Consider the following 56,339-nt stretch of genomic DNA (forward strand, 5'->3'; position numbering starts at 1 on the left):
GCGAGGCGTGCCCGTACCCTCCAATTCTTTAAACGGACGAGCCATGCAGACCCCAGCGACTTTCGACCCCGCGGCCATCACGCGCATCCTGTTCGAGGGCTTCCCGTCGTTTGCGATCGCGCTGTTCTATCTCATCGGCCTCACCGCCGTCGGCGCGTTCGCGTGGGGCGTCTACGTGCAGATCCGCAAGTACCGACGCGGCCAGCCGTTATCGAAGTCGTTCGGCAAGATCGACTTGCGCGCACGCTTGACCGATATGGTGCGTGTCGTGCTGAGCCACCGCACGGTCGCGCGCCGTGACCCCGCCGCGGGCCGCGCGCACCGGATGATCTTCTATGGCTTCGCGGTGCTGTTTCTCGGCACGGCCACTGTCACCGTCGATTACGACATCACCGCGCGCTTTCTCGGCTTTCACTTCTGGAACGGCGACTTCTATCTGCTGTTCAAGCTCGCGATGAATCTGGCAGGCTTTTCGATGCTCGCCGGGCTCGTCTACATGATGATGCGCCGCGGCTGGATCAAGCCGCCCAAGCTCGACTACCAGCGCCCCGACCGCCAGGCCGGCGACCCCGACTATGACCGCAGCGACTATCGGCGCGAAGACTGGGCGTTCCTCTGGTCGCTCGTGCTGATCGGCATCACGGGTTTCGTGCTGAGCGCGCTGCGCCTCGTCTGGCTGCAGGACCGCGCAGTGGTGTGGGACACGCGCTGGTGGTCGCCGGTGGCCGCCCTGCTCGCCGGGATCATCAAGGGCGCGGGCGTGAGCGCCTCGGCCGCCTACGTGCTGCGCACTGGCCTCTGGTGGTTCCATGGCCTGCTCGCGCTCACCTTCATCGCGCTGATTCCGTACACGAAGGTCAAGCACATTTTCACGGCCTCGGGCTCGCTGATGATGCGCGACCCGCTCGCGGCGCAGCGCCTGCCGCGCGTGGAGCCCGACAGCGAGCGCGTCGGCTACAAGACCATCACCGACTTCACCTGGAAGCACCTGCTCAACCTCGACGCCTGCACGAAGTGCGGCCGCTGCCACGAGGCCTGCCCCGCGAATGCCGTGGGCGCGCCGCTCTCGCCGCGCGACGTGATCCTCTCGCTGCGCGAGTTCGCCAACGATGCGCTGCAGAAGAACACCTTGCCCGACGAGGTGAAGCTCGACGTGCACGGCAAGGACATCGGCCAGGTGTTCATGGAGACCATCTGGTCGTGCCGCACCTGCATGGCTTGCGTGGAGATCTGCCCGGTCGCGATCGAGCACGTGCCGATCATCGTGCAGATGCGCCGCAAGCTGGTCGAGGACGGCGAGATGGAGCCGCAGGTGCAAAAGACGCTGCAGGCCATCCACAAGAATGGCAATTCGTTCAACGAATCGAAGCGCAAGCGCGCCGCGTGGACGAAGGCGCTGCCCTTCCAGATCAAGGACGCGCGCAAGGAGCCAGTGGAGCTGCTGTGGTTCGTCGGCGACTATGCCTCGTTCGATCCGCGCAACCAGCGCGTCACTCAGGCCTTTGCCACGCTGCTCAATCACGCAGGCGTCGATTTCGGCCTGCTCTACGAGGGCGAATCGAACGCGGGCAACGACGTGCGCCGCGTGGGCGAGGAAGGACTCTACGAGCTGCTCGCGGAGAACAACATCGCGCTGCTCGGACAGGCGAACTTCCGGCGCATCGTCACGACCGATCCGCACTCGTACAACACGATCCGCAACGAGTACCCCGATTTCGGCGGCAAGTTCGAAATCGAGCACTACACGAGCCTCGTCGCACGCATGTTCGCCGAGGGCGTCCTGAAGCCGCAACGCAAGCTCGGCTATCGCGTGACGTTCCACGATCCGTGCCACCTCGGGCGCTTCAACAAGGGTTATGACGCGCCCCGGCAAATTCTTGCCGCGCTCGGCTGCGAGCTCGTGGACATGCCCCGCTCGCGCGACAACTCCTTTTGCTGCGGCGCGGGCGGCGGCCGCATCTGGATGAGCGATCCGGTGGGCAAGGAAAAGCCCGCGCAGAACCGCATGCACGAGGCCGCGCGCATCGACGGGCTGGAGGTGTTCGTGGTCTGCTGCCCCAAGGACCTGACGATGTTCGAGGACGCGCTGAAGACGAGCGGCTACGAAGGCAAGTTCGTCGTGCGCGAGCTGATCGAGCTGATCGCCGAGAGCCTGGCGGAGCCGGCCGGAGACGATGCGGGTCCCTCTGCCGGCCTGCGCGCCATCGCCGCTGCCTGAGCCTCGGCGAGGATTGCCCGAGATGACGCCCAGTTCCGTCACCACACCACGCCAAGCGTGCGCGATGCACGAAAGGCATCAGATGCACCAGACGCACCAAACGCACCAGATGCACGGAAAGCACGAGAAGCGCGCAAAGCACGGCGCGCCCGTGCAGCGCCGTGCGCGCACACCGACGATGCGCCGGCGCTGGCGCGAGCTGGTCGAGCTCGCGCTGGCCGCCGCCGACGTGTACGCGGCCGCCGCGCTCTATGCGCACGCGAACGACGCGGACCGCAAGCGGCTCGGCGCGCGGCTCTTCGATACGCGGCGCGACTGCCTCGCGCTGGCGGCCTGCACGTTCGCCCACGGCGCGGTGCTCACCGAGCTCGCGCGACTCGCGGCGGCAAACCGGGACGAGACGCTGAAAATCCGCCTCGCGAGAAACCCCGCCACGCCCGGCCACGCGCTCGCGCTTTTCGCCAACGATCACGAAGCGCCGGCCCAGCGCCTCGCCTGTCTGCTCGCGCGGCACGCGCAAGCGCCCCATGCGCTGCTTGCCGCGCTCGCGGCGCAGAGCGAGAACATCGACGTGCTGCGCGCGCTGTGCGAGAACGTGGGCGTACCCTCTGACCTGCTCGCGCTCGTCGGGCAGCGCGGCATCGCCGTGCTGCAGCGGCTGCTCGCGATCCATCTCGCGACCGATCCACAGACGCTGCTGCAGCTCTGGAAAAACACGCGCACGAGTGCGGTGCGCGCCCAGGTGCTGCGTCATCCGTGCTGCCCCGACGCGCTGCTGCACACACTGCCCTCGTCGCCGGACGAACGGCGCAGTCTCGCGCTCCAGGCACGCGCGCCCGCTGCGATCCTCGCGCAGCTCGCCCGCGACGAAGACCCCCGCGTGCGCCGCGCCGCCGCGCTCAATGCGAACACGCCCGCCGGCGCCTTGATCGGGCTGTGCTTCGATGCGCAGGCTCTCGTGCGCCGCGTGGTGGCCACGCGTCACGATCTGCCGCTCAAGGTCGTCGAGTGGCTGATCGGCAATGACGATCCGTGGGTGCGCCGCACGCTCGGGCGCCACCCGGCCTGCCCGCCCGAGTGGCTCGAGCGGCTCGTGAACGACAGCGAACCGGAAGTGCGCCGCGCGGTGGCACGCCACCCGCGCTGCCCGGCGCGGCTCGCGGCCCAGCTTGCCGCCGACCCGGTGCCGTGGGTGCGCGCGGGCGTCGCGTTGCGCGAGGACCTGCCGGGCGCGCTGCTGCGCCGCCTCGCCGCCGACGAAGACATCGACGTGCTCTCGGGCATCGCGCGCCATCCCGCGACCCCGCAGGCGCAGCTCGCGCGGCTCGCCGCACACGCCGTGGCGGACGTGCGTCGCAGCGTAATACTGAATCCCCATGCATCGCGGCGCGTACTGCTGCAGTTGCGCCGCGAGCCCTATCCGCTGCACCGCGTGCTGGTGTTCGAGCACCCGAATCTCACGGACGCCGATCGCTGGCGCATGCGCTTCGACCCGGATCGCGAGGCCCGCGCACGCCTGTTCGACCATTTCGGGCGCGTACTCGGTCCGCTCGGCCCGCTCGGCCCGTCCGTCGCGTGTGCGCCGATGCTCGCGGCACAGCACGCGCCGCAGCCCCTTGCCGTTTCCCCGCATCCGCTGGATGACGATGCAATGCAGCCCGAGCAACACGAGGAACACGAGGAACACTCGCAACATGTTTCGCCCTGTCCGACGAACACGATGGAGCCAAGATGATAAAGATACTGGTCGCAATCAAGCAGGTCGCCTCGCTCGATGAAGACTTCGAGCTGAGCGACGACGGCCGCGACGTCAGCGCCGACTTTCACGTCTTCGACCTGAACGAGTGGGACCACTACGCGCTGGAAGAAGCGATGCGCCTGAAGGAAGGCGCGCACGGCGACATCGAGATCGTGGTGGCCACGGTCGGCCCCGAGAGCGCCGACGACGAACTGCGCAAGTGCCTCGCGAAAGGCGCGGACCGCGCGGTGCGCATCTGGAGCGACGCCCTCGCAGACGCCGACCCGGTCGCCATCGCCCGCGTGCTGGCCGCCCTCGCGCGCAAGGAAGTGCCCGACATGATCTTCGCGGGCGTGCAGGCCTCCGATCATGCCTACGGCGTGACCGGCATGGCGCTCGCGGGCCTCATCGACTGGCCGCACGCGGCCGTGGTGGCGGGGCTCGATTACGCCCCCGGCGCGAAGACCGCCACCGCGCGCCGCGAGCTGGAGGGCGGTGCGTATGCGACGGTCGAGGTGCAGTGCCCCGCCGTGCTGACCATCCAGCTCGGCATCAACACGCCGCGCTATGCGTCGCTGCGCGGCATCAAGCAGGCCGCGCAGCGGCCCATCGAAACGCTCACGCCGCACGAGCTCGGTCTCGCCGCTGGCGAGACCGGCGCGGCGGGATCGCTCTCGCGCATCCGGCGCGTCTATGTGCCGGCCGCGGGCCGCGCGCAAATGATCGAGGGCACGCCCGCCGAGCAGGCGGCATGCCTGGCAGAACTGATCAAGGAATTCAGGGGGGAAGCGAAATGAGCGGCATTCTGGTGCTGGTGGAACACCGTCAAGGGCAACTGCGCCCGGTCAGCCTCGAAGTGCTCGGCGCGGCCGCGCAGGCGAAACAAGCGTGCGGCGAAGCCGTCACGGCCGTCGTGCTGGGCGCGCAGCCAGACGCATACGTGGAGAGCCTCAAGCTCGCGGGCGTCGACGAAATCGTCACCGTGCAGACGAGCGCCGACGCCTTCGATCCCGAAACTTACGAACACGTTGCGCGCGCACTGATCGAGGCACGCAAGCCCTCGCTCGTGCTGCTGCCGCACACGATCGACACGCTCGGCTATGCCGCGCCGCTCGCGGCCAAGGGAAACTACGGCTTCACGACCGACGCGTTCGCGCTCGCACGCGACGGCGCGCTCTGGCTCGCGACGCGCTCGGGCTACGGGCAGAAGGTCAACATGGAGATCGAGTTCCCGGGCAAGGAGACGTCGATCGTGACCCTGCGCCCCGGCGCCTTCAAGGCGCCTGACAACACTTCCAACCCCACGGTGAGCCCCTTCGCGGCGCCGGCGCTCACGCCGCGCAGCACGCACGTCGCGTTCGAAGAGCCAGCGGCGAGCAGCGACGTCGACATCCCGGGCGCCGAATTCATCCTCTCGATCGGCAGAGGCATCGGCGAAGAGACGCACGTCGATCAATTTCGCGAGCTCGCGGAGACCGTGGGCGCCACGCTCGGCTGCTCGCGCCCGATCGCCGACTCGGGCTGGCTGCCGAAGGCGCATCAGGTGGGCCAGTCCGGCAAGACCGCTGCGGCCTGCAAGATGTACATTGCGATGGGCATCTCGGGCTCGGTGCAGCACATGGCCGGCATGAAGCACGTGGAGAACATCGTCGCCGTCAACACCGACCCCGAAGCGTCGATCTTCACGATCGCCCGCTACGGCATCGTCGGTGACATTTTCGACATCGCCGAAGAATTGCGCAGTCATTTCTAGGCGATACCAGCGCACTGCGGGGGTTGTGAGAAGAGATTCGGGCTGGCTTGATATGGGCCGGCCCGCTTTTTTTCTAATCTTTAAATTTTGTTCATTGGAGATCCACGCGCAGACATGATCCCATAATCAGGAAAATATCCGCTGCCAGCGAGCGGCGTGCACGCAAGAGAACGCACGCACGCGCTGCAAGACGGATAGCACGCCGTTCCAGTAGAGACAGGTAGTCTGGTTAACGCGCCAAGGAAGCTCCATGCACCCTCATACCGTTCTGCTCATCGACGACCACGCACTCTTTCGCAAGGGCGTCGCGCAGCTCATCCAGATGAGCCCGCTGTTCTCGATCGCAGGCGAAGCCGCTTCAGGTCGCGAAGGCGTCGAGATGGCTGTGCGCCTGAAGCCCGAGGTCGTACTGATGGACCTGAACATGCCGGAAGTGAGCGGCATCGAGACCCTGCAACTGATGCGCGACGCCGGCGTGAACGCGCGCTTCATCATGCTGACCGTCTCGGACCACGAACGCGACGTGGTCGCCGCCGTGCTCAGCGACGCGGTCACCGGCAGCCTCGTGCACGCTCTCTCGGGCGGCCAGCGCATGCCGCCCGCGCAATCGGACCTCACTGCGCGCGAGGTCGAGGTACTCGACTACCTCGTCGAGGGTATGTGCAACAAGGTCATTGCGCGCAAGCTCGGCATCAGCGTGGGCACCGTCAAGGTCCATGTGAAGCACGTGCTGCGCAAGCTCGACCTGCATTCGCGGCTCGAAGCGGTGGTGTGGCGCCACGAGCACGGCTCGCGCGAACGCTGAGGCATCGCTGCGCCAGGGCGCCTGCGCCTCGAAGACACAGTGTGGAAAGCAGTTCTTTCCGCTCGCTGAGGTGCCGCCGCACTAGCGCGCCGGCACCTGCCAGAACGGCTGCGCCGGATGAAACGCCTCGCCCTGCGCGAACCGCTCCGCCGAACGCAACGTGTTCTCGATCAGCATCGTGACGGTCATCGGCCCCACGCCGCCGGGCACCGGCGTAATCCACAAGGCGCGCTCGCGCACCGCCTCGAAGTCGACGTCACCCACAATGCGCCCGTTCGCAAGCCGGTTGATCCCCACGTCGATCACGATCGCGCCTTCCTTCACCATCTCGGCCTTGATGAGCCCGGGCTTGCCCGCCGCCACCACCAGAATGTCGGCGTGGATCGTGTGATGCGCGAGGTCGCGCGTTTTCGCGTGGCAGATAGTCACCGTCGCTTCCTTTTGCAGCAGCATCAGCGCCATGGGCTTGCCGACGATATTGCTTGCACCCACGACGACCACGTTCTTGCCCGCGACGTCGATGCCCGTGGTCTCCAGCAGCAGTTGCACGCCATAGGGCGTACAGGGCGGAAAGATCGAATTGCCGACCACCAGCGCCCCAACGTTGTACAGATGAAAACCATCGACGTCCTTGTCGACGACGATGCTCTCCAGCACGCGCCGCACGTCCACCTGCGGCGGCAAGGGCAGTTGCACGAGAATGCCGTGCGTGGCCGGATCCAGATTCAGCTCGCCGATGCACTCGAGCAGCTCCGTTTCCGTGCAGGTGGCGGGGAACCGGTGCATGAACGAGCGCACGCCGCTCTCCTCGCAGGCCTTCACCTTGTTGGCGACATATACCTGCGACGCGGGGTTGTCGCCCACCAGCACCACGGCGAGCCCCGGCACAACGCCGCGCATCGAGAGCGCGGCGACGCGCTCGCGAAAGCGCGTGCGCAGGTGCCGCGAGAGATGCTTCCCATCGATGATCTGCGCCGTCATCTCGAGTCAGGCCACGCCCGGAATCCAGTGGGTGCCTGCGAGCGGCACACGCGCCATCGCCGCGGCTTCCACCGTGAGCGCGACGAGGTCCTCGGGCTCGAGGTGATGGACGTTCTGCTTGCCGCATGCGCGAGCGATCGTGGTCAACTCCATGTTCAGCGTCTTCAGGTAGTTGCGCAGACGTTTCGCGCCCACATCGGGCTGCAGGCGCTCCTGCAATACCGCATCCTGCGTGGTAATGCCGACGGGGCACTTGCCGGTGTGGCAGTGGTGGCAGTATCCCGGGGCCGTGCCCAGATTCGCGTAATCATCGAGCGCCTGCACGTGCTGGCCGTTCTCGATGTACGAGGCGCTGTTGCAGCCCAGCGAAACCAGCACGCCCTGGCCGATCGCCACGGCGTCCGCACCCATCGCCAGCGCCTTCGCGACGTCCGCGCCGCTGCGGATACCGCCCGAGATGATCAGTTGCACCGTGCCCTTCATGTTGAGGTCTTCGAGCGCATCCACCGCCTGTCGCAACGCCGCTAGCGTGGGAATCCCGACGTTCTCGATGAAGCAGGTCTGAGTGGCGGCCGTGCCCCCCTGCATGCCGTCCACGACGATCACGTCCGCGCCCGCGTGAACGGCGAGCTTCACGTCGTTGAAGGTGCGCGTCGCCCCCACCTTCACATAGATCGGTTTCTCCCAGTCGGTGATCTCGCGCAGTTCCTGAATCTTGATGAGCAGATCGTCGGGGCCGGTCCAGTCGGGGTGGCGGCACGCCGAGCGCTGGTCGATGCCTTCGGGCAGCGTGCGCATCTTCGCGACACGCGGTGAGATCTTCTGGCCGAGCAGCATCCCACCGCCCCCAGGCTTCGCGCCCTGGCCGATCACCACTTCGATCGCATCGGCCTTGCGCAGGTCGTCGGGATTGAAGCCGTAGCGCGACGGCAGGCATTGATAGACGAGCGTTTTCGAGGAGCGTCGCTCCTCCTGGGTCATGCCGCCGTCGCCAGTCGTGGTGGAGGTGCCCATTTCGGTGGCCGCGCGGCCGAGCGCCTCTTTCACGTTTGCGGAGAGCGCACCGAAACTCATGCCGGCAACGGTGATCGGGATCGCAAGCTCGATGGGCTTTTTCGCAAAGCGCGTGCCGAGCACGGTCTTCGTCGTGCACTTCTCGCGATAGCCTTCGAGCGGATACCGCGAGAGCGACGCGCCGAGGAACAGCAGGTCGTCGAAGTGCGGCACATGACGCTTCGCGCCAAGGCCGCGGATCTCGTACAGCCCGTGCGCCGCGGCGTTCTGAATGTAATTGATCGTCTTGCGGTCGAAGCCCCAGGATTCTTCGGTGGCCAGTTGCTTCATGTGGATGGGCTTGATTTCCATGGTCGGGATCCTTGGGTCAATATTCCTGGTTCGCGTCGGCGTTCCAGTGATAGAGCGAGCGGGCCGAGGCAATGCGACGGAACTCCTTGGCCTCGAAGCCCGCGAACGCGGGCCCCGCATGGCGCAGTAGCTGTGCCACCGCTTCGATGTCGGCGGGGGTCATGGGCTCCTCACGCGCGTCCGCGCCCAGCGACTTGATAGCGCCGCGCACGTACAGCACCGCTTCGTAAAGCGAATCGCCTAGCGCGTCGCCCGCGTCGCCGCAGATCACGAGGCGCCCCGCCTGCGCCATGAACGCCGAGAAGCTGCCTACCGACCCCTTCACGACGATATCGGCGCCCTTGAGCGAGATGCCGCAGCGCAGGCCCGCGTCGCCCTCGATCACGAGCAGGCCACCTTGCGCCGACGCGCCCGCCGCGTTCGATGCGAAGCCCTTCACGTGCACGCGCCCGCTCATCATGTTTTCCGCGACGCCAGTGCTCGCGCTGCCCGCGATGGTCACCTTCGCCTCCTTGTTCATGCCGGCCGCGTAGTAGCCGGCATGACCGTCGATCTCGACCTCGATCGGCAGATCGAGTCCGACCGCGATGTTGTGCGCGCCATCCGGGTTCGCGATGTGCACCGCCTTGACACCCTTGCCGGCCGCATCCTTGTGCAGGAACCGGTTGACTTCGGTCACCGACGTGCTTGCCAGGTCAAAGTTCACACTTTCCATACGTACATCTCCTCGGGAGCCGGTTCGAACACGCTTGCATGCTTGATGTCGGGCAGATGCGCGAGCGAGCGAAACTCGGACGCGATCGCCACGTAATCATCGGTCTCGGCCACGACGGCCGGCTTGCACGCGAACGGATCGCGAATCAGCGCGAGCTTGTCGGGCGTGCCCATGAGGAACGTATAGAAGCCGTCGAGCTGCTCGAAGCCCTTTTGCAGCGCCACTTCGAGGTCGTCCCCCTCGCGCAGCCGGTATTCGAGGAAGCGGCAGGCCGCCTCCGTGTCGTTGTCGGTATCGAAGTGGATGCCGTGCGGCTCGAGCATGCGGCGTACGCCAAAGGGATTCGAGAGCGAGCCGTTGTGCACGAGGCAAAAGTCTTCGCCCGCGGTGAACGGGTGAGCGCGGTCGGGCGTCACCGCCGACTCGGTCGCCATGCGCGTGTGGCCGACGAGATGCGTGCCCGAGAGGTTCTGGAACGCATAGCGGTCGGACACTTCCTTTGGCGTGCCGATATCCTTGTACAGGTCAATCGCGCGTCCCACGGAAAGAATGTGCAAGTGCGGATGCTGCTCGGCGATCCAGTGCTTCGCCGTCTCCGGCGCGATAGTCACGCTCAGCACCGCGTGATTGCCCTTCGCATGAACCGAGGCGCCGGCGCCCAGATGCGTGTTCATCTCGTGCGCGAGCCCCTGCCAGTTGAAGTCTTCGCCCTCTTTTGTGAGGCCGCAATACAGGCTGATCTTGCGGACATCCCCGCCCACCGGCTCCGTGAACACGGCGAGTCCCGCCGAATCGGGGCCGCGCTCCGTCATGCCGAGCAACATGGGCACCATCAGCTCGCCCAGCTGCTCACGCAGCGATGGCTGTTTGATAAGCAATCCTACAATTCCACACATGAGTTCTCTCCTGCATATATTTCCTGCGTTCCATGGACGGCTGGCGTACCGGCGCCCGCATGATGCCGCGCCGCCGCGCCACCGCACGTAAGCCAGCTCAGAAAAACTCGAGGTAAGTCTTCTGCTCCCAGTCGGACACATGGCGCATGTACTCGATCCATTCCATGTGCTTCAGGCGCACGAACTCACTGCCCGCCGGGCCGAGCGCTTCCATCATGAGTTCGTCGCGCTCCAGCTCGTGCAGCGCATCCTGGAGGTTTTGCGGCAAGATACTGATCTTGTGTTGCTGCAGCTCCTGCGGTGACATCTCGTAGAGGTTCAGGTTGCATGGCTCGCCGGGTTCGAGCTTGTTGTTTACGCCGTCGAGCCCGGCGGCGATCACGGCGGCAGTCGCCAGGTACGCGTTGCATGCGGCATCGGGCAGTCGCAGCTCGATGCGGCCGCCCGGAATACGGACCATCGACGAGCGGTTGTTGTCGCCGTAGCTCACATAGGCCGGCGCCCACGTCGCGCCGGTCAGCGAGCGGCCCACCACGAGGCGCTTGTACGAATTGACCGTGGGCGCGCAGATTGCCGCGAGCGCCGCCGCATGCTTGAGCAGGCCCGCCGTCCAGTGATACGCGAGCTTCGAGAGGCCGAGGCCGCGCTCGTCGTGATTGTCGGCGAAGAGGTTGCGCTCCCCGTCCGAGATTGACATGTGCATATGCATGCCATTGCCCGGCCGGTTCGAGAACGGCTTGGGCATGAACGAGCAGATGAGGCCGAGATCGTTCGCGATCTCCGAAGCCGCCATCTTGAAGAACACGTATGAGTCTGCGGATTTCAGGCAGTCCGAATAGGTATAGTTGATTTCGAACTGGCCGTTGGCGTCCTCGTGATCGATCTGATAGACGTCGATGCCAGCCTTGATCAGCGACTCGGTGAGGCGTTCGAGGAATTCGCGCGAGCGCGAGAGCCCCTTGTAGTCGTAGCAGGGCTTGAGCAGCGCGTCCGACTCGTCGCACGGCACGATGCGGCCGTCTTCGGCGTGCCGCAGCAGCGAGAACTCGGGCTCGAGGCCGGTGTTCAGGATCCAGCCGTGTTCCTGCAGGCGGGCGATCTGCTTCTTCAGTGTCACGCGGCTCTCGAACTGCCACGGCTGTTTTTTGACGTAACCATCGCAGGCGATGCGGGCGTAGCCCGGCTGCCACGGCACGAGCGTGAGCGTGTCGAGATCGCCCACCGCCATGAAGTCCGGGCCCTGCGGATCGATGCCGAGGCCCCACACCGCGAAGCCGGCAAAACCCGCGCCTTCTGTCAGGATGAGATCGAGATGCGCGGCGGGCACGGACTTCGTCTTCGCGACGCCGTGAATGTCGACGAATTGCGCGAGTATGTACCTCACATCGTTATCTGCGAGGAATTGCTTGGCTTCTGCAGGTGTCATGTCGATTGTCCTCAAGCGTCGTGAATGCGGTTTCGTGGAAGCGCCCAGCGCGTGCGCCGGACACCTCCGCCCAGTTGCCTGATGCGCCTAACTTGCCTGGTCTGCTTCGTCGATCGCGGCGAGACCGACCGGCCCGCCTCCCAGTTCGGCAACGATGCCGGCAAGGGTTTCCCACAAGTACACGCCGTACGTGCCGTCGGCCCACAGACGGTAGTACGGCCGGCCCAACCGCTCGCCCGGCAGGACGGTGACGGCGACACCCGCCATCGAAGTCAGCATGACGGGTCGGGTTGCCAGCTCCAGCGCGCGGAAGTTCACATTGCAGGTCTGCAGCAGAAGCTCGTTGATCGCTTCGCCACACAGTACGAGCGCCAGATCCTGGCGCAGCACCGGATAGACCCGCAAAGCCGGCTCGCGATGGGCCAGCCTGGCCGAGGCGCGGCCGCTGATGCTGTCCTCGATCAGATACTCGGTGAGCCCGAGACGCGCGACGAGTCCGCCGCTCGCGAGCGGCGCCCACGTGTTGGGCTGCGACGGCACGGGCAGGCCCTGCTCGGCGAGCCAGGCGGCAACCCCCTGGCCCTTGAACCCCACGCGGTACAGGTGCGAGACGTCGGCAATGCCGGCGCTGCGCGCGTGTGCCTCGTCGTTCGCGCCGAAGCGCTCGGCGATCTGCATGTTTTCGACCACGCTCCAGCTGGGTTCGGCGGCATGCGTCACATGGCGCGCGGGGCTCGCGCGCAACGCCAGGCTGACGGCCCTGTCGACCACGTTCAATGCGCTCATGCGGTCTCCTCCCTCGGTGCGGTGGCGTGCGCGCTCGCCGCGTCTTTCTGGCGCAGATTGTCGGGATCGTAAAATGGCGTGGGTACCACCGTGGCGCTGACCATGGTGCCGTCGCTCAGACGAAAGCGGATGCGCGTGCCAGGCTTGGCCATCGCAGGGCGCACGAACGCGAGGCCAATCGTCTTTTGCACCGATTCGCTCCACGAGACGCTCGTCACGCGGCCGGCAATCTCGGTGCCCTCGATCGCGAGGTGGCATTCGCGCAAGGCGTCGTTCTTCACCCCGTCGTCCAGCGCGAAACCCACGAGGCGCTGCTGCTGTGTTTGCCGGTCGATTGCCTGCAGGCTGCGCTGGCCGACGAAGAACGGCTTGTCCATCTTGACCGCCCACTCCATGGCGGCGTCGCGCGGCGTCGTCAGACCGTCCGTATCCTGGCTCACGATCACGTGCCCCTTCTCGAGGCGCAACAGCCGCTGAGCCTCCACGCCGAATGGCCGGATGCCAAATTCCTTGCCTGCTTCGTCGAGCGCATTCCACAAAGCCGCGCCGTACTCGGCGGGAATGTGAATCTCGTAGCCCCACTCCCCGACGAAACCCACGCGCATCAGCCGGGCCGGCACAGCGTTCGCGCCAAGCGCGATGTCCGCTACCCGAATGCCGAGATACGGAAATGCTTCGGAGGACAGATCAATATCGACCAGCTTCGCGAGCACGGCGCGCGAGTGTGGGCCGGCGAGGTTGATGGCGGCATAGGCGCCCGTCACATTGACGATCCCGCAGTCGAGACCCCAGATCGTATTCAGCCGTGACAGCTCACGGTAGATGGTTGCCGCGCCCGAGGTCGTGGTCGTGAAGTAGAAGTGATCGTCGGCGAGGCGCGCGATTACGCCATCGTCGATCACCACGCCGGTTTCGTCGCACATGAGCGCATAGCGCGTCATGCCGGACTTCAAGCCCGCGTACTTCGATACGTAGATGCGCTCGAGAAACTGCGCCGCCTGCGGCCCTCGCGCTTCGAGCTTGCCGAGCGTCCCCACGTCGATCATGCCCACTCCTGTGCGCACCGCCCGCACCTCTTCCTGGATGCAGCGCTCACGGTCCTTGCCAGCCACCGCGTAATACTCGGGCCGCTGCCACACCCCCGCCGGCATCCACTTCGCGCCGCGCTGCACGTGCTGCGTGTGCATCGGCGTGCGGCGCTCGGGATTGAAGCCGCGGCCGGCGAGCAGCGCCATCGGCACCGGATGGAAGAACGGACGCGCCGTAGTCGTCCCCACTTCCTGCGGCACCTTGCCGGTCAGGCGCGCGAGGATGCGCAGGCCGTTCATGTTCGAGTGCTTGCCCTGGCTCGGGCCCATGCCGTTGGTCGAGAAGCGCTTGAGCAACTCGATGTTGTCGAAACCTTCCTGCACCGCGTTTTCGAAATCTTTCAGCTGCAAGTCTTCGTCGAAGTCGACGAAGTTCTTGCCTGCCGGATGCGGCACGATAGGCCATGGGTGCGACGGCGACTCGAGCTCGGCGGCAATCGAAAAGAACGACTTGACATTGGACGCCGCCGCAATGCCCGCATGCGCCGCCGCCGCGGCGCCGGCGCGGCGCCCATCCTGGAGCTTGCTCTCGAACGTATACACGCCGTTGACGCGGCCGCACGCGAACACGCCCTCGGGGAGCCGGTCCGGTACGAACTGCTCGACGCTCCTGTCGTAGCGCATCGCCGTGCCTGCCTGGTAGAGCAGATTGGCGGCCGGCGCCCAGCCTACGCTCATCAGCAGCGTGTCGCATTCGATCTGCCGGGTGTAATCATGCGAGGCGCTCACGCCCGCGGGCGGCGTCGGGCCCACGCGCACCGCCGCGAGCCGGGTGCCGTCCGTATCGGGCACCGCCTCGATCACGCAGCTCGAGCCGAGAACCTCCACGCCGCACGCTTCCAGCTCGCGGGCGAGTTCGCCGAAGCGATGCGTCGCGCGCAGGTCGATCAGCGCCTTCACCTTGATGCCGCGCTCCAGCATGTCGAGCGCCGTGCGATAGCCGTCGGCGTTCGCGGCCAGCACCACCACGCGCTGGCCCGGCGCCACGCCGTAGCGCCACGCGAGCCGCTGTGCCGCCGAAGCGAGCATCACGCCCGGCAAGTCGTTGTTGCGGAACACGGCGGGCTGCTCGAAGGCGCCGCTGGCGACCACCACCGCTTTCGCACGCATCTTCGTGATGCGCCCGGTCTCGACGAGCGGCACCCAGTGGTCCGCGTAGTAAGCCGCGGCAAGCGTGCGGTTGAGCATGCGCACGCGTGGATGCGTACGCACCTGAGCTTCGAGCTCGCGAACCGCTTCGAGACGGTCCAGCTTGCCGCCCGCCTGATAGGTGCCGCTGCCGCCCGAGCGGGCGTTCTCGTCGACGATCACCACGTCCGCACCCTGCTGCGCCGCCTCCAGCGCCGCCGCAAGGCCCGACGGTCCCGCGCCGATCACCAGCACGTCGCAGAACCCATAGCGCTTGGGCGTACGCACGTGCGGCGCGCTGAGATCGACCTCGCCGAGCCCCGCCATCTTGCGGAACATGCGTTCCCAGTGCGGAAACCAGCGCTTGCTGTAGAACGCCTTGTAATAAAAGCCGACCGGCAGAAACGGCGCGAGCTTGCCCATCCAGCGGCCCCGGTCGGCAGCCACGCCGCCCGACGTATTGACCGCATGCCAATTCGCGCCCGCAATCAGCTCGGTCACGTCGGCGCGGACGTTCAGGCGCGTGCCTTCCTGAAACATCGCGTTCACGTCGTGGTTCGCGAGCGAGAGCACGCCGCGCGGCCGGTGATACTTGAAGCTGCGCCCGAGCACCGAGACCTGCGAGGCCCACAGGGCGCTCGTGATCGTGTCGCCGGCAAAGCCCTCGTAACGCTGCCCCTCGAAGCCGAATACGATCTGCTTGCTGCGATCGATCCATTCGCCTGCATGCGGTGCCAGACGCATTTACGCCTCCTCGTGGTTCAGATACGTGCGGATCACACGATCCTTCGCAGTGTCACGCTCGGCGATGAACCAGGTGTTGCTCGGCGTGTGGCACCACCATTCTTTTTTCACGCCAGCGGCGCCGTTGCGGCAAAACACGTAGTCGGCCCATACGTCGTCGGTCGATGTCGCCGGGTCCGGCATCTCGCGCAGTTCGCCCCAGTAGACGAATTCGGAAACGGGGCGCGCGCCGTTCACGGGACAGGTCATGATCTTCATCGTCGTGTGCTCCGCTCAGTGGCCGACCGACGCCGCGCCCTTCTCGCCAGTGAGCGCGTAGTGGCGGAAGCGGTCGAGCGTGAAGCCCTTGATCAGGTCATGGTTCGTGTCGTTCGCGACGGTGTACGACATCGTCTTGCCGCACACCGGCGTGGCCTTGAAGCCCCACGTGCCCCAGCCGGAGTCCAGATAAAAGCCTTCCACCGGCGTCTTGCCCATGATGGGCGCGAAGTCCGGCGTCATGTCGGCCATCCCGGCCCACTGACGCATGACTTTCGCATTCGAGAGAAACGGGAACATCTCGAGCATGTGCGCGCTAAGGCCTTCCACGAAATCGAGCGTCGAGCGCGTGGCATGCAGCTCGTAGGGATCGAGCGAGGCGCCCATCACCAGCTCGCCGCGCGCCGACTGACTGATGTACACGTGCAGGCTCCCCGACACCAGAATCGGATCGAGCCAAGGCTTGAGCGGCTCGCTCACCATCGCCTGGAGCGGATGGATGAAGATGGGCGTGCGCAGCCCGACCATGTCGGTAATGCGCGGCGTGGAGCCCGCCACCGCGCACAGTACCTTGTTGGTCGAGATATAGCCGCGCGAGGTCTTCACGCCCTTCACCTTGCCGCCCACCACGTCTATGCCGAGCACTTCGGTTTGCTGATGAATCTCGACGCCGCGCTGGTCCGCGCCGCGCTCATAGCCCCATGCCACGGCATCGTGGCGCGCGATCGAGCCCGGTGCGTGATAGAGCGCACCCAGAATGGGCGCTACGCCACCGCACGAGAGGTCGATCATCGGCGCGGCCTGCTTGACCGCTTTCGGGCCGACCACTTCCGAATCCACACCGAAGTGCTTGTTCACCTCCGCGCGCCAGCGCATCGTGCGCATCGCCGAATCGGTATGCGCCAGCGTGTAGTGGCCGCGCGTGGAGTAGAACAGATTCAGGTCGAAGTCCTGCGAGAGGTCCTCCCACAGCTTGACCGACGCATCGTAGAACTGCACGCCCTCGGGGGTCAGGTAGTTGGAGCGGATGATCGTGGTGTTGCGGCCAGTATTGCCGCCGCCGATATAGCCCTTCTCCAGCACCGCCACGTTCCTGATACCGTGCTCGCGGGCGAGATAGTAAGCGCTCGCGAGCCCGTGGCCACCCGCGCCGATGATCACGACGTCATAAGAACTGCGAAATTTGTCATGCCGGGTGAACATCCTCGGCTCGGGGTGCTTCTTCGACATGGCAAAACGCACGAGACGCCACGGCATGGCTCACTCCTTGTTGTCGCCGGCGCGCTCAGGCGCGCGGGCAAACCGGGTTGGACAGCAGGGCTGCTTCAGCGCAGGACGATCGTCTTGTTGCCGTGTATCAGCACGCGGTCTTCCAGGTGATAACGCAAGCCTCGGGCGAGGACAGCCTTCTCGATGTCGCGGCCGAGGCGCACGAGATCGTCGGGTCGGTCCGAATGACGCACGCGGATCACGTCCTGCTCGATGATCGGCCCTTCATCCAGGTCTTCCGTCACGTAGTGGCAGGTCGCGCCCGTGAGCTTGACGCCCCTCGTATACGCCTGGTGATACGGCTTCGCGCCGACGAAGCTCGGCAGGAACGAGTGGTGGATATTGATGATGCGCCCGGGGTACGCCGCGCACAGCTTTGGCGAAAGCACTTGCATGTAGCGCGCGAGCACCATGGTGTCGGCGTGCGCGTCCTCGAAAAGGCGCTGCACTTCGTCATAGGCCTGCGCTTTGGTATCCGGCGTGACCGGCACGTAATGAAACGGAATGCCGTGCCATTCGACGAAGCTGCGCCACATTTCGTGGTTCGAAATCACGCACGGAATATCGATGTCGAGCTCGCCGGCCTTCCAGCGCGCGAGCAAGTCGTACAGGCAATGCTCGAGCTTCGAGACGAGGATCACCACACGCTTTTTCTTTGAATGGTCGGTCACCTTCCAGTCCATCGAGAACTCGCGGCCGATGCGCGCGAAGCGCTCGCAAAAGACCTCGCAGCTGACCGACAGCGAGTCGGTCGCAATCTCGTGGCGCATGTAAAAGCGCTTCTCTATCTCGTCAGCGTGGTGAGTCGCCTCGATGATCCAACCGTGATGCTCGGCGATGAACGCACTGACTGCGGCGACAATGCCGACCCGGTCGGGACATGACAAGGTCAGTGTAAAACGGCGCGTTTCTGGCATGAGGACCACCTGATGCTCGACTGGGAAGAACGTGAATCAGAAAGTAGCCAGCGGAATTTCGCTTGTCAACAAGAATAAACTTTTTTTCCTGTCAGGAACTTAATGAGCCGTATCGCTCCCGGAGTAGGCACTACCTCCTTGTAGGTAGCGAAACCATCCGGCCCGCTACGCGCCACCTGTGCGCGCGCCTTGCCTGAAGCGCTCCCAGCGGTATCGCGCGATCCCGTAAGCATCGAGCACGGCGACCGCATAGACGAAGATGCCGCCGGCATGACGGCCGACGAACGATCGCTCGGGCGCGGCGAGCCGCAGCGTCAGAAAGCCCAGCGATAGCATGAAGAACACCATGACCAGCGCACGCGTCGGCATCCGGTTGAGGACCTGCCCCGCGCCCGGCAGAATCGCCGCAGCAGCCAGCACGAAGAACGGATGCAAGGGGCGGCGTATGAGCGGCTGCGGCGCACGCTCTGGGGCTGCATCGACCGCTTCTGCCGGCGCACCGGCTTCACGCGTTTGCATGTTCGCTTGCTCGCAGCAGATCCGCGCATACGACCGTCGCCCGCTCGAGCAGCGACTCGAGCAGCGCGACGCTCACGTGCGCGCCGCGAAACGTCGCGCGACGCAGCACCATGTACTCACTGCGGTCCGCCCCCTGAACCTGGTAGACGATGCGCACGCCGCGCGGCATCACGGCCAGCTCTTTCGAACGCGGGTCGGCGAAGAGCGCCCGGACGTGCGGATCAAGTACGCCCAGCGGCAATTCAGCGGCCTCGCGGTCCGATCTGAGCGAGGTATGGTCCGGCCACTCATGAGGTAATTTCACACGCAGTGGCAGTGCCTCCGCCTGCGAATAGAATTCGACGTTTGCCCTGCGCGCGAGCAGGTCGAACGTTCCGGCAATGGGCAAGTCTTGCCTCACGGACACGACCAGCCAGAGCGATGGCACTTGCCGGAACACGACCGGGTCCACGATGGGTTCGATCCGGACGCGGCGGTCGCGGTACGAGCCGGTGAGCACGGGAAATGCCACGTCGTCCTGGGTCAGGGTGGCATGGTCGAAAAGTGACTGGCACCCGTCGAACAATTTCCGCCGCTGCGCCCTGGACGCATCGCGCTCACGCCGGTAAAGGATGGCGAGCGCTACGGCAAACCCCGCGACGAGTGCAATGCCAGCGACTGACATGACGAGACTCTCCTTTCGCGAATGCGGCGCGGGCGGTATGACCCGCCCGCGCCGTTGGCGATGCCGATCTCAATGCGCTGGCATCAGTAATCCTTAGGCCGTGGCCAGTTCATCGTGAACTGATCCCCGCGTTTGACGTATTTGTAGCGATGCAATGCGAACCAGATCGATGCAACGATATAGAACGCCATGATCGACAGCAGCGAGGTACCATAGCCGAGGTAAGTGGCGAAATAGGTCGCAGCGCACAGGCAGGCCAGCACGATTGCCGGTAACGGATGAAACGGGTGCACGTAGCCCCGATTGATGCTGCCGAGCGGCCATTTGCGGCGAAACTTCACGACGTTGATCGACATGAACGTGTAGCCGAGCAGCCCGGACAGAATGGAGAACGTGATCACCTGATCCAGCAGACCCGTGAACGCAAACGAAATCGCGATCGGCACGAGAAAGATGATGGCGCGGTACGGCGTGCGATAGCGCGGATGCACCGCGCCGAACCACATCGGCATGTAGCGGTCGCGCGACATCGAAAACCATGCGCGCGAGGCATCGTTGATGCAGCCGTTGGCCGATGCGACCGCCGAGAACAGCGTGCCCACGAACAGCAGCGCCTGCAGCCCCTTGTTGCCCGTGAGACGCGCGGCGTCGTAGAGCGGCGTCACGGCCTGGCCGAGATACTCCCACGGCATGAGCCCGGTGGCCACGTACCAGGTCAGCGAGGCGGCGATCAGGAGCGTCATCATTCCACTCATGGTCCCGAGCGGGATCGAGCGGCCCGCCGAACGCACCTCTTCGGCGGCCTGGCAGGTGCCTTCGATGCCCAGGTAGTACCACATGCCGAACTGCAGCGCGGCGACCACGCCGAGCCAGCCATACGGCAATTGCGTCAGCAGTTGATGATGGAGCAGGATGTGTCCGGGGTTCCACGGCTGCACGCCGAAGAACAGCACGACAATGGCAAGAAACGCGATCGCGGTGATCACGAAGTTGACGGTGAGCGTGACGAACACGCCGCGAAAATTGAGCCACGCGAGAAAGGCGATCGTGACGAGCGCGAACGGGCGCGAGTCGAGGTTCGCATACCCGGAGTCGGCCGCCACGGCCTTGATCAGGTCACCGACCACGAGCGCATCGGCCGCTTCGAGCATCGTATAGGCCATCACGAGATAGAGGCCCACGTTGAACGCCATGAGCGGCCCAATGATGTGCTTCGCCTGCGTATACTGGCCGCCGGCCGCAGCCACCGTCGACGTTACTTCGGAATCGATCATGGCGACGCAGGTATAGAGCAGGCCGACGATCCAGCAGGCAATGAGCGAACCGTATGCGCCGCCTTTCGCCACCGAAAAATTCCACCCCATGAACTCGCCCACGAGCACGATGCCCACGCCGAGCGCCCAAACGTGAATCGGTCCGAGTACTTTCAGTAGTGCGATCCGCTCACCCGACTGCCCCGACATTGCTGAATCGCTCATGCACCGCTCCTGTACAGGTTCGCTATCTGGAAGGATCAAGGCGTGGCCGCCATCATGGCCGCCGTGACGCTTATTCGCTGCCTTCGGTGGAGCTCATCAGGAAATCGTCGTCGTATGCGCGGGAGACCCGCCACGCATCGACGATGATCCACGCGAACAGCAAGATCGACAGCGCCCATGCGGCATCACTCAGTAATAGCCAGAAGTTCATCGCGTCTCTCCCCGAATTTCTCGGCGATCACCTGCCGATACTGCCTTTCCGATACGCGCAGCACGAAAACGAAATAGCCGACGATCACGAGCACCGTGACGATCAACGAGGCTGGATCGACGGCGTAGTCGAACTTGGTGGTGATGATGGGCTTCGCCTGCGCGGCGTCGTAGCCGAGTTTCTGCCACTGCGCCCGCATCGTGGGATTCTGGCCGAGCGTTTGCCACGACACTTGCGCCGCGGCTTGAGCCTGGTCCGGCTGTTTGTCCGGCGCCTTGAGCAGCAGCGGCGCGAGCAGGCTGCAATACACGAGCACGAGCAAAAACAGGCTGTCCACCAGTTGCCCAAAACCCTTCTGCACAGGAGGAACGTATTCGGATGCCATGTCGAGCTTCCTTTTCAGTCGGCATTGCGTTGAACGGTTCAGCGTCGAGGGGGCTGCAGGCCACGGGAAACCTCGCGGCCGGGCTAGGCAAGTGCTTCTTCTTCCTCGCTGTCGTCCAGTGCCGCCTTGCGTATGCGGTTCTCGTCGAGATGGTGAATATCCAGACCGTAGATGTGATCCTTGTCTTCCTTGTAGTGCCGCACCATCGCCGTAACTGACGCGGTATTGAACACGACTACCCCCATGGCGCCGATCGTCAGCGCGATGCGAACCGCCGGATCCTCCACCGACATGCTCACCGCAAAGTAGACATAGCCCAGCGTGATCCATAGCGCCAACAATGTGACGCCCGCCATCAAACGGTCTCGGGCAAACATGCTGTCGATGCGCTTTTGCCTTCGGTCACTCATGCTCAATTCCTCCATAGTGAGGCGACGCGATTGGGGTCTTCAATGCAGCTTTCTTTTGAGTTTCTCTTTCAGCAACAAAGTTTCACCGTGGTATTTAATGTGGATTCCTTGACGTGTGTCAATACTGTTTTTGTGGGTAGATAGAGACCCTGGGTGTCCTTACATTCACCCAGGGTTGGGAACACACGGATTTCGCAAAGCGACAGCTCGGCGGGGGCATGCGGCACGCATGCCTGATTTGTCAACGATGAGCGCCGATGCGGCAAAGCAGCATCGGAGAAGGTGCGCGCTACGCCGTATTGCGCAGCGCCTGTGCAGACCGCGTGAAATGCCGCATCAGCGTGGCCGCGACGTCGGCGTCATAGCCGAGCATCGCAATGGCCTTGCGCATGCAGATCAGCCACGCTTCGACCTCCGCATGCCTGATCTCGATGTGCGCGTGCATGGTCCGCAAATTCGCATGCCCCATGCGCTCGAGGTAGTACTGCGGGCCGCCGAAAAAGCCCGAGAGAAACTCGAATTGGGCCTGCCTCACGTGCGCAAGGCCGAAGCCCTTCAAATGCAGCGCATGAATGCTCGCGCCGTCGGGATCGGTTTCGATGATGTCGTAGAAGGTCTCGACGAGGCGTGCAAGCGCAGCCTCGCCGCCTATCATCTGGTGCACCGTTTGCGCCGTTTGCGCCGTTTGCGCCGTTTGCGCCGTTTGCGCCGTTTGCGCCGTTTGCGCCGATAGGTGTCTTGTCTCCACTATTTCCTCAGGTGTCCGTATTGTCCGATGCACCGGATGAGTCGTCTACCCTGCAGGCACAAATGCGGCTACGGGCCTCCAGCGCCTCGGCAACCATGCGCTCGATCACCTCGGCTGCCGACGTCCGCGCGTTCACGAGCGCGGACGACTCGCCCGCGAAGAGCGCCATGCGCTCCAGGTCGCCGGTCGTGCTGCGCAAGGGCGAGTCGGTGCTGAACAGGTAGAGCGGCCGCCCATCGTCGTGCCCGATTACTTCGCGCGGCAGCTTGTCCGGGTGATAGCCAAAGAGCTGTCCGTGCGCCTCGTCGGTCACGCTATTGGCCAGCACGCGCACCGGCGAATTCGGCGGCCAGTTGATGGCGAAGAGGTCGGTGTAGACGGTCTCGCCCGCACGCGCCTCGCAAATGCGTTGCTTGTGATAATCGTGCGCAAACGACTCGTGCGTCGCGAGGAACGCAGTGCCGCAATGCACGCCCGCAGCACCCAGCGCGAGGGCCGCGACCAGGCCGCCACCGGTCGCGATTCCACCCGACGCGACCACCGGCACGCGCAGGCGCTGCGCCACCTCGGGCAGCAGCGTGAGAATACCGCTGCGCCCACGCACATGGCCACCCGCTTCGATGCCCTGCACGATCACGGCGTCCGCGCCGGCCTGCTCGGCGGACAACGCATCCTGCAGCGAGCCAACCTGATAGAGCACGATGGCGCCGGCATCCTTCGCACGCTTCACGGCCTCGGGCACGACGTCCCAGAAGAAGCACAGCGCCGGCACGCGTGCCGCGAGGCATACGCCAAGCTCCGCTGCAAACAGGGCGGGCTCGGTCGACGACGGAATCAGGTTGACGCCGAATGGACGCGCAGTTGCTGCGCGCACGGCGGCGATCTCCCGCTCGATCAGTTCGGGCGACTCGCGCACCATCCCTAGCAGGCCGAATCCGCCGGCTGCGCAAACGGCAGCGGCGAGTTCGGACCGGGCCGGTCCTCCCATGCCGGCCGAGATGATCGGGTAGCGACAGCCCAGTAGACGGGTCAAGCTGGTGTGCAAGAAGTCATGTTCCGTATTCACGTTCATTCGGCGCACTCCGTTAGCAATGGGGATATGGCAATGATCGCCCAAACCGATACGGAGCGCGCGCCATTTGGGTTGACGTGCCTGCCCACAGCATAGGCGACGGTGCGCGACAGCGGCATCTCTCCTAAGAGGTAGAGGCTCAATACCCCAATGCCGCCACGCGGCAAATGTGGAGCCCCCAGTGGCCTGGCATGCGCTCCGTCATGCACACCCACGTCGCTGCCTACCCTATGAGGATTACCTACTACGAATCATTGATGACGCACTTTTGGTCGCTGATGCTCGCCGCATTGATTGATTCGCTGTTTCGCTCCGCGTCCATGAATACTCGCCGCTTCGACGATTTCGCTGCCGGACGCTCACTCACCATGCGTGACTTGCGCTCCCGGATCAAGGCCGGGGATCGCAGCGAACCCGCGAACGAGCAAAGCACGCGTTTGACCGCGCGTCTTCGATCATGCGGACGATCCGCGTCCGTCAAACAAGGAGTAAAGACCGCCTCATGAATAAACACCTTCCCTGTGCCGCGCTCGCGGCACTCTTTGCCACCGGCCATGCTCATGCACAGAGCAGCGTCACGCTATATGGCGTGATCGACAATGGCTTGAACTTCACGTCGAACGCACGCGGCCATAGCACCTACACGATGGTGAGTGGCGACGCCAGCGCATCGAATTTCGGACTGAAAGGAGCGGAGGATCTCGGCGGCGGCCTCTCCGCCATCTTCACTCTGGAAAACGGCTTCAATGTGAACAACGGCGCGTTGAGCATGGACGGGAAGATCTTTAGCCGCCAGGCATTCGTCGGGCTCAGCTCCGCCACCTATGGCACGCTCACGTTCGGGCGCCAGTACGACGCGACCGTCGACATGTGGAGCCCCTTCACGGCCGCGGGTAACACCATCGGCGACCTCGCGGCGCATCCGTTCGACAACGACAACGCGGACCAGGACTTCCGCTTCAACAACGCGGTCAAGTACGTGAGCCCGACATTCCTCGGGTTCCAGGCCGAGGGTGTCTACGGCTTTAGCAACGCCACCAACTTCGCCGCCAACCGGGCGTACAGCGCGGGCATCAGTTACGGCGCCGGCCCATTCTCGGCCGCGGTTGCCTACCTGCGGCAGTCCAACGGCAACCTGACCAGTACGGGCGCCGTGGGTGGCGACGGCGTATTTACCGCCGCGCGGCAGCAGAACATCGGCGCAGGCGTGAAATGGACCTTCGGCGACGGTTCGAACGTGGGCCTCGCCTACTCGCACGTCGATGTCTATCAACCGACCGGCAACGCCTATGCCCCCGACATCGGTACCCAGGCCTGGTCCTCCTGGAAGTTCGACAACGTCGAAATCAACGGCCAGTACTTCATCGATCCCGTGCTCTCCCTCGCCGCCGCGTACACCTTCACGCACGGCAATTTCAAGGAAGCGGCGGGCCGATCGAGTCCGAACTGGCATCAGGTCGCACTCATGCTGAACTACTCGCTGAGCAAGCGGACTTCGGTCTACGCACAAGGCGCTTACCAGCACACGAACGGCAAGACAGGCACCGACCTCGATTTGGCCCACATCGTCGGCGCTGCGGATCTTTCTTCGAACGGGATCCAGGCCGTTGTCCGCATTGGCATTCTGCACCACTTCTAGAGCACGGATGTGGTGCAAATGATCGCTCCAGCCGAGGCGCTTTCAGTAAATAAGGATACCTTATGAATTGAACCAGACTGCATTCCAGACGGCAGGCGCAGCGGTGTCACTGAGCCAAAGCGTGGAGAGGTCGATCAGTTCCGCAACCAGATAAACGAAACACCGGATGCGCCGCGACGCTTCACTTCGCACGGGACCAGCGACCGCTTCGCAAAAACCCAAGGCTGCGCCTTGTGGGTAGTGTTGCACCACTTTCCAACGGCCTTTCCTTTCAATGGCTGACAATGCCCTTAATCGTTAATCATTGTCATTGCGCATAAATAACCGTTCCCGGAAACGCGGGAGCGGCTATTCTTGTTCGGATCGCGCTCGCGAAACAATTATAGTTTTTTGCGTGAGGAAGCAGCCGGCCAGCTTCAGCTGTTCGAATCCGTTGCTCAAGTCATCGACGATCGGCGATGTTGTCGCACACATGCTTCGCCAGTTCTGGTGACTGGCACTTGAGATCATGAGAGATGCCGATCAAAAGTCCGTGCCCGAAACGGACTTACTGTTGAGAGAACGGGTCGCGTCTGATCTGATCGAGATCACGTTCAAATTCGCGACGCCAGCAGTGGTGCTCGCCACACTCTTTGCGGTCATTCTTACGTTTACGATCCGTAGCTTTGGCTACCTTAATCCAGCGACCGGGTTATGTTGGGTAGCTTACATTGCCTCCTGTGCCTGCGTGCATATCCTGCTTGGTTATACTTACAAACGCGCGAAACTTCGTTGCGATCGATGGCGCTATTGGGCTATCGGTTCTGGCATCGTTTGCTTTCTTGAGGGTCTCGGATGGGGCTGGGCATCTATCGGGCTAGCGAGTGGTCGCAACTTCGAAAGTTCGTCCCTTCTGCTTCTGAGCGTCGCTGGTGTTTCGGCGTGTAGCGTCCTTATTTTTTGTTCGCACTTGCCGTCACTATTTGCATTGATAATGCCAGCAACAATCCCATGTGTGATCGTAAATTTTGGCTCAGGTAACAAGGTAGAACAGGCGTTTGCCTTATACGTGCTCATTTTCGTCGGCGTATTAGCTGGCGTTGGTTCGCTAGCGAATCTTGCGGTCAAACACGGAATCCGGCTTCGTCTCAAAACAGATGAAATGGCTGTCAGCCTCAGACAGCAAAAGGAAATTGCCGAACAAGCAAGGATGGCCGCGGAAGAAGCCAGTCTCGCCAAGTCACGCTTTCTCGCCGCCGCCAGCCACGATCTACGCCAGCCAGTCCACGCGCTGAGTCTTTTCGTTGGTGCGCTCAGCGGCGTTCCCATGCATCCGCGCGGCGAACGTCTCGTTCAGCACCTCGACGCCTCCATTAATACGCTGGACAGGCTGTTCGCCGCGCTGCTGGACATCTCCAAGCTCGACGCCGGCGTCGTCGAGGTACGGCGGCAGCCGTTCTCAATCGAAGCGGTGATCGCCCGCGCCTGTGATGACTACCTCGGTGAAGCGGAGGCCAAAGGGCTGTCGTTTTCGCAGGTCCGCTGTCGGGCGATCGTCTATTCCGATCCGATGCTCGTCGAGCGCATTGTCCGCAATCTGGTTTCCAACGCGGTGCGCTACACCGATGCCGGAAAAATTGTCGTGGGATGCCGACGGCAAGGTGATCATATCGCCCTGCAAGTATGGGACACAGGTCGGGGTATTCCTCTCGATCAACGGGAGCTCGTGTTCCAGGAATACTATCAGGCCGGCAACCCCGAGCGTGATCGGGAAAAAGGGCTCGGCCTGGGGCTGGCTATTGTCAGTCGGTTGGCGCGCCTCCTGGGATGCAGCCTGGACCTGCGTTCGGAGCCAAAGCGGGGGTCGTGTTTCGAGATTTTGCTCCCCCAGGCGAGCGAGCCCCCGAAACCGTTGAACGCTACCCACGATGACGTGTACGAGACGTGTCCGACAGGGCTGGTGGTCGTGATCGACGACGAACGGGAGATCCGCGCCGGGATGTCGGATCTGTTGTCCGGCTGGGGCCACACGGTTCTGGCGGTGAGCTCAGCGGATGAGGCAATCCGGCTTCTCAGTATTCATTCGATACGGCCTGCGTTGCTGATCTGCGACCTACGTCTGCGCGATGGCGACAACGGCATCGAGGCAATCGAAAAGCTCCGTACCGAATACAATGAGACCATCCCGGCGATGCTGATCACCGGCGACACCGCTGCTAAACGTTTGATTAAGGCACAGGCCAGCGAATTGCTCGTGCTGCACAAGCCGGTATCCAACCGCAAACTGAAAGCGGCCATCTCTCACTTGATTGCTACCGGACCGGAAACACCAACACTGTAGCTACTGCGTCATCAATACGCCAACGTGACCGTGCCCTGGCCGGGATGTTCCGGGCATAGGGCGCGTCCGACCATTACACGCCTCGCTGAACCGGAATGACTTATGGGCTTCCCAAGACATGGCCGTTCACCGTTCGTCCGTACATCGAGTTGGCAGAGTCGTGATATTTGGCACGCGTAGCTTCGACTGAGCCGGAGAAGCGTGGGTCCTGGGGGCGTTCATGGCTATCCATGAAGAGCGCGACATCCCACGCTTCCTGGTCACTCAACGTGCCGCCCAGGCCGAGGGGCATGTTTGCCTTGATAAACCCCGCTGCGTTTTGCAACTCATGCATCCCTGCGCCCCAATTGAACGATTGGTTACCCCAAAGCGGTGGAAAGACAGTTTTCCCGTCCGACGACTGGCCTTGACCATCGGCGCCGTGACATAGGGCGCAATGTTGTGCATAGACCTGGCTGCCCCTGGTGTAGTCGGCTTTCAGCGCCGGCGGTGGGAGCTTCGGGTAGCCCCGGCCGGCAATTGGCTTGCCGACCGGCGCGCCTTTCGCGAGCCAGTAGGCGTAGGCCTCCAGCGACACCAGAACCGGGTCGCCGAGCGGCGGCGCCTTGCCATTCATACTGTATCGGAAGCAGCCCTGCAGACGTTCGGCGAACGTGTTGACGTGTCCATTCTTGCTTCTGTACGCAGGGTAAGACACATACGCGGCCCAGAGCGGACTTGAGTTCGGCCGTCGCCCAGCGTCAAGATGGCAACTCGCGCAGTTCAGCGAATTGCCAACGTATTTGCCTGCATTTTCCTTGGTGTGATTGAAGATTTGCTCGCCCATCCTGACCGCCTTACCGAAATCATCCATTGGCATGGATGCTTCGTTCGGTGGCGAGAAGGCCTTCAAGGCATCAGGTGTGACTTCCCTGTTTGCCACGGGTTCAGCGGCGCAAGCGAGGCACATCACGAACGCGCCGACGATGCCGGACGCAAGCAAGCTAACATCCCTGAGCAGATGTGTATATTCACGGACGCTCATTGTTTGGTCTCCCTGACGCTCTTCACGTTGCCCGCAAGGGGCTCACCAGCGTAGTAATCCGATACGGCTGTGATGTCCGCTTCTGAGAGTTTGCTCGCAATGACCGGCATGAGTGCCAGAGGGCCGGGTGGACGCAGCCCCTTCTGCCATGCATGCAACTGGCCGGAAAGGTACGCTGCAGGCTGGCCCGCCAATGGCGGGAAGGCCGCTCCTACTCCCGAGCCAGCAGGCCCATGGCACTGCCCACAGGCAGGCAACCCTTGTCCCCAGCGGCCGCGCGTCGCAAGCCACACCCCTGTGTTAGAAGGTGCTGGGGAGTCGTTGGCTGCCGGGTGAGCATCTGGCGGCGAGGGAAGCCGGCTAAAGTACTTCGCAACAGCCGCGCGACCCTCGGATGCCATGATTTTTGCGAACGGCTGCATGATAGTGCTTTGCCGCTGTCCGTCGGCAAAGGCTTCCAGTTGAGCTGTGAGATAGGTGGCGCTTGTTCCCGCGAGCCTTGGAAATCCAGCTGCGGCGTTTCCTTCGCCTTTGGAGCCGTGACAGCTAATGCACGCGGGGATACCTTTGGCGGTTCCCTTTGTTGCAATTGTGGCGCCCAACGGCGACTCCTGCGCGTGCACAATGCAAGATACAGCCAGAGCGCATGCTACAAGTGTGCTCGCGGGTCGCCAGTGCAACCGGCCAGACCGTGCCGTTCGACTGGATTCCATGTCTCCTCCATCGTTGTTTTATGCAGACTCGCTTCGGCGAGCGAATATTCGCTGGCTCGTCTGTCGTGAATTGTCAATCTGATTGCGCTGGGTCGGCACCAACGCAAGGTCAGCTTGTTGTGTCTGTGTCGCCGCCTGGCCAAGTTGGAAGACTCAGGTCGTGAACGAGTCGACGCGGCACAACGTTCTTATCAGAGTGCGTTTAAGGGAATCTTCAGGTAGCTGATGTCGTTTTCCTCTGCAGGTGGAAAATCGCCGGCCCGTATATTTACCTGCACGGATGGCAGGATGAGAACGGGCATCGCAAGCGTTGCATCACGCGCTTCGCGCAGGCTGACGAACCGCTCTTCCGTTACACCGTCATGCACATGGATGTTATGCGCACGCTGCGCGGACACTGTGGTTTCCCATTCGGGTTTGCGGCCCTCGGGTGGATAGTCGTGGCACATGAAGAGCCGGGTCTCGCCCGGCAGGTCCAGTAGCTTTCGAATCGACCTGTACAGCCAGTGGGCATCGCCGCCGGGGAAGTCACAGCGTGCGGTGCCCACATCCGGCATGAACAGCGTGTCTCCTACGAACACCACATCTCCAACCTGGTAGGCTGTGTCGGCCGGTGTATGACCCGGCACGTAAAGCGCATGCGCGGTCAGGCCGCCTATGGAAAATTCCTCGTCCTCCTGGAAAAGATGGTCGAACTGCGAGCCGTCAACATGGAAACCGGGCTCGAGATTGAAAAGCCGCTTGAAAACACCTTGGACGGTGCGAATGTGCTCGCCAATCGCAATCCGGCCGCCAAGCTCAAGTCGTAAGTAATGCGCCGCAGACAGATGGTCTGCGTGCGCGTGTGTTTCCAGAATCCACTGCACCTGCAGACCCTGCCAGCGAACGAATTCGATAACCTTGTCGGCATTCTTTGTCGACGTGCGCCCCGCTTTGGGGTCGTAGTCAAGGACGGGGTCAATGATGGCGCAGTCGTGACCTCCGCACGGGTAGACGACGTAGGTGACGGTGCCTGTTACGGAGTCGAAAAACGGTTGAATGTTGGGCTGCATCATGACCTCGTTGCACTTTGCTTTTCATTCTATTCACAAACAATATATTATTCAATATAATATTGGTGTGCAGATCATGGAACGATGAGATGAGGAAGAAGTCATCCCCAATCGACCTCTCGGTGATGCAGGCCTCGGCAGAGAAGGCCTGTGCGCTACTGAAGGTGCTGGCAAATCCTGACCGGTTGCTTCTGATGTGTCAGTTATCACAGGGCGAGTTGTGTGTGAGCGACCTGGAAGAACAGTTGGGGATACGTCAGCCCACACTCTCCCAGCAGCTCGGCGTACTTCGCGATAACGCGCTGGTCGAGACACGCCGGGAAGGGAAAAGTATCTTTTATTCCGTCGCGAGCAAGGAAGCGATTGCGGTTATGACCGTGCTGTACGACCAGTTTTGCGCCCAATGACGATAAGGAGGGGTCATGTCGATTGATTTCGCGAGTTTCACACCGGGTTTGTCACTGACTGGCGGCCTGGTGATTGGCGCCGCGGCTGCCGTGCTTGTTTTCTTCAACGGACGTATCGCTGGCATCAGCGGCATTCTCGGTGGCCTGCTGGGCACGCCGCAGAAAGATGCGGGATGGCGTGTCGCTTTTCTTGCGGGGCTTGTCGGGGCACCTGTGCTGGCAGGCTTGCTGGGTAACCCTATAGCGCCTGATATCCAGGCTGGGTGGGGCGAAATACTCGTCGCTGGTTTTCTGGTTGGCATCGGCACGCGTTACGCAAGCGGTTGCACGAGCGGCCATGGTGTATGTGGCATCTCGCGCGGCTCGATCCGTTCGCTTGTCGCGACGGCAACATTCATGGCAGGCGGTTTTCTGACCGTATTCGTATCCAGACATCTGCTGGGAGGCTGAGATGGGTTTGTTCGCTGCTTTACTTTCCGGGCTTCTGTTTGGCGTCGGCCTGATGGTGTCCGGCATGGCCAATCCGGCGAAGGTGCTGGGATTTCTCGACATCGCGGGGCGCTGGGACCCGTCTCTTGCGTTGGTGATGGTCGGCGCGATAGCCATCGGCTCTATCGCGTTCCTGTTTGCAAAACGCCGCAAGAAATCCCTGCTGGGTCTGCCCATGCAGATTCCGGCCAGCACCAACGTGACGTTGAGACTTGTGCTGGGCAGCGCGGTGTTCAGTGTGGGCTGGGGGCTTGCAGGATTCTGCCCGGGGCCCGCACTGGTCGCACTGGGCGCTGGCTTTCCGAAGGCGTGGGGTTTTGTGGCCGCGATGCTCGGCGGCATGGCTGTGTTTGAGTTGCTCGAGCGCGCGAAGCTGAGTCGGCAACAGGCCTGAGCCGCTGCGCACTCATTTTGTTCTTCGCCCAAATGTGGCCGAGGTGTCGTCACTTCACGTATGGCTCGATGCGCAGCTCTCGGACCACGGTGCTGACGCGATGGTTGGGCATATGCATCACCATGCGGGCATGATGCCGCCCTGAGTTGAGCACGATGGTGCTTTATCGGGGATGGGATTGCGTAGCAGAAACCGGCAAGGCAATCCGAACGCGTTGATATTCAGGTCGAGAACTCGGCAAACGCTCTCAGTGCGTGAGTGGCATACATCATTGATGGGCCGCCTCCCATATAGACTGCAGTGCCGAGCACATCTTCCAGCTCGGCTCTTGTAGTGCCCAGCTTCACCAGCGTCTGGACGTGAAAGCCGATGCAGTCGTCGCAACGACAGGCAATCGCAATTCCTAATGCCACCAGCTCCCGCGTCTTTCGATTCAGCGCCCCGTCTTTTGTGCCGGCCGCAGCGAGTTGGCCGAATGCCGTCATCAACTCGGGTTGTGACTCGCGCATCGCTCGCATCTGAACCGATACTGCGCGGGTGAGGTCTTTGTAGTCGGAATTGCTGCTCATGTTCGCTCCTGTAGTTGACGAGCTTCCAAGGCTGGGAAGTCGTCGGTAGTCGATTTTTCAGCATGTCTACTGTGTACCGGCAGACGGTGGCCCCAGCCTGCATTGTTTTTATTTGCTCCTGAAGCTGGGCGAGATTCCTGTCGAATTCAGCAGCACCCGCGGGCAGCCCTCGTCTACTACAAGGCTATGTGTCAGCGCCGACCTTCCCTTGACGCTCGTCAACGAAGCAGTTGGAATCGATCGCATTTTAGTCGCGGTGGATTTGTCACCCGCCTCACTGCGAGCAGCGGAGTTCGTCCGAAACATCGCCCCAACTAATGCGCACATCCGGCTCGTGAGCGTCGCCGACAATCCTCGCTCGCTTAGTTCCCTGCCTCCGAAGGCGAGTGCCGAACTGTATGCCGCACGCGCGGAACTTCTGCGTGACGCGGCAGACGCGCTCGTTCAGGCAAAGCACGTCTTCTCGGGTCGTGACCTTCCCCTCGAAGAGGATTTAATCGATCTTTCGAAGCGAGGTAGCGACATCGCCACCGCATTGATCGATGCCGCCGACGACTGGTGCGCCGATCTGCTGATCGTCGGCGCACGGCAGCATCATGGGCTACTGCGCTGGGTCGAGGGCACGGTGTCCCGGCCACTGACAATACATTCCCGATGCTCGCTACTGATCGTGCCACCTTCCCACGAGGAAAAGCTGGCGTGCCCCCGGAAACGGGTCCTGTTCGCGATCGACGGAAGCACTCCGTCGCTTGAGGCTTTGAAATACGGCATGCAATTTGCGAAACCGGAAGTCCACCTGGGCAGCGTCGCGGGCCGTGTCGCGCATATTACGCAGACGCCGTTGCTACTTGTACATGCGAAGGATTCCTCCTGACACGACGTGTCAACGCGGCACCGCGATGAATGAACATGCTGGCCGGCTCCAACGAAGCGTGCGACGTCGCGAGAGTTTATGGCGAATTGGCGGACCGGGTGGCTGGAATCTGGATTTCGACACCCAACCGTCGGCCGTCAATGCCCGATGTGACCAAATGCCGAAACTGGCCTCCGTTCCGCACGCCGCTGCTCACGGTCTTGTCCGGGACATGCTGTCGCGAGTAGCGAATCCTTGCCACCAGCAGATCAGTTTTTCGCACCCTGCCAATAATGGAACGGCTTCAGGTGCCTGCATGAAGCATGCGAAGATTGGAGCGGCGTACAAATCGGCCAGTGTCACGCTATTGCCGATCAGGAACCCACAGTCATCGGATAGCCGGGTCAATTCAGATAAACATACGGCGGCACGCGGCAGCGCAGCGGCGATTTTCTCTTCATTCGCTTGCCGGCCTTCGCGAGCTGAAACCACGCGCTCAACGTATATGTCCCAAACGAGCGTTCGGTATCCGTAGGCGTCCAGTATCCCAACGATCTGATTTACCCTGGCACGAGCTTTCGGATCTGTCGCCTGTAGTTTGCATCCGGGGAAAGCATCGTCGATGTAGCGAACAATCGCGCCTGTTTCGTAAAGACGGAAATCGCCATGCTCGAAGGCGGGAATGCGGCCGAACGGGTGACGCGTCAAATGTTCTTGCGGAACGCCGGTCTTTGCGAATACATCTACCTCGACCAAATCATATTTCACCTGCTTCTCTTCCAACGCAAGCCGGACGATCCGCACATATACGCTCCATGCGGCTCCGTATAGTTTCACTACTTCAGTTGTTGGCACAGCATCGCCCCAGTCGCGCATGAGAGGCGCGGACACGACAGTTGATCTTGACGAAGCTTACGACCACCAATGCAGCACTGCCAATCGGTATTCACACACAGCAGAATAGTCTGCCGATCCATGTGCCGAGGTCGAGTGTCCCTTCCTGGCCCGAACCCGGAAGTGCGCTGCAAGCTGATCTGCGGCGCGCCCCGCCGCGTTTGCCATCTCTGACGCAATGCACAAAGTCCGCGCCGGATTTGCAGGCGGTTCGCCGATGCGGCGATGTCTATCGAGACGATATGCAGCGGGCCGCCTATGATAGATGCAGGCAATCGCAAATAACCGTGTGTCGAATTATCGGGTGGAAACCAGATAGCCAGGACAGCCAGAAACGCCATAGCGATAGTGACGCCGACGGTTCGCGGCCGTTCCCGGATGCATCCTTGATAACCATTCTTCTGTAAGCAGTTCTGATAAATCACATCCGCAGGTTCAATAAATTTGTGCCGGCCACAACATTGTAGAGCGAGCGATGAACGAGGCGACAAACGCAAGACTTCAAGGTGAGTTCGCGGCCTGGTATGCGGTGACCGCGGAGGAGACCGCACAGAAGCTAGGCGTGAATCCGCAATCGGGCCTGGGTATTCCGGAAGCGGATGAGCGACTTCAAAGGTACGGTCCAAACCGCTTGCCGGAAGCCGGTAAGCAGAGCCTCTTGATGAAGTTTCTGGGCCAGTTCAACAATATTCTGGTTTATGTCCTGCTAGGCGCCGGCTTTGTCAAACTGATGCTCGGATTGTGGATCGATGCGTCGATCATTCTGGGCGTCGTCGTCATCAATGCGTTGCTTGGTTTTATCCAGGAAGGCAAAGCCGAGAAGGCGCTGGATTCGATTCGCAATATGTTGTCCGCCGAGGCGAGAACCCTGCGCGCGAGCGAGACCCGGATGATCGCATCGGACCAGCTCGTGCCGGGCGACGTCGTCCTTCTGGAGTCAGGCGACAAGGTACCCGCCGACCTTCGGTTAACCGACGTCAAGAACCTGCGCATGGAGGAGGCAGCGCTAACCGGAGAATCGGTACCGAGCGACAAGTCCGTCACCCCCGTCGCTGCCAATGCGACGGTCGGGGATCGCCATAGCATGGCCTACTCCGGAACGCTGGTCGTGTCGGGACGTGGCACAGGGCTCGTCGTTGCGACAGGAAGCGAAACCGAGCTCGGGCGCATCAATCAGATGCTGGCGGCAGTCAGCTCGCTCGAGACGCCGCTGCTGCGGCAGATCAAGAAATTCGGCTACGCCATTACCGCCGTCATTTTCGTGATCGGCGCGCTAGTGTTTGCATACGGCCGATGGGTCGAGGGATTGCCGTTCGTCGAAATCTTTCAGGCTGTTGTCGGCATTGCGGTATCGCTCATTCCTGAGGGATTGCCTGCCATCATCACGATTACGCTCGCCATCGGCGTTCAGCGTATGGCGCAGCGCAACGCGATCATCCGCCGGCTCCCAGCGGTGGAAACGCTGGGTTCCGTTTCGCGGATCTGCTCGGACAAGACCGGTACCCTGACGCTGATGGAAATGATGGTCGTGTCCGCTGTCACCGCCGAGACCACCTATCAGGTCGAAGGCGATGGATATGCACCCGATGGGCAAGTTCTGCGGGATGGCGCACCTGCGCCTCAAGACCCGGTCCTCGACCTGATGGGGCGCGTTTCGATGCTCTGCAACGACGCCGAGCTGCGCGAGGAGGAAGGCCTCTGGAAGGTCGAAGGCGATCCGACGGAAGGAGCGCTGTATCCGTTCGCAACCAAGATCGGTCTCGAACGGCAGGCACAGCAGACGGCTTATCGTCGCGTCGACGCGATTCCCTTCGAGTCCGAACACCGCTTTATGGCGACGCTGAACGAAGCGGCCGACGGCAGCCAGTTTCTGCTCGTCAAGGGGGCGCCCGAAGTCATCCTCGAGCATTGCGACCGGCAGCAGACCAGCAACGGCCCGCAGCCAATCGATCTCGCCCATTTCCTGAAGGCCTCGGACCAGTTGGCGGCGCAAGGCGAGCGCGTGCTGGCGCTTGCGTGGCTCGAACATCCGGGTCTGGCGGATAGAAACCTGTCGCCTGCGGATCTCCCGAAGACGCTCGTTCTGCTGGGGCTGGTCGGTCTGCTCGATCCGCCGCGCAAGGAAGCCATCGAGGCGGTGAAGGAATGCCACGCGGGCGGTATCCGCGTCACGATGATCACGGGCGACCACAGGATCACCGCCGCTGCGATTGCGAAGATGCTGGGCATCGGCGACGGCAAGACGGCGCTGACCGGCGTCGAGGTCGAGGCAATGGACAACGCGACGCTGCAGGAGGCGGTCCAGAAGGTCGACGTGTTTGCGCGCGCCAGCCCGGAACACAAGCTTCGGCTCGTCAAGGCGATCCAGGCGAACAAGCAGGTCGTGGCAATGACGGGCGACGGGGTGAACGATGCGCCGGCCCTCAAGAAGGCCGACATCGGCGTGGCGATGGGCATCAAGGGCACGGAGGTCACCAAGGAAGCCGCCGAGATGGTGCTTGCCGACGACAACTTCGCGTCGATCACCGCCGCGGTCCGCGAGGGGCGAACGGTCTACAACAACATCGAGAAAGCGATTCTCTTCATGCTGCCGACCAACGTCGCGCAGGCGGCCGTCATCATGGTGGCGATCCTGGCGGGCTTCACCATGCCGATCACGGCGCCTCAGGTGCTATGGGTCAACATGGTGACATCGGTCGCGCTGGGTCTTGTGATTTCCTTCGAGCCACACGAACTGGACGTCATGCGCCGTCCACCGGGCGTGGCCGGTCGTCCCATCCTGACCGGGTTTGGGATCTGGCGGGTGATTTTCGTCGGCTTGAGTCTGCTGGCATTGACGCTGTGGTCGTTCTTCTGGATGAAGGCGCAAGATGCGCCGGACGAGCTTGCGCGCACGGTTGCGGTCAACACGCTGACGATCGGCCAGATTTTCTATCTGCTCAATACCCGTTATCTGGTCGATTCCTCGCTGTCGATCACGGCACATCTCGGCAATCGATATCTGCCGATGGGGATCGTTGCAGTCGTCGTCCTCCAGCTGTTGTTTACCTATGCTTTGCCGCTTCAGGATCTGTTCGGCACGATGGCCATTCCCCAGCAGATCTGGCCATGGCTGTTCCTCGGCGGCCTGGTGTTCTTCCTCGTCGTCGAGGCCGAGAAATGGGTGATCCGCAGGTGGCGTGCAGCGAAACCGGCTCTCGCGACGACGTGACCGATGCCGCGTGCAGCGGTCTGACGTTCAGGGCGGGATACCGGAAGGAACAGCAGCCGCCCGGCGAGGTTGCTGTTCAGGAGTGCGCGCCATGACACGAGGCAGAGCAAGATGACTCCTTATTCCGAGGGACTGGACGCCAGCAGCCTGAATCTGGTCCAGATGTTCGGGCTGTTGATCGGCGGCCTCGCGCTGTTCCTTCTCGGTCTGGAATTCATGACGGGCGGCCTGAAGGCCATCGCCGGATCGAGACTGCAGGCGCTGCTCGGCATGCTGACCTCGAACCGGTTTCGCGGGGTGCTGGCCGGTGCCGTCGTCACCGCGCTGCTGAATTCATCGACCATCACCACGGTGCTGATGGTCGGCTTCGTTTCCGCCGGCTTGATGACCCTGGCGCAGTCGGTGCCCATGATCATGGGCGCGAATATCGGCTCGACGGTCACCGCGCAGATCATCGCCTTCGACGTTTCGAGGCTGACGCCCTTCATGCTGGCCCTCGGCTTTCTGCTGCACGCGTTCGGGCGACGCGACCTGCTGCGCCAGCTCGGCGCGGTGATTCTCGGGCTGGGCCTGCTGTTCATGGGCATCCAGTTGATGGGCGACGCGACGCGTCCGCTGCGGACCTTCCAGCCATTCATCGACGCGATGCAGGACATGGAGAACCCGCTGCTGGGCATCGTGGTGGGCGCCATCTTCACCGCGGTGGTTCAAAGTTCCGCGGCAACGCTGGCAATCGTGATCGCACTGGGAGCGCAGGGACTGATGCCGCTCGAAGCCGGCATCGCCCTGATTCTGGGCGCAAACGTAGGCACGTGCGGAACGGCGCTGCTCGCCGCGATCGGCAAATCGGCGGAGGCGCTGCAGGTCGGCGTGGTGCATCTCATCTTCAATGTCGTGGGTGTGCTGTTCTGGGTGTTCTTCATTCCGCAGATGGCGGACCTGGTCCGGCATATTTCGCCGTCTTACCCTGAACTGCAAGGGCTGGCGAGACTGGCGGCCGAAACGCCGCGCCAGGTCGCCAACACCCACACGATATTCAGCGTGGCCAGCACACTGATTCTGATCTGGTTCACCGGTCCGATCGCGCGGCTTGCCCAGCTCATCGTGCCGAAGCGGGCACAGGAAGCCAAACGGGCAGGCGATCCAATCTATCTGGACGAATCGTCCCTGACAGCGCCCTCGCTTGGGCTGCAGCGGGTACGACTCGAGCTGACGCGGCTGGGTCAACTGGTTCTGGAGGTCGTTCGCAGCGGCTCGAACATGGTCTCTACCGGAACGATCGAGCAGATCAACTTTCTGCTAGATCAGGACAAGGAAACTGACCGGCTAGCCGCCGAGATTCTCCACTATATCGGCCTGTTGTCGCAGGTAGAGCACTCCGAGGAGGAAGGCCAGCAGATGGTCCGGTTCACGCAGATCGCGTCCAACCTGGAAAGCATCAGCGGCGTGGTCGGAACCAATCTGGTGTCGGTCAGCCAGCAAAGGCTGACGCACCAGCTCGACCTCGCGCGATTGCGCGATGAGGCGACGGTGCAGTTCGTGGATACCGTGATCCGGAATCTCGAACAGGCCATCGGAACCATCGCCGATCCCGAGGCGAGCGAAGCGGCTCAGGTCATCGCGTCGAAGGCGCAGATCGAAAACCTGGCGGCGACGGCGCGCCAGGTCGTGCTGGCGAAACTGCAACTGGCGGACAAATCCGACGTGCTGAGTTTCCGGCTGGCCATGGACCTGATCGAACAGTGCAGGCAGATTGCGCAATTTGCGAGAGCGATAGCGAAGACCGCGGAAGATTTCCGCTAGTACCTTCAGTCGATGGTGAAATCATGGGCCAGAAAAAAGACACGAAGTCCAGCCGGCGCGAAATTCCACGGTCGGCGGCAAAGACAAAGCTCTCGCGGCAGGAGTATGAAGCGAAAATGGCCGAGCTCCATGTTGAGCTGGTGAATCTGCAGTTCTGGGTGAAGCATACGGGCGCGCGGGTCATCGTGATCTTCGAAGGGCGGGACGCGGCTGGCTGGCAAGGGCGGCGTGATCAAGCGGCTCACTGAGCGCGTCAGTCCGCGCGTGTTCCGTGTCGTCGCACTGCCGGCGCCGTCGGAACGGGAGCGCACGCAGATCTATTTTCAGCGCTACTTCGAGCATTTGCCTGCGGGCGGGGAGATCGTGATTTTCGACCGAAGCTGGTACAACCGCGCGGGAGTCGAGAAGGTCATGGGCTTTTGCACGGACGACCAGTATTACCGCTTCCTCAAACTCTGTCCGGCATGGGAAAAGGACATCATCGATGCCGGCGTCACCCTGATCAAATACTGGTTCGAAGTCAGCAAGGAAGAGCAGACCCGCCGGTTCTCGCAGCGCATTATCGACGGTCGCAAAACCTGGAAGCTGAGTCCTATGGATCTGGAGTCGCACAGGCGCTGGTACGACTACTCGCGTGCGCGTGATGCGATGTTCGCGGCCACCGACACGAAAACATCGCCATGGTACGTGGTCGAAGCGAACGACAAGCGGCGCGCACGATTGAACTGCATCGCGCATTTTCTGAGCCTCATCCCTTATGAACACATAGAACGCCCCAAAATCGATCTTCCCCCGAGGCAAAAGGCGAAAGGGTACCGGGAGCCCAATTACCCCTATAACCGGATTCCGGAAAAGTACTGACCGGTCGGGGTTGAGCGATATTTCCGGACCCAGCTCGGCGTGCGTGGTTTCGACGATGCGACGTCACGAGGCATGGCCGCGCCCACCCCTCAGAACTTCGTCTGGATACCCAAACGTCCCACGAACTGATGATTGCTGCTGGACGGCCCGAACGTCCCGCAGATGGCCGCGTTCGCCCCCTCGTTCGCAATCTGGTACGAGGTTTCCGCGTAGACCAACGTGCGCTTCGACAGGCTGTACTGCGCCACGGCGTTCACCTGGTGCGCGTGGTTGTTGTCGACGCCCGCATTGCCCCACATGTACATATAGTTCGCACCCAGCGCGAAAGCGGGTGTCATGCGATACGTACTGCCCGCCTCCACCATGTTGACGGCTGCACCGTTGTGAGTGTTGCGCGTGTTGGTATAGAGCAAGGTCAACAGCGCGTTGCCAAGCGCGTAGCGCGCGCCTGCGCCCCAGTTCCGGATGCTGTCGCCTTCCAGCACTGCGTATTTGACATTCGTATACGCCGCGCCTACGGCCAGCGGCCCCTTCGCGTAGCTGATGCCGTAGCTCGTTGCGCTGTTCTGGCTAAAGTTGCCTGCAGTCCCGCCGAAAGCGTACAGCCCGCCGAACTTGAAACCGCTGTAGTCGGCCGAAGTGTACTTCACCGAATTCGCTAGCGACTCGGAGCCGTTCATATGGTCGAAATCGTATGCCTCGTTCGGTGGCGAATCGGGCAAAGCCAGACCGGCGAACGGACCATCCCGGAAATTGTAGAGCCCGCCCACGTAGAGCGCGGAGTCCGCGCCCACGTCGGCGAGCAGCGTGTCGACCATGAAGTCCTGCTGACGACCCATCGTCACACTGCCATAGCGTTCGCTGGAAAGGCCCATCCATGCCTCGCGTGCGAACAAGCCGCCGCTCGTCACAGAACTGTTGCTGGGCGAGGAGATGATCGAACCGTTCCCAAGCGAGAACTGGTTGACGAGGCGGAATGTCGCCTTCAATCCGCCACCCAGGTCCTCCGTACCCTTGAACCCAAAAATGTTCGGCACGGCAATGCCGTCTGCCATCTGCCAGTTCGACTTGCCACCCTGATTGCTGATGTACGACACACCCGCATCCAGCAAGCCGAAAATCTCGACGCTGCTCTGCGCGTGCGCGACCGGCACTGCGAAGCCAATAGCTACAGCGAGCGCACATTTGTTCTTCATTGACAATCTCCGCTGTACGATCATGATTCGTTCTACGAATTACTTATTGCGCGGTTGCCCATTGGCAACACAATGAGGTGCACCCGCGCTCCGATATGAAGCGCGGTGGACCGCCTACTCCTGCACCAGCGCGAGAACGCGCAGCGGGCTGCCCGAACCGGCCTGGATCTTTAGCGGCGCCGCCACGATGACCGCTCCCGTAGCGGGCAACTGCTCCAGATTCTTCAGGCACTGCAGGCCATAGCGGTTCGATCCGTGCATCAGCGTGTGGCACGGATACGGCACGGGCCACGCGTAAGACTGACCCGCGTCGGTATTGATCGTCTCGACGCCGAAGCCGTGCACGTTGCGTTCGGCAATCAGCCATTCCACTGCCTCTTGCGTCGGCCCCGGCGTATGCGCGCCGTCATCGCGCAGGTTCAGGAACGCCGCGGGATCGGTGCGTTTCGACCAGTCCGAACGCAGCAGCACCCAGGAGCCGGCCGGGATGCGGCCATGCTTCGCTTCCCATGCTTCGAGGAACGTCACGGTCAGCAGCCAGTCCGGATTGGCCGAGACTTCCGCGCTCGCGTCGATCACGACCGCTGGCGCAATGAAGTTCTTCACGTCGATCGTATCGACGGAGTTCTGTGCGTGGTCCTTGCCTGTAACCCAGTGCACCGGGGCATCGAAGTGCGTGCCGGTATGTTCGCCGCAGGAAAAATTATTCCAGTACCAACCCGGACCTTGCTCGTCGTACTGGCTGATCTTCTCCATTTTGAATGCCCAGACCTGGCCGAACTGCGGCGGCAGTTGCAGGGCCGGAAATTCCGGCGACAGCGTTTGCGTCAGGTCCACGACTCGCACGCGGCCGCTCGCCAGATCGATGCTCAGTTGTTCCAGACTGCTCGTCATGTTGTGCTCCGTTCTTGACTCAACCCTCATACCCGCACGATACGGTTCGCCGCATCGCGTCTCATGCCCTGCCCGTTCACAGACGGAACGGCATTGCGGTGCTACCCCGCCACGTCACGACGATTCGCGACTGCCCGCAAGAACGTCGTAGTGCGATCCAATTATCTTTAGGTATAAATTAATTCATAATCATGGTTAACCCCTTTTCCGCTTGTGGCCATGCAAGGTGGCGGGTCCGCCACCATGGTATGTTTCCGTTTCAACAGGCGCAGCCCCTCTTCGATTGCAGGTGTTTTCCACGTATGAGCCTTTCTCCAGTCAGCAGCTTTGTCGACAACTACACCCCCGCGTTGCTCGCACAGGTCAGTCAGCTGATCTCCAGCGAATTTCATGTCATCGTCCAGGCAGCAGGTTTCGAAGTTTCCGACTGGCGTGTGCTGTCCACGCTGTCGGACGGCAAGGCGGTCAGCATCGGCCACCTCGCGCAGGTCTCCGTGACGAAGCAGCCGACCGTTACGCGCCTGCTCGACCGGATGGAAGCGCAGGGCTGCGTCAAGCGCATCCCGCACGAGACCGACCGGCGCATCACGCTGGTACGTATTACGCCTCAAGGACAAAAGCTCGTTTCCGCACTCATCAAGCAGGCCAAGGCGCACGAAGACCGTGTGCTGGCGCCGCTCGGCAAGCAGAAGGCCGAGGAACTGAAGGCCACTTTGCGTCTTCTCATCGAACTGCATCGCCCACCGGCCTGACCCGCGCGCAGCAGATTCGCGTCAGGCCGCCTTCGGCCTGCGCATCCTGAACTTCGCCGCCTCGCCAATCTCGAAGTAGTCGGCCGTGCCGCCGCCACGCATGATCGGGCGCGCGGCCGCCGTCACGTACACACCATCGTCGAGCAACGCACGCGTAATGTGCACGCCGACGACCTCGCCGGTCACCATCCATGTGTCCAGCGCGCTGCCGTCTGCGGCGCGCAACTGCATCACGTCGCACACCCGGCACTCGAATGACACCGGGCTTTGCGCGACGCGCGGCACCGACACAACGCGCGAGGGCGCCGCATCGAGACCGGCGAGCGCGAACTCGTCGATTTCGGCAGCCACCGCCGTGCTCGTCACGTTCATGGGCTCGGCCAGATCGCGCGTGACGATGTTCCAGACGAACTCGCCGGTCTGCTGCGCGTTGCGCACCGTGTCTTTGAACCCCACGCTCGAGAACGCAAGGATCGGCGGCGCGTAGTTGAAGACGCTAAAGAAGCTGTATGGCGCGAGATTCAGCGTGCCGTCCGCGCTGCGCGTGGAGATCCAACCGATCGGACGCGGCCCGACGATCGCGCCGAGTGGATCGTGCGCGAGGCCATGGCCGCGCGTGGGCTCGTAGAAGTGCAGGTCGTCGCATGCGGCGAGCGGCACTGCGAGTGTTATGGACGAGTTAGCGCTCATGTCAGGAAGGAAGTCACAATGTCACGCAGCGTCTTCGCCACGCGCGGATCACGGGCATAGCCACTCGTACGGGCAACCATGTCGTGCTCAGTACTTGCCGGAAAGCAGTTCGCCGCAACCAGGCACTTCAGCGCGCAGTTCCAGCCGACGCAGCATCTGCCAGGTCGTCGCCACGGCCGCCGAAACAGTGGGGATGCCGGATTCTTCCTGCACGCGCTGGATCGACGGCAGCGACTGCATCTGCACGCAGGCGGAAAGCACGAGCGCATCGATGTTGTGGCGATCCAGACGCTTATAGATTTCGACGAGCCTCGCCGGGTCCTGCGCGGCCACCTGCAGGTTGTCGGGAATCTCGAGCGCGACGTAGTCCTGCACCTCGATACCCTCGCTCTCGATGTACTCGACCACCATCTTCGTCAACGGCTTCATGTACGGGCACACGACCGATACCCGCTTCGCGCCCATCGCGTGCAGTCCGTCCACGAGCGCGCCCGCGCTCGTGACCACTGGTGCCGGCGCACCGTTTTCGGCGGTGCGCTCGGACAGTCGCTTTTCCGACACGCGGTGATAGCCCTTGCCCATGCTCATGATCGCGACGAGGCAGGCATAGCCCAGCACGTCGACGCGCGCATCCGAAAGCTCGATCGCGCAGCGGTCGCTATCGCGGTCCATCGCTTCGAGCTCTTCCTTCACCACCTTCTTCATCCGCATGCGGCTGGAGTGGAACGTGAAGCGCTCCGCGAAATCGCGCTCGCGCGCACGGAACATGGCCGGTATTTCGGTTTCCATCGTCGTATTGGACGACGGCACGATCTGCCCGATACGCAGAACACGCTGCTGTGTCATGACTTGCTCTCAGTAAGCTCGAAGGAGTTGAGTTCCGCCAGTTCGGCCTCAGGGTCGAAGCGCTCGAAGGCCTCGTTGCCAGCGTCGAGGAACTGCGCGGGCGCGAGCGGCCGGCGGTTCACGCGCAGGTCGAAGACGTCGAAGCGGTTGTAGTGGCCGGTGATGTCGTGCATCTGACGCGGCTGGATGCAACGGGAAAGGTCGATGTCGGCGTAGACGATGCCCTCCTCGTCGATCAGGGGCTTGCCGATCACCCGGCCGTCCGGCCCGAGAATGGCGGAGAACGCGCTGTTGCGGCGCGCAAGCAGTTCACGTGCCTGCGGATGCGACGCGCTCATTGCCTCGACGATCTCAGGCGAAATGGTCGAGCACGACACGACCGTGAACAGCTTGCCTTCGAAGCAATGCGCAGCCGCCCGCACGCGAATCGCTTCGGCCATGTCGTAGTCGGACGGTGCCACGGGCAGCGCGATGTAGCTTGCCACGTGCACCAGTTCCCCTTGGGCGAGCAGGCTGAAGCGCGCGAGCGTGTTGGTGTTTTCGCCGCAGGCCAGCGATCCGAGCGGACCGACGCTCGTCTCGTGCACGCGCAATGCGGAGCCGTCGCCGTTGGCCCAGGTGAGCTTCTCCGCCCAAGTGGGCACGAGCTTGCGATGCCGGCCCAGAATGCGGCCTTCGTCGCTGATCGTGAGCAGCGTGTTGTAGAGCGTGCCGATGCCCGTGCGGCTGCGCTCGTTCACGCCCACCACGACATTGATGCGATGCGCTTTCGCAGCGGCGGCGATGCGGCGAACTTCCGGCCCTGGGATCTCGATCGCCGACTTGCACAGCTTCTCGAACCATGGACTACCCTCCACCGGATTCATCACCCAGTTCCAGTAGGGATAGCCCGCGATGAACACCTCGGGAAACGCAACCAGCCGCGCGCCATTGCCGGCCGCTTCGCGAATCAGCGCGCAAACCTTGTCGACGGTGGCGTCGGTATCGAGAAAGACCGGCGCGGCCTGCACGGCCGCCGCCTTGAATTTCGGAAGACTGAGCATGGAAGATGTCCCGATCGTCAAACAGCCACCACGGGATGGCGCAGCTCGCCAATGCCTTCGACTTGCGCATGCACCACGTCACCGGGCCACAGCCACTCCTGCGGCGACCGCCCGGCACCCACGCCTTCGGGCGTGCCGGTCGCGATAATGTCGCCCGGTTCCAGCGCGATGCCCTTGCTGATGTCCGCGATCAGCGTGGGCACCTTGAAGAGCATATAGCGCGTATTGGAGCATTGCTTGGTCACGCCGTTGACCGTGAGACTCAGATTGAGCGTGTGCGGATCGGGGATCTCGTCAGCGGTGACGATGCACGGCCCGAACGGCGCATACGTGTCCTGGCCTTTCGAGTAGATCCACTGACCGGCGCGGCGGCAGTCGCGTGCGCTCATGTCGATCATTACGCTGTAGCCGAACACGTACTTCAGCGCGTCGTCCTCGCTCACGCCTTTCGCACGTGTACCCATGATGACGGCCAGCTCGACTTCCCAGTCCAGTTGCTGGGTGATTTCCTTGTTGTGCTCGATGGCATCGCCCGGACCGATCACCGTGGTCGGCGGCTTCGAGAAGATCACCGGCTCTTTGGGCAGATCCTTCGACGTATCGAGCGTGCGGCTCGATTCGGCGACGTGCTCAACATAGTTGAGCCCGATGCCAAAGATGTTCTTGCGCGGACGGGGAATCGGCGCGAGCAGCTTGACGCTGTGCACCGGCACGGCGACGCCGACCGGCCATTTGCCTCGATGCGCGTCGAGCAGCGCACTCGTGAAGCGCACGGCTTGCGGACCGAGATCGATGAACTCCAGCATGCTGGACGGCAGCGGATGACCCATGGCATCGCCGAGCCGTGCGAGATCGACGACGGCGCCGTCGACGATCGCACCCAGACGGGCAGCAGCGGTAACCTCAGGACGGTAGGTGACGAGACGCATGGTATGACTCCATAAGCGCCGCCCGCCTTGCGGACGGCAACAAACAAACAGGATTGAAAAGCGGGAGCGGCCTGACGTTCAGGCGACCACCACCTGATGGCCGCCGTTTTCGGCAAGCGCTTCTTCGCGATAGAGATCGAGCGCGTGCTTGACCGGCAAATCGTTGAAACAGAACAGGCAGGCATCGTCCGAAGACGAAGCGTTCGCATGTTCGTGAAACGCCCACGACGGTACGCAAAAGATGTCGCGTTCGGTCCAGTCGAAGCGTTCGCCGTTGATGATCGAGTAGCCGCTACCCTTCGCCACCTGATAGATGAAACTGCCGGTATGACGATGGGCGCGGGTGCGTTCGCCCGGACGCAGCAGTTGCATGCTCGCGCCGATCGTCGACATCACCGGGCCGCCCGTGACCGGGTTCACGTAGTTCATCAGCACGCCATCGAAGGGCGAGCCGTCGGTTACGCGGGCGTAGCGTGTCAGCGCCTCGTAGGTCGGCTCCCACTCGTACTTGAGCAGCGGCGAGTAGCGCCTGTTCCATGTGCCGTTCTGCGGACGCAGGCCGGGCGCCCCCCACATCGCCGTGGCATCGTCGACGGGATACGTGACCGCCTGCTGCAGATCGGGATGCACGGCATAGAAGCCGGCTTCGAGCGCATTGACGAGCGGAATGTCGAGGCCGTCCTGCCAGATGCAAGGCGAACCTTCGGCCGCCACGCCGTGCTCATGCCAGGTCCCGTTGGGCGTGAGCACGAAGTCGTTGCGGCCGAGCGTCATCTTGTGCCCATCGACGATGGTGTAGGCCCCCGTGCCTTCCATGATGAAGCGCAGCGCCGACGACGAGTGGGCGTGCGCCGATGCCACTTCGCCCGGGCGCATCACCTGGAGGCCCGAATAGAGCCAGCCGACCGCGGCCGATACTTCGCGGCGGCCTGGGTTGTTCAGATAGATCACGCGACGGCCGGCCTTCTCGGGCGTCACGAGATCGACCGAGCGCAGCACGTGTTCGCGCAGATCGCGATAGCGCCACAGCACGGGCACCGACTCCGACTTCGGCTGCCACGGCTCGATCTTGTTCGCGACGGTCCACAACGCGCCCGCCTTGATTGCTTCGAGCGCCTTGTAGTACGCGACGAGCTCCGGTGTATCTTCCACATCGGCGCGGCCCGCCACGCTCTCGCGATAGGCGTCGTAATTCTGTTCAGCCATGTTCCTGTTGCTCCATTACCTGAAATTGAGGGAATCGCGCGTCAGTTCGCTCAGGACGGCGCACGTTGAAACGCGCGCTCCATCTGCTCCTTCGCGAACAGGTACTGGCGCGGCCACTCCACGCGCCGGTAGCCGAGCTTCGCGCTCTCGCGCAGCACCCAGGCCGGATCGGCGAGATGCGGACGTGACAGCGCGCACAGGTCCGCACGGCCCGAAGCGATGATGCTGTTCACGTGATCGGCCTCGGTAATGGCGCCCACGGCGATCGTCGGCACGTCGGCCTCGTTGCGCACACGGTCCGCGAACGGCGTCTGATACATGCGGCCGTACACGGGCTTCTGTCGCGGCGTCACTTCACCGGACGAACAATCGATCATGTCCGCTCCCGCAGCCTTGAAGAGGCGGCCGATCTGCACCGCGTCATCGCCGCTGATACCGCCCTCCACCCAGTCCGAAGCCGAGATGCGCACCGAAATCGGCTTGCCCTGCGGCCACGCTTCGCGCACCGCGCGCAGCACCTCCAGCGGAAACGCCATGCGGTTTTCGAGCGAGCCGCCGTATTCGTCATCGCGCTGATTGGTGAGCGGCGAGATGAAGCACGAAAGCAGATAGCCATGACCTGCCTGCAGCTCCAACCAGTCGAACCCGGCCGCGTCGGCACGGCGCGCAGCGACGGCGAAAGCGTCGCGTACGCGGTCCATGTCCTCACGCGTCATGGCTCGCGGGACATGCGAGACGCCCGCCAGATACGGCAGCGCGGAAGCAGAGATCACCGGCCAGTTGCCGGCTTCGAGCGGATGATCCATCCTGTCCCAGCCAAGCTGCGTCGAGGCGCGGCGCCCGGCATGCCCCAGCTGAATGCCGATACGCGCACTCGTGCTGTCGTGTACGAACTTCACGATGCGGGCGAATGCGGCCACCTGCTCGTCGTTCCAGAGCCCAGGGCAGCCCGGCGTGGTGCGCGCCTCGGGCGACACCGCCGTCATTTCGACCATCACGAGCCCCGCGCCGCCAAGCGCGCGGCTGCCGAGGTGCACGACATGAAAGTCGCCCGGCACACCGTCTATGCACGAATACATCGCGGTCGGCGAGACGACGATGCGGTTCTTGAGTTCCACGTCGCGAATACGATACGGCGTGAGCATCGGCGGCACGGCCTCGTCCGTGCTTGACGCGCCGGCCTGGGCAGCAAGCCAGCTCTCGTAGCCTTCGAGCCAGTCGCGATCGCGCACGCGCAGGTTCTCGTGCGAGATGCGTTGCGAACGCGTCAGCAGCGAATAGGCGAACTGCTCGGGCTCGAGTCCTGCATAGCGTTCGACGTTCTCGAACCACTCGGTCGAATTGCGCGCGGCATTCTGGATCTTGAGCACTTCGACGCTGCGCACCGCTTCATAGTGCGCGAGTCGCGCTTCGAGCGAGCCGTCGACGGTCTTCAGGCAGCGCGCCAGCTCGATTGCATCCTCGAGTGCGAGCTTCGTGCCCGAGCCGATCGAAAAGTGCGCGGTATGCGCCGCATCGCCCATCAGTACGACCGGCACTTGCTTGCCATCGGCCTGCGTGGTCCAGTGCACCCATTTCTCGCAGATCACGCGCGGGAAGCGGATCCAGATGGCTGAGCCGCGCAGGTGTGTGGCATTGCTGATGAGCGGGTTGCCGTCGAGATACGGCGCAAACAGCTTTTCGCAATAAGCGATGCCTTCTTCCTGGCTCATGTTGCCGATGCCCGCAGCCTCCCACGTTTCTTCCGGTGTTTCGACAATGAACGTCGAAAGACCGTCCTCGAAGCGGTAGGCGTGCGCCTGGAACCAGCCATGCTCGGTCGGCACGAAGATGAAATTGAATGCGTCGAACACCTTCTTCGTGCCGAGCCAGACGAAGCGGCAGCGGCGCTGGTCGATATCCGGCCTGAAGGTCTGCTGATACTTCGTGCGCGCGAGGCTGTTGATGCCATCGGAGGCGATCACGAGATCCGCGCCGTATTGACGCGCGATCGCCTCGTCGTCCTGCACGTACTCCTCGAAAACCAGTTGCACGCCCACTTCTTCGCAGCGCGCCTGCAAGATGTTCAGGAGTCTCTTGCGGCCGATGCCGATGAAGCCATGTCCGCCGCTGCGGATCGCGCGATTTTTGAAGTGGATTTCGATGTCGTCCCAGCGGTTGAACGCATCGCCGATCGTCGCCGCCGAAACCGGGTCGGCCTCGCACAGGTTTTCCATCGTGGCGTCCGAAAACACCACACCCCAGCCGAATGTGTCGTACGGGCGATTGCGCTCGACCACCACGATCTCATTGTCCGGATTCTGCAGTTTCATTAGCAGACCGAAATACAGGCCCGCTGGGCCGCCTCCAATGCAGACAATCTTCATTTCGTCCCAACCCAGTAGTTCTTGATCCGTTTGAGCCGCGCGGTTCTTGATCCCTGTGAGCCGCGCGGCTCATGCTCCGTTCAACTGTTGCGCGCCGCCATTGCCGAGCGCTCGATTGCAGTGCGCAGGCCGTCCGGAATCGCAATCGACTGATGCGTGTCGAGCGAAGTCGTCACGATGGTCTGACGCGCCGCCATCCGCACCACGCCATCCACACCCGTGCACGCCCACGACAGCGTGAGCGACTTCTGTCCGAGGCGTTCCACGTCGAGCGCAAGCCACACTTCGTCACCCATCTTGCTGATCGCCTTGAAATCCGTTTCCAGATGCACGGTCGGCATGCCCACGCGCTGCGTGCAGATCACGCCGTGATACCCGTCGGGCAGCAACTCGTCGACCCACGACTCGATCAGGTCATTGAACAGCACGAAATACTGCGGAAAAAACACGATGCCGGCGGGATCGCACTCTGAAAAGCGGATCTTGTGCTTGCGTCTGAATGTAGGGTTGGTCATGTCTCTGTCTCCGTCCATGCTGGTTCGTTGCTCAGGCCAGTGCGTAACGAACCAGCGCTGCGCGTAGCTTGTGGCCGTGCTCATCCGCCAGTGCGGCATCGCGCAAGTCGCGCAGCGTTGCCGGCGCAAGCCGCGCGCCGGCCTTCTGCACGGCGGCGATCACAGTCTGGTAGTTCTTCAGGCCACGCGCGTGCGTATCGCTATAGCCCTTCACGAGCCGCTGACATTGCGCGACTTCGGTGGCGAGCGCGGGATTGTGCTTCGCCGAATCGACAATCTGCGCCAGCCAGGCTTCGATGCGCGCGTTTTCCAGTTCGTAGCGCAGCGTGCGGCGGCGCATGCCACGCAGGCTCGCTACCGCGTACAGCATCAGATAGCCCCGCAGGGAACTGGTCTTGACCACGCGCCCCGTCTGCGTGAAGCGGCGCACCAGCCGATGAACCCAGTGCGGCCGCGCAAGCCAGCGGCCCAGAGCGGCCGGCAGCGTCTCGCAAATTTCCTCGAGCCGCGGATGCATGAACTCATTGATCGCCAGCAGTTGATCCGCCTGCGCGCTCACCTCGCCGCGCACTCGCTCGAAGCGTGTATCGCGCGTCTTCAGGTCCGCGACACGGATCGTGTCCTCATACGACATCCACAGCGCCAGATGACGCGCGCTCTCGCGCAACAGCAGGGTTTCTGTGGCGGGCAAGACGTGGCGCAGATCGGCGAGACGTTTCAGATACAGGTTCGCGTAGTCGGGATCCTGATAGTCGATCAGGCGACGCACACCTTCGAGTGCAATCGGCTGGACCGCGACCGGCAACTCCTTGCGTACGCGCTCGACGAGTCGCGCCGCTGCGGCATCGCGCGGCGCCGGTTGAAGATCGTCCATCGCGTCCATCGCGTTCACCGTGTCCGGCGTTTCGTCCGCGCCTGCCCGCTCGCAGGCCAGACCGAACGCGCGCAGGCTCGGCTTGACGCCCACGCCGCCGCGCTCGATCGTCTCCTCGAACTGGCGACGGCTGAACGGCAGCACACCCGTGCCGGCCAGCGCGCCGAACAGCACTGCGCTGATCACGCTGCCGCTCGTTTGCGCCGCCTGCGCCATATCGAAACGCACAAAACGTTTCGCGGCCTGGGCTGCGTGCGCGATCAGCGCTTCGCTATCGACACGGCCATCGCCCATGGCCGCTTTTTCGGCAATCGAATACACGCGATGCGTGGACGAAACGAGCGTGGTGCGCTCCGGGGTCACGAGGCCGCGCTGCACCGCGCGCCCCGCTTCCATCAACTCGGACGCCAGCACCACGTCGACGTCGCCGGGCAGCGGCATCAGCGCCAGCACGGGAACGCGGCTTTCCCCTGTCTCGCGCGGAAACAGTTCGACGTAGTAGATGGTCGCCCCGGTACGTTGAGCGACGCCGGGCACCGATGTGGTCTGGGCGTAGTAGCCGTTGTGCTCGCCGAGATCGACGATCCAGTCGGCCAGCACCCCGCCGCCCTCGCCGCCCATGGCGAGGATTGCGATCTTGATAGGTTGTGCTTGCATCGTGTTCTCCACCCTGAATCAGAATCCGTAGCGCGCACGGCGCTGCGCAGCGCGGCGCTGCAGCCAGCCGATCACCATGTCGCGTGCACGCTGGCGCAGCTTGTCGACGCGGGTCGGATTCGTGACGATCTGCGCGCGATAGAACGACGGACACAGTACCGCCGCATGCGAGACCTCTCCGCACAGGCCGCAGCCGACGCAGCTGTCGAGCACACTCGCCACCGGGTCGGTGCGCAGCGGGTCGGGGTTGGGCTTGATCGACAGCGACGGGCAGCCGGACAGGCGGATACACGAATGATCGCCCGTACACGTATCGGCATCGACGCCGAAGCGCTCGCGCACCACCCGCTCGCCCGACGCAATGGCCTTGCGCTGCTTCGGCTTCTCACGGCGCTGCTTGTTCAGCATGCACTCGCTTTGCGCGATCAACACTTTCGGGCCCTTCGCGGCGGTCGTCAGCGCTTCCCTCAGCGTCGCCATCATCGTTTTCAGATCGTAGGTGCGCCGCACCGTCTTGACCCATTTCACGCCAACGCCGCGCACGGCCTGCTCGATCTCGTGGCCCGTGCTGCGGGTCGGATTGAGCGCCGTCGACGAGAGGATGTCCTGGCCGCCGGTCGCCGACGTGTAGCTGTTGTCGACGACAACAGTCAGGTTGTCGCTCTTGTTGAATACCGCGTTGGCGATGCCGCTCGTGAGGCCGTTGTGCCAGAAGCCACCGTCGCCCATCACGGAGATCGCGCGCTTTCCTGCGGGCGCGTTGAGCGCGGCCGCGCTCGCGCTGCCCAGACCGTAGCCCATCGTCGTCGCGCCCAGATTGAACGGCGGCAGGATTGAGAACAGGTGGCAACCGATATCGGCACTCACGTGATGCGGCCCGAGTTCGCGCTCCAGCAGTTTCATCGCCGTGAAGATCGGCCGCTCGGGACAGCCCGTGCAGAAGCCAGGCGGGCGGGCATGCACGTTGTCGTCGAGCGCGGGCAATGCCTCGGCTGCGACCGCCTCGGCTGCGACCGGTCGCGCGGCGGCGGCAACGCTCTGCGCCGAGGGCGCGTCAGACGTTGCAGGCACGCCGGCAGGCACGGCCACCACCGGAATCACCTTGCGGGGGACCGGCTGAGGCTCCAGCACGCCATACTTCTCGAAGAACGCACGCAGGCCCTTCATCATGGTTGCGGCGTTGTACTCGCCCGCCAGCGGCAGGATGTCCTTGCCGTGCAGCGCGGCTGTCACGCCGCGCTGGCGCAGGATCGCGCCCGCGTTCTGCTCGACGAAGTTCGGCTGGCCTTCCTCGATCACGAGCACCGCGCGTTTGCCCGCGCAAAAGCGCTCCCATTCGGAGTCGATGAGGGGATACGCGACGTTCATGACGTAAAGCGGAATCTGCGATTCGCCATAGACGTCGGCAAGGCCGAGCCGTTCGAGCGCGCGCAGCACGGTGTTGTAGCTGCCGCCCTGCACGGCGATGCCGATATCGCGCGTGTCGGCAGCGAAGAACTCGTTGAGCTCACGTGACTCGATGAACTTCACGGCCGCCGGCCAACGCTCGTGAATCTTTTCGCGTTCATGCAGGAAGCTCGCGGGCGGCAATACGATGCGGTTGACGTCGCGAGCCGGATTCTCGAGCGCCTCCTTGATCGTAAACGTCGAGCGGCGATTGTCCGAGGCGACGAACTGACCATGCACGTGGCACGCGCGAATACGCAATTGCAGCATGACGGGCGTGTTGCTCGCCTCGGAGAGATCGAAGCCGTCCTTCACGGCCTGCACGATGCACGGCAGATTCGGGCGCGGATCGAGCAGCCAGATCTGCGACTTCATCGCGAAGGCGTGACTGCGCTCCTGCATGATCGACGAGCCTTCGCCGTAGTCCTCGCCGACGATGATGAGCGCACCCCCGGTCACACCGCCCGACGCGAGATTGGCGAGCGCATCCGAGGCAACGTTGGTGCCCACCGTCGCCTTGAAGGTGACCGCACCGCGCAGCGGATAGTTGACCGAGGCGGCCAGCGACGCGGCGGCCGTCGCTTCGCTGGCGCTGTTCTCGAAGCGGATGCCGTGGTCGTTCAGGATGTCCTGGGCATCGGCCAGCACATCCATGAGGTGCGAAATGGGGGCGCCCTGATAACCGGCCACATAGGCCACGCCCGATTCCAGCAACGCCTTGGTCACTGCAAGAATGCCCTCGCCGCTGAATACCTCGCCGGCGCCCAGACGCAGCTTCTTTACTTCCTCGACAAACGACCGCTCAGCCATGACCGTCCTTTTACGTAGTCTTCCCGTGGCGCACGACGCGCCATCGTCACACATGAGGCCAGTATAGTTTAGATCTAAATATTTCCAAATTCATAGTTAACCCTGCAACCTGGCCATCTCTGCGATAGAACGCAGCGGGCCACACAGGGATGAACGGAAAGTGCGACGGCCAACTGCGCTGCCGCGCTTGCGCGTTCAACATGATCTGAAAATCGCACGGCAGCGCAGATGGCGCACCATCTCCGGCCTGCCGTGCTACCGGACGCCTTAGCCTACGGCTGCGAGCGGTCCGGCAAGCGCCGTATATTGACCCTGCCAGTAGACCAGCGGGCGTGGCACGGACTCGTCGCGCACGAGCGCGCGCACGCGACCGATCACGAGAAGGTGCCCGTGGCGCACGAGCAGCTCCTCCACCTCGCAATCCATGGCCACAACGCTATCCACCAGCAGCGGCGCGCCATCGCGCGTCATTTGCACCCACTCGTCGTCGCCGTAGCGCGCCTCGCCCTGCTCGCCGCGAAAGCCGGTGAAACGCTCGGCGATCGCACGCTGCTCGGTGCTCAGCAGGTTCACGCCGAAGCGCCGCGTGCGCTCCAACAGCCCCGCCGACGAACTGGTCGCCTTCAGCGATGCGACCACCATGGGCGGCTGGGCCGAAAACGACGACACCGAGGTCGCCGTGAAGCCGCTGCGCTCGGCGCCATCCGCAACGGTCACGACGCAGACCGCACCCGCAAAACCGCGCATTGCCTGCACGAAGCGGCTGTTCAACGGCTCGGCGTCTTCCATGACCTCAGGCCGCATGGCGAATCTCACGCGGGCTGCGCAGCCCGTGTGCCTCCAGGATGGGCAGCACCGTGTCACGGAAGTATGGAAACTCCTTCACATAGTCCACGAACGAGAGCGTCGTGCCCTTGAAGCCCGCTTCGGCGAGCGAAATCAGCCCTGCCGCCACCTGTTGCGGCGTCCCGACGAGCGGAAAGCCGCCATGACCCGCAGCCATCCGGTCGCGGATCAGCGCAAGCAGATCATGAGGGAACGACTGCGCATTGGCGAACTGAAGTGCCACGAGGTTATCGACTGCGCCCCAGTCCGCATTGTCCTGCGCGAAATATTGGAGGTACTGGCGTGCCTCCTCCTCGGTCGGGCGGCAGACCACATGCGAAAACGTCAGCACGTTCACCGCTTTCCTGGCGGCGGCGGCTTTCTGCTGCAGTTCTGCCACTTCCGTGCGCGAGCGCTCGAGATCGATCGCCGGCGTGAACAGGAAGTTCGCGTTGCCGATCGCGAAGTCTCTCCCCTCGCCCGAGCCCGCCGCGTTCAGGATTGGCGGACGCTCGCCGTTCCAGGGCTGCGGCAGGCCATAAACATTCTTCAACTGAAAGTTGGCACCTTCCCAGTTGAACGGACCTTCGTGCGTCCAGATCTTCTGCACTACGTCGAACCACTCCTGCGCGTATGCATAGCGCTGGTCGTGGCCCGCCGCGAGCGGCAATCCAAGCGCCTCGTATTCGGGGCGATTCCAGCCCGCGACGATGTTCAACCCGGCGCGTCCCGCGCCGATCTGATCGAGCGTGGCGATCTGCTTGGCTACGACCACTGGATGATTGGCCGCTGTGTGGATCGTCGCGAAGACGGTGAGATTGCGCGTCTTCGCAAGCAAGCCCGCAGCCCACGTCATTGTCTCCAGCACCGAGCCGTGGAAGTCCGTTTCGCCGCCGTAGCCGATCCAGCGCGCGATAGGCAGCATGAAGTCGATGCCCGCTTCGTCCAGCATGATGGCGAGCTTTTCGTTGTTCTCCCAGGAGTTGTCCCAGCGCTCGCCAATCTTTGTCGCCGACATCCCGCCCGAGCAATTTGTCGCGAATGTGCCGAGAATGAAATCCTTGGTGTTCAGAATTCGTCTCATATCAATCCTGTCGCAGTAAAATTTGTTCACACGACGGGCCGCCTTGCGACGGCACAGGCCGACAACCGCGCGATTCCGCAATGACCGAAAAATCACGCAGAACCCCGAAACACACTGCTTCCGAACATCGCTGGCACCTTGCGATAGACGACTTCGGCGTCGAGATCACCGACCTCGAGTACGCTGTCATGCGGCTCGATCAATCGTTCTCGCGCTGGCAGTCCGAATGCATGGCGGCCGTTACGGGCGTCACGCTGAGCGGACAGGAAAACGCACTGCTGCATATCATCCACATGCACGAACGGCCCAAGACCATCCGCGATCTTCTGCACATGACCAACCGGCAAGACGTAGCTAATATGCAGTACGAACTACGTAAGCTGATCAAATCCGGACTCGTCGA

General features: G+C 62.9%; 52 protein-coding genes and 1 pseudogene (1 of these 53 running past the window's edge). 17 read left to right on the forward strand and 36 right to left on the reverse strand.

Annotation, left to right across the window (positions count from 1 at the left end; genetic code table 11):
* Positions 1-43: 43 nt before the first annotated feature.
* The 5 genes from BN2475_RS14910 (at position 44) to BN2475_RS14930 (ending at position 6,514) form a co-directional block, all read left to right on the forward strand.
* Positions 44-2,218 carry a heterodisulfide reductase-related iron-sulfur binding cluster gene (locus tag BN2475_RS14910; protein WP_094780280.1) on the forward strand — a complete coding sequence of 725 codons (2,175 nt, stop codon included), beginning with the start codon at positions 44-46 and terminating at the stop codon, positions 2,216-2,218.
* Between the two features lie 82 nt (positions 2,219-2,300).
* The gene (locus tag BN2475_RS14915; protein ID WP_245841330.1) at positions 2,301-3,953 is read left to right on the forward strand and encodes a hypothetical protein; all 1,653 of its coding nucleotides are present in this window, start codon (positions 2,301-2,303) and stop codon (positions 3,951-3,953) included.
* The gene (locus BN2475_RS14920; RefSeq protein ID WP_245841331.1) at positions 3,950-4,753 is read left to right on the forward strand and encodes an electron transfer flavoprotein subunit beta/FixA family protein; all 804 of its coding nucleotides are present in this window, start codon (positions 3,950-3,952) and stop codon (positions 4,751-4,753) included. The genes BN2475_RS14915 and BN2475_RS14920 overlap by 4 nt, the downstream gene beginning before the upstream one ends.
* Entirely contained in the window at positions 4,750-5,709 is a 960-nt protein-coding gene (locus tag BN2475_RS14925) for an electron transfer flavoprotein subunit alpha/FixB family protein (protein ID WP_094780281.1), read from the forward strand. The genes BN2475_RS14920 and BN2475_RS14925 overlap by 4 nt, the downstream gene beginning before the upstream one ends.
* Positions 5,710-5,959: 250 nt before the next feature.
* A complete protein-coding gene (locus BN2475_RS14930; RefSeq protein ID WP_094780282.1) occupies positions 5,960-6,514 on the forward strand; it encodes a LuxR C-terminal-related transcriptional regulator in 555 nt (184 codons plus the stop codon).
* Positions 6,515-6,595: 81 nt separating this feature from the next.
* Here BN2475_RS14930 and folD read toward each other — a convergent pair whose 3' ends face one another.
* The 18 genes from folD to BN2475_RS15015 form a co-directional block, all read right to left on the reverse strand.
* A complete protein-coding gene (folD, locus tag BN2475_RS14935; RefSeq protein ID WP_094780283.1) occupies positions 6,596-7,495 on the reverse strand; it encodes a bifunctional methylenetetrahydrofolate dehydrogenase/methenyltetrahydrofolate cyclohydrolase FolD in 900 nt (299 codons plus the stop codon).
* A gap of 6 nt (positions 7,496-7,501) precedes the next feature.
* Positions 7,502-8,860, reverse strand: coding sequence for an FMN-binding glutamate synthase family protein (locus BN2475_RS14940; RefSeq protein ID WP_094780284.1), 1,359 nt, complete (start codon positions 8,858-8,860; stop codon positions 7,502-7,504).
* Positions 8,861-8,876: 16 nt separating this feature from the next.
* Complete coding sequence (locus BN2475_RS14945; RefSeq protein ID WP_094780285.1) at positions 8,877-9,575, reverse strand: GltB/FmdC/FwdC-like GXGXG domain-containing protein; 699 nt, start codon at positions 9,573-9,575, stop codon at positions 8,877-8,879.
* On the reverse strand, positions 9,563-10,471 hold the full coding sequence (locus tag BN2475_RS14950) for a class II glutamine amidotransferase domain-containing protein (RefSeq protein ID WP_094780286.1): 909 nt from the start codon (positions 10,469-10,471) through the stop codon (positions 9,563-9,565). The genes BN2475_RS14945 and BN2475_RS14950 overlap by 13 nt, the downstream gene beginning before the upstream one ends.
* A gap of 97 nt (positions 10,472-10,568) precedes the next feature.
* The gene (gene glnT, locus BN2475_RS14955; RefSeq protein WP_094780287.1) at positions 10,569-11,897 is read right to left on the reverse strand and encodes a type III glutamate--ammonia ligase; all 1,329 of its coding nucleotides are present in this window, start codon (positions 11,895-11,897) and stop codon (positions 10,569-10,571) included.
* An 87-nt stretch (positions 11,898-11,984) separates the two neighbouring features.
* The gene (locus tag BN2475_RS14960; protein ID WP_245841333.1) at positions 11,985-12,683 is read right to left on the reverse strand and encodes a hypothetical protein; all 699 of its coding nucleotides are present in this window, start codon (positions 12,681-12,683) and stop codon (positions 11,985-11,987) included.
* Positions 12,680-15,643: a glycine cleavage T C-terminal barrel domain-containing protein gene (locus BN2475_RS14965; RefSeq protein WP_094780288.1), complete on the reverse strand. Its 2,964-nt coding sequence runs from the start codon at positions 15,641-15,643 to the stop codon at positions 12,680-12,682. Before BN2475_RS14965 ends, BN2475_RS14960 begins: the two co-directional genes overlap by 4 nt.
* Positions 15,644-15,901 carry a sarcosine oxidase subunit delta gene (locus BN2475_RS14970; RefSeq protein ID WP_094780289.1) on the reverse strand — a complete coding sequence of 86 codons (258 nt, stop codon included), beginning with the start codon at positions 15,899-15,901 and terminating at the stop codon, positions 15,644-15,646.
* 15 nt (positions 15,902-15,916) lie between these two features.
* On the reverse strand, positions 15,917-17,158 hold the full coding sequence (locus tag BN2475_RS14975) for an FAD-dependent oxidoreductase (RefSeq protein ID WP_094780290.1): 1,242 nt from the start codon (positions 17,156-17,158) through the stop codon (positions 15,917-15,919).
* Between the two features lie 68 nt (positions 17,159-17,226).
* Positions 17,227-18,087 (reverse strand): formyltetrahydrofolate deformylase, encoded by an 861-nt coding sequence (gene purU / locus BN2475_RS14980; protein ID WP_094780291.1) that lies wholly within the window; start codon positions 18,085-18,087, stop codon positions 17,227-17,229.
* Positions 18,088-18,252: 165 nt separating this feature from the next.
* Entirely contained in the window at positions 18,253-18,606 is a 354-nt protein-coding gene (locus tag BN2475_RS14985) for a hypothetical protein (protein ID WP_245841335.1), read from the reverse strand.
* Complete coding sequence (locus BN2475_RS14990; RefSeq protein ID WP_094780292.1) at positions 18,593-19,270, reverse strand: hypothetical protein; 678 nt, start codon at positions 19,268-19,270, stop codon at positions 18,593-18,595. Before BN2475_RS14990 ends, BN2475_RS14985 begins: the two co-directional genes overlap by 14 nt.
* Before the next feature lie 83 nt (positions 19,271-19,353).
* The gene (locus tag BN2475_RS14995) at positions 19,354-20,748 is read right to left on the reverse strand and encodes an APC family permease (protein WP_094780293.1); all 1,395 of its coding nucleotides are present in this window, start codon (positions 20,746-20,748) and stop codon (positions 19,354-19,356) included.
* Between the two features lie 70 nt (positions 20,749-20,818).
* Positions 20,819-20,959, reverse strand: a complete 141-nt coding sequence (locus tag BN2475_RS34635) for a hypothetical protein (protein WP_162844476.1) — start codon at positions 20,957-20,959, stop codon at positions 20,819-20,821.
* On the reverse strand, positions 20,934-21,344 hold the full coding sequence (locus BN2475_RS15000) for a hypothetical protein (protein ID WP_094780294.1): 411 nt from the start codon (positions 21,342-21,344) through the stop codon (positions 20,934-20,936). The genes BN2475_RS34635 and BN2475_RS15000 overlap by 26 nt, the downstream gene beginning before the upstream one ends.
* Before the next feature lie 83 nt (positions 21,345-21,427).
* A complete protein-coding gene (locus BN2475_RS15005) occupies positions 21,428-21,754 on the reverse strand; it encodes a hypothetical protein (protein ID WP_094780380.1) in 327 nt (108 codons plus the stop codon).
* Positions 21,755-22,043: 289 nt separating this feature from the next.
* On the reverse strand, positions 22,044-22,502 hold the full coding sequence (locus BN2475_RS15010) for a group II truncated hemoglobin (protein WP_218023697.1): 459 nt from the start codon (positions 22,500-22,502) through the stop codon (positions 22,044-22,046).
* 7 nt (positions 22,503-22,509) lie between these two features.
* Positions 22,510-23,574: an NAD(P)H-dependent flavin oxidoreductase gene (locus tag BN2475_RS15015; protein WP_094780295.1), complete on the reverse strand. Its 1,065-nt coding sequence runs from the start codon at positions 23,572-23,574 to the stop codon at positions 22,510-22,512.
* A gap of 203 nt (positions 23,575-23,777) precedes the next feature.
* Here BN2475_RS15015 and BN2475_RS33620 point away from each other — a divergent pair, with 203 nt between their 5' ends.
* From BN2475_RS33620 to BN2475_RS15030, 3 genes are all read left to right on the forward strand, one after another.
* Positions 23,778-24,080, forward strand: coding sequence for a hypothetical protein (locus BN2475_RS33620; protein WP_143325791.1), 303 nt, complete (start codon positions 23,778-23,780; stop codon positions 24,078-24,080).
* Positions 24,077-25,213, forward strand: a complete 1,137-nt coding sequence (locus BN2475_RS15025; protein ID WP_094780297.1) for a porin — start codon at positions 24,077-24,079, stop codon at positions 25,211-25,213. Before BN2475_RS33620 ends, BN2475_RS15025 begins: the two co-directional genes overlap by 4 nt.
* A 508-nt stretch (positions 25,214-25,721) precedes the next feature.
* Positions 25,722-27,533 carry an ATP-binding response regulator gene (locus tag BN2475_RS15030; RefSeq protein WP_094780298.1) on the forward strand — a complete coding sequence of 604 codons (1,812 nt, stop codon included), beginning with the start codon at positions 25,722-25,724 and terminating at the stop codon, positions 27,531-27,533.
* A gap of 100 nt (positions 27,534-27,633) precedes the next feature.
* On the opposite strand, the gene BN2475_RS15035 is transcribed toward BN2475_RS15030, so the two are convergent.
* The 3 genes from BN2475_RS15035 to BN2475_RS15045 form a co-directional block, all read right to left on the reverse strand.
* A complete protein-coding gene (locus BN2475_RS15035; protein WP_245841344.1) occupies positions 27,634-28,482 on the reverse strand; it encodes a c-type cytochrome in 849 nt (282 codons plus the stop codon).
* Positions 28,483-28,553: 71 nt separating this feature from the next.
* Positions 28,554-29,270, reverse strand: coding sequence for a c-type cytochrome (locus tag BN2475_RS15040; protein WP_094780300.1), 717 nt, complete (start codon positions 29,268-29,270; stop codon positions 28,554-28,556).
* A 191-nt stretch (positions 29,271-29,461) separates the two neighbouring features.
* Positions 29,462-30,322 carry an MBL fold metallo-hydrolase gene (locus BN2475_RS15045; protein ID WP_094780382.1) on the reverse strand — a complete coding sequence of 287 codons (861 nt, stop codon included), beginning with the start codon at positions 30,320-30,322 and terminating at the stop codon, positions 29,462-29,464.
* Between the two features lie 89 nt (positions 30,323-30,411).
* Here BN2475_RS15045 and BN2475_RS15050 point away from each other — a divergent pair, with 89 nt between their 5' ends.
* From BN2475_RS15050 to BN2475_RS15060, 3 genes are read left to right on the forward strand one after another with little or no spacing between them, the layout of a single operon-like run.
* A complete protein-coding gene (locus BN2475_RS15050; RefSeq protein ID WP_094780301.1) occupies positions 30,412-30,729 on the forward strand; it encodes an ArsR/SmtB family transcription factor in 318 nt (105 codons plus the stop codon).
* Positions 30,730-30,744: 15 nt separating this feature from the next.
* Positions 30,745-31,179: a YeeE/YedE family protein gene (locus BN2475_RS15055; RefSeq protein ID WP_094780302.1), complete on the forward strand. Its 435-nt coding sequence runs from the start codon at positions 30,745-30,747 to the stop codon at positions 31,177-31,179.
* Between the two features lies 1 nt (position 31,180).
* Positions 31,181-31,612 (forward strand): DUF6691 family protein, encoded by a 432-nt coding sequence (locus BN2475_RS15060; RefSeq protein WP_094780303.1) that lies wholly within the window; start codon positions 31,181-31,183, stop codon positions 31,610-31,612.
* Between the two features lie 221 nt (positions 31,613-31,833).
* On the opposite strand, the gene BN2475_RS15070 is transcribed toward BN2475_RS15060, so the two are convergent.
* Complete coding sequence (locus BN2475_RS15070) at positions 31,834-32,181, reverse strand: carboxymuconolactone decarboxylase family protein (RefSeq protein ID WP_094780304.1); 348 nt, start codon at positions 32,179-32,181, stop codon at positions 31,834-31,836.
* 208 nt (positions 32,182-32,389) lie between these two features.
* Between BN2475_RS15070 and BN2475_RS15075 the strand changes: the two genes are divergently transcribed.
* Positions 32,390-33,055 (forward strand): universal stress protein, encoded by a 666-nt coding sequence (locus BN2475_RS15075; RefSeq protein WP_245841337.1) that lies wholly within the window; start codon positions 32,390-32,392, stop codon positions 33,053-33,055.
* Between the two features lie 192 nt (positions 33,056-33,247).
* Here the strand turns inward: BN2475_RS15075 and BN2475_RS15080 are convergent, their stop codons facing one another.
* Positions 33,248-33,910: a glutathione S-transferase family protein gene (locus tag BN2475_RS15080; RefSeq protein WP_094780305.1), complete on the reverse strand. Its 663-nt coding sequence runs from the start codon at positions 33,908-33,910 to the stop codon at positions 33,248-33,250.
* 493 nt (positions 33,911-34,403) lie between these two features.
* On the opposite strand from BN2475_RS15080, the gene BN2475_RS15085 reads away from it, so the two are divergent.
* From BN2475_RS15085 to ppk2, 3 genes and pseudogenes are all read left to right on the forward strand, one after another.
* Positions 34,404-37,139, forward strand: a complete 2,736-nt coding sequence (locus tag BN2475_RS15085) for a cation-translocating P-type ATPase (protein WP_094780306.1) — start codon at positions 34,404-34,406, stop codon at positions 37,137-37,139.
* A 111-nt stretch (positions 37,140-37,250) separates the two neighbouring features.
* Entirely contained in the window at positions 37,251-38,942 is a 1,692-nt protein-coding gene (locus BN2475_RS15090) for a Na/Pi cotransporter family protein (RefSeq protein WP_094780307.1), read from the forward strand.
* Between the two features lie 23 nt (positions 38,943-38,965).
* Positions 38,966-39,803 (forward strand): annotated as a pseudogene (gene ppk2 / locus BN2475_RS15095) (polyphosphate kinase 2).
* 89 nt (positions 39,804-39,892) lie between these two features.
* Here the strand turns inward: ppk2 and BN2475_RS15100 are convergent.
* Positions 39,893-40,999 (reverse strand): porin, encoded by a 1,107-nt coding sequence (locus BN2475_RS15100; protein WP_094780308.1) that lies wholly within the window; start codon positions 40,997-40,999, stop codon positions 39,893-39,895.
* A gap of 114 nt (positions 41,000-41,113) precedes the next feature.
* Complete coding sequence (locus BN2475_RS15105; RefSeq protein ID WP_094780309.1) at positions 41,114-41,893, reverse strand: cyclase family protein; 780 nt, start codon at positions 41,891-41,893, stop codon at positions 41,114-41,116.
* A gap of 302 nt (positions 41,894-42,195) precedes the next feature.
* Between BN2475_RS15105 and BN2475_RS15110 the strand changes: the two genes are divergently transcribed.
* The gene (locus BN2475_RS15110) at positions 42,196-42,645 is read left to right on the forward strand and encodes a MarR family winged helix-turn-helix transcriptional regulator (protein WP_094780310.1); all 450 of its coding nucleotides are present in this window, start codon (positions 42,196-42,198) and stop codon (positions 42,643-42,645) included.
* A gap of 21 nt (positions 42,646-42,666) precedes the next feature.
* Here the strand turns inward: BN2475_RS15110 and BN2475_RS15115 are convergent, their stop codons facing one another.
* From BN2475_RS15115 to BN2475_RS15165, 11 genes are all read right to left on the reverse strand, one after another.
* Positions 42,667-43,335 (reverse strand): flavin reductase family protein, encoded by a 669-nt coding sequence (locus BN2475_RS15115; RefSeq protein ID WP_094780311.1) that lies wholly within the window; start codon positions 43,333-43,335, stop codon positions 42,667-42,669.
* A gap of 87 nt (positions 43,336-43,422) precedes the next feature.
* On the reverse strand, positions 43,423-44,181 hold the full coding sequence (locus BN2475_RS15120; protein WP_094780312.1) for a maleate cis-trans isomerase family protein: 759 nt from the start codon (positions 44,179-44,181) through the stop codon (positions 43,423-43,425).
* A complete protein-coding gene (locus BN2475_RS15125; RefSeq protein WP_094780313.1) occupies positions 44,178-45,224 on the reverse strand; it encodes a carbon-nitrogen hydrolase family protein in 1,047 nt (348 codons plus the stop codon). The genes BN2475_RS15120 and BN2475_RS15125 overlap by 4 nt, the downstream gene beginning before the upstream one ends.
* A gap of 17 nt (positions 45,225-45,241) precedes the next feature.
* Positions 45,242-46,153 (reverse strand): fumarylacetoacetate hydrolase family protein, encoded by a 912-nt coding sequence (locus tag BN2475_RS15130; RefSeq protein WP_094780314.1) that lies wholly within the window; start codon positions 46,151-46,153, stop codon positions 45,242-45,244.
* A gap of 78 nt (positions 46,154-46,231) precedes the next feature.
* Positions 46,232-47,359, reverse strand: coding sequence for a cupin domain-containing protein (locus BN2475_RS15135; RefSeq protein ID WP_094780315.1), 1,128 nt, complete (start codon positions 47,357-47,359; stop codon positions 46,232-46,234).
* Positions 47,360-47,409: 50 nt separating this feature from the next.
* Positions 47,410-49,725: a bifunctional salicylyl-CoA 5-hydroxylase/oxidoreductase gene (locus BN2475_RS15140; RefSeq protein WP_094780316.1), complete on the reverse strand. Its 2,316-nt coding sequence runs from the start codon at positions 49,723-49,725 to the stop codon at positions 47,410-47,412.
* A gap of 80 nt (positions 49,726-49,805) precedes the next feature.
* Positions 49,806-50,240 (reverse strand): acyl-CoA thioesterase, encoded by a 435-nt coding sequence (locus BN2475_RS15145; protein ID WP_094780317.1) that lies wholly within the window; start codon positions 50,238-50,240, stop codon positions 49,806-49,808.
* 31 nt (positions 50,241-50,271) lie between these two features.
* A complete protein-coding gene (locus BN2475_RS15150; RefSeq protein ID WP_094780318.1) occupies positions 50,272-51,771 on the reverse strand; it encodes an indolepyruvate oxidoreductase subunit beta family protein in 1,500 nt (499 codons plus the stop codon).
* An 18-nt stretch (positions 51,772-51,789) separates the two neighbouring features.
* Complete coding sequence (locus BN2475_RS15155) at positions 51,790-54,027, reverse strand: thiamine pyrophosphate-dependent enzyme (protein ID WP_094780319.1); 2,238 nt, start codon at positions 54,025-54,027, stop codon at positions 51,790-51,792.
* Positions 54,028-54,294: 267 nt separating this feature from the next.
* Positions 54,295-54,831, reverse strand: a complete 537-nt coding sequence (locus BN2475_RS15160) for a flavin reductase family protein (protein ID WP_245841339.1) — start codon at positions 54,829-54,831, stop codon at positions 54,295-54,297.
* Positions 54,821-55,936, reverse strand: coding sequence for an LLM class flavin-dependent oxidoreductase (locus tag BN2475_RS15165; protein ID WP_094780384.1), 1,116 nt, complete (start codon positions 55,934-55,936; stop codon positions 54,821-54,823). Before BN2475_RS15165 ends, BN2475_RS15160 begins: the two co-directional genes overlap by 11 nt.
* A gap of 80 nt (positions 55,937-56,016) precedes the next feature.
* Between BN2475_RS15165 and BN2475_RS15170 the strand changes: the two genes are divergently transcribed.
* A protein-coding gene (locus tag BN2475_RS15170) for a winged helix DNA-binding protein (protein WP_162844477.1) crosses the window boundary here: on the forward strand, positions 56,017-56,339 show its 5' portion. It continues 226 nt past the right edge of the window; the window shows 323 of its 549 coding nt (coding positions 1-323); the start codon lies at positions 56,017-56,019; its stop codon lies off the right edge, out of view.

Source organism: Paraburkholderia ribeironis (genome assembly GCF_900019265.1).
GTDB classification, from domain to species: domain Bacteria; phylum Pseudomonadota; class Gammaproteobacteria; order Burkholderiales; family Burkholderiaceae; genus Paraburkholderia; species Paraburkholderia ribeironis.

What these genes read in the sequence shown, in the direction of transcription:
- BN2475_RS14910 (WP_094780280.1), top strand. Translation starts at nt 44, where the DNA reads ATGCAGACCCCAGCGACTTTCGACCCCGCGGCCATCACGCGCATCCTG.
- BN2475_RS14915 (WP_245841330.1), top strand. Translation starts at nt 2,301, where the DNA reads ATGCACCAGACGCACCAAACGCACCAGATGCACGGAAAGCACGAGAAG.
- BN2475_RS14920 (WP_245841331.1), top strand. Translation starts at nt 3,950, where the DNA reads ATGATAAAGATACTGGTCGCAATCAAGCAGGTCGCCTCGCTCGATGAA.
- BN2475_RS14925 (WP_094780281.1), top strand. Translation starts at nt 4,750, where the DNA reads ATGAGCGGCATTCTGGTGCTGGTGGAACACCGTCAAGGGCAACTGCGC.
- BN2475_RS14930 (WP_094780282.1), top strand. Translation starts at nt 5,960, where the DNA reads ATGCACCCTCATACCGTTCTGCTCATCGACGACCACGCACTCTTTCGC.
- folD (WP_094780283.1), bottom strand. Translation starts at nt 7,495, where the DNA reads ATGACGGCGCAGATCATCGATGGGAAGCATCTCTCGCGGCACCTGCGC.
- BN2475_RS14940 (WP_094780284.1), bottom strand. Translation starts at nt 8,860, where the DNA reads ATGGAAATCAAGCCCATCCACATGAAGCAACTGGCCACCGAAGAATCC.
- BN2475_RS14945 (WP_094780285.1), bottom strand. Translation starts at nt 9,575, where the DNA reads ATGGAAAGTGTGAACTTTGACCTGGCAAGCACGTCGGTGACCGAAGTC.
- BN2475_RS14950 (WP_094780286.1), bottom strand. Translation starts at nt 10,471, where the DNA reads ATGTGTGGAATTGTAGGATTGCTTATCAAACAGCCATCGCTGCGTGAG.
- glnT (WP_094780287.1), bottom strand. Translation starts at nt 11,897, where the DNA reads ATGACACCTGCAGAAGCCAAGCAATTCCTCGCAGATAACGATGTGAGG.
- BN2475_RS14960 (WP_245841333.1), bottom strand. Translation starts at nt 12,683, where the DNA reads ATGAGCGCATTGAACGTGGTCGACAGGGCCGTCAGCCTGGCGTTGCGC.
- BN2475_RS14965 (WP_094780288.1), bottom strand. Translation starts at nt 15,643, where the DNA reads ATGCGTCTGGCACCGCATGCAGGCGAATGGATCGATCGCAGCAAGCAG.
- BN2475_RS14970 (WP_094780289.1), bottom strand. Translation starts at nt 15,901, where the DNA reads ATGAAGATCATGACCTGTCCCGTGAACGGCGCGCGCCCCGTTTCCGAA.
- BN2475_RS14975 (WP_094780290.1), bottom strand. Translation starts at nt 17,158, where the DNA reads ATGCCGTGGCGTCTCGTGCGTTTTGCCATGTCGAAGAAGCACCCCGAG.
- purU (WP_094780291.1), bottom strand. Translation starts at nt 18,087, where the DNA reads ATGCCAGAAACGCGCCGTTTTACACTGACCTTGTCATGTCCCGACCGG.
- BN2475_RS14985 (WP_245841335.1), bottom strand. Translation starts at nt 18,606, where the DNA reads ATGCAAACGCGTGAAGCCGGTGCGCCGGCAGAAGCGGTCGATGCAGCC.
- BN2475_RS14990 (WP_094780292.1), bottom strand. Translation starts at nt 19,270, where the DNA reads ATGTCAGTCGCTGGCATTGCACTCGTCGCGGGGTTTGCCGTAGCGCTC.
- BN2475_RS14995 (WP_094780293.1), bottom strand. Translation starts at nt 20,748, where the DNA reads ATGAGCGATTCAGCAATGTCGGGGCAGTCGGGTGAGCGGATCGCACTA.
- BN2475_RS34635 (WP_162844476.1), bottom strand. Translation starts at nt 20,959, where the DNA reads ATGAACTTCTGGCTATTACTGAGTGATGCCGCATGGGCGCTGTCGATC.
- BN2475_RS15000 (WP_094780294.1), bottom strand. Translation starts at nt 21,344, where the DNA reads ATGGCATCCGAATACGTTCCTCCTGTGCAGAAGGGTTTTGGGCAACTG.
- BN2475_RS15005 (WP_094780380.1), bottom strand. Translation starts at nt 21,754, where the DNA reads ATGAGTGACCGAAGGCAAAAGCGCATCGACAGCATGTTTGCCCGAGAC.
- BN2475_RS15015 (WP_094780295.1), bottom strand. Translation starts at nt 23,574, where the DNA reads ATGAACGTGAATACGGAACATGACTTCTTGCACACCAGCTTGACCCGT.
- BN2475_RS33620 (WP_143325791.1), top strand. Translation starts at nt 23,778, where the DNA reads ATGCACACCCACGTCGCTGCCTACCCTATGAGGATTACCTACTACGAA.
- BN2475_RS15025 (WP_094780297.1), top strand. Translation starts at nt 24,077, where the DNA reads ATGAATAAACACCTTCCCTGTGCCGCGCTCGCGGCACTCTTTGCCACC.
- BN2475_RS15030 (WP_094780298.1), top strand. Translation starts at nt 25,722, where the DNA reads ATGAGAGATGCCGATCAAAAGTCCGTGCCCGAAACGGACTTACTGTTG.
- BN2475_RS15035 (WP_245841344.1), bottom strand. Translation starts at nt 28,482, where the DNA reads ATGTGCCTCGCTTGCGCCGCTGAACCCGTGGCAAACAGGGAAGTCACA.
- BN2475_RS15040 (WP_094780300.1), bottom strand. Translation starts at nt 29,270, where the DNA reads ATGGAATCCAGTCGAACGGCACGGTCTGGCCGGTTGCACTGGCGACCC.
- BN2475_RS15045 (WP_094780382.1), bottom strand. Translation starts at nt 30,322, where the DNA reads ATGCAGCCCAACATTCAACCGTTTTTCGACTCCGTAACAGGCACCGTC.
- BN2475_RS15050 (WP_094780301.1), top strand. Translation starts at nt 30,412, where the DNA reads ATGAGGAAGAAGTCATCCCCAATCGACCTCTCGGTGATGCAGGCCTCG.
- BN2475_RS15055 (WP_094780302.1), top strand. Translation starts at nt 30,745, where the DNA reads ATGTCGATTGATTTCGCGAGTTTCACACCGGGTTTGTCACTGACTGGC.
- BN2475_RS15060 (WP_094780303.1), top strand. Translation starts at nt 31,181, where the DNA reads ATGGGTTTGTTCGCTGCTTTACTTTCCGGGCTTCTGTTTGGCGTCGGC.
- BN2475_RS15070 (WP_094780304.1), bottom strand. Translation starts at nt 32,181, where the DNA reads ATGAGCAGCAATTCCGACTACAAAGACCTCACCCGCGCAGTATCGGTT.
- BN2475_RS15080 (WP_094780305.1), bottom strand. Translation starts at nt 33,910, where the DNA reads ATGCGCGACTGGGGCGATGCTGTGCCAACAACTGAAGTAGTGAAACTA.
- BN2475_RS15085 (WP_094780306.1), top strand. Translation starts at nt 34,404, where the DNA reads ATGAACGAGGCGACAAACGCAAGACTTCAAGGTGAGTTCGCGGCCTGG.
- BN2475_RS15090 (WP_094780307.1), top strand. Translation starts at nt 37,251, where the DNA reads ATGACTCCTTATTCCGAGGGACTGGACGCCAGCAGCCTGAATCTGGTC.
- BN2475_RS15100 (WP_094780308.1), bottom strand. Translation starts at nt 40,999, where the DNA reads ATGAAGAACAAATGTGCGCTCGCTGTAGCTATTGGCTTCGCAGTGCCG.
- BN2475_RS15105 (WP_094780309.1), bottom strand. Translation starts at nt 41,893, where the DNA reads ATGACGAGCAGTCTGGAACAACTGAGCATCGATCTGGCGAGCGGCCGC.
- BN2475_RS15110 (WP_094780310.1), top strand. Translation starts at nt 42,196, where the DNA reads ATGAGCCTTTCTCCAGTCAGCAGCTTTGTCGACAACTACACCCCCGCG.
- BN2475_RS15115 (WP_094780311.1), bottom strand. Translation starts at nt 43,335, where the DNA reads ATGAGCGCTAACTCGTCCATAACACTCGCAGTGCCGCTCGCCGCATGC.
- BN2475_RS15120 (WP_094780312.1), bottom strand. Translation starts at nt 44,181, where the DNA reads ATGACACAGCAGCGTGTTCTGCGTATCGGGCAGATCGTGCCGTCGTCC.
- BN2475_RS15125 (WP_094780313.1), bottom strand. Translation starts at nt 45,224, where the DNA reads ATGCTCAGTCTTCCGAAATTCAAGGCGGCGGCCGTGCAGGCCGCGCCG.
- BN2475_RS15130 (WP_094780314.1), bottom strand. Translation starts at nt 46,153, where the DNA reads ATGCGTCTCGTCACCTACCGTCCTGAGGTTACCGCTGCTGCCCGTCTG.
- BN2475_RS15135 (WP_094780315.1), bottom strand. Translation starts at nt 47,359, where the DNA reads ATGGCTGAACAGAATTACGACGCCTATCGCGAGAGCGTGGCGGGCCGC.
- BN2475_RS15140 (WP_094780316.1), bottom strand. Translation starts at nt 49,725, where the DNA reads ATGAAGATTGTCTGCATTGGAGGCGGCCCAGCGGGCCTGTATTTCGGT.
- BN2475_RS15145 (WP_094780317.1), bottom strand. Translation starts at nt 50,240, where the DNA reads ATGACCAACCCTACATTCAGACGCAAGCACAAGATCCGCTTTTCAGAG.
- BN2475_RS15150 (WP_094780318.1), bottom strand. Translation starts at nt 51,771, where the DNA reads ATGCAAGCACAACCTATCAAGATCGCAATCCTCGCCATGGGCGGCGAG.
- BN2475_RS15155 (WP_094780319.1), bottom strand. Translation starts at nt 54,027, where the DNA reads ATGGCTGAGCGGTCGTTTGTCGAGGAAGTAAAGAAGCTGCGTCTGGGC.
- BN2475_RS15160 (WP_245841339.1), bottom strand. Translation starts at nt 54,831, where the DNA reads ATGCGGCCTGAGGTCATGGAAGACGCCGAGCCGTTGAACAGCCGCTTC.
- BN2475_RS15165 (WP_094780384.1), bottom strand. Translation starts at nt 55,936, where the DNA reads ATGAGACGAATTCTGAACACCAAGGATTTCATTCTCGGCACATTCGCG.